The 55172-nt window shown below is 67.2% G+C and carries 57 protein-coding genes (2 of these 57 cut by a window edge); 40 read left to right on the plus strand and 17 right to left on the minus strand.

The annotated features are described in order from the left end of the window. The 20 genes from nuoG to JHL17_RS10040 all read left to right on the plus strand — a co-directional run. Positions 1 to 1394: the 3' portion of an NADH-quinone oxidoreductase subunit NuoG gene (gene nuoG, locus JHL17_RS09945; protein ID WP_200192582.1), read on the plus strand. The gene continues 670 nt to the left of window position 1, outside the view; 1394 of the gene's 2064 nt are visible here — the last part of the coding sequence; the start codon falls outside the window, past its left edge; the stop codon is at positions 1392 to 1394. Next, the gene (gene nuoH / locus JHL17_RS09950; protein ID WP_200192584.1) at positions 1387 to 2397 is read left to right on the plus strand and encodes an NADH-quinone oxidoreductase subunit NuoH; all 1011 of its coding nucleotides are present in this window, start codon (positions 1387 to 1389) and stop codon (positions 2395 to 2397) included. The genes nuoG and nuoH overlap by 8 nt, the downstream gene beginning before the upstream one ends. 116 nt (positions 2398 to 2513) lie before the next feature. Beyond that, entirely contained in the window at positions 2514 to 3002 is a 489-nt protein-coding gene (gene nuoI, locus JHL17_RS09955) for an NADH-quinone oxidoreductase subunit NuoI (RefSeq protein ID WP_200193149.1), read from the plus strand. Between the two features lie 18 nt (positions 3003 to 3020). Then, complete coding sequence (locus JHL17_RS09960) at positions 3021 to 3635, plus strand: NADH-quinone oxidoreductase subunit J (protein ID WP_200192586.1); 615 nt, start codon at positions 3021 to 3023, stop codon at positions 3633 to 3635. 2 nt (positions 3636 to 3637) lie between these two features. Then, positions 3638 to 3946 carry an NADH-quinone oxidoreductase subunit NuoK gene (nuoK, locus tag JHL17_RS09965; protein WP_085554818.1) on the plus strand — a complete coding sequence of 103 codons (309 nt, stop codon included), beginning with the start codon at positions 3638 to 3640 and terminating at the stop codon, positions 3944 to 3946. A 9-nt stretch (positions 3947 to 3955) separates the two neighbouring features. After that, a complete protein-coding gene (gene nuoL / locus JHL17_RS09970) occupies positions 3956 to 6082 on the plus strand; it encodes an NADH-quinone oxidoreductase subunit L (protein ID WP_200192588.1) in 2127 nt (708 codons plus the stop codon). Between the two features lie 25 nt (positions 6083 to 6107). After that, complete coding sequence (locus JHL17_RS09975) at positions 6108 to 7634, plus strand: NADH-quinone oxidoreductase subunit M (protein WP_200192590.1); 1527 nt, start codon at positions 6108 to 6110, stop codon at positions 7632 to 7634. A gap of 13 nt (positions 7635 to 7647) precedes the next feature. Continuing rightward, positions 7648 to 9096 (plus strand): NADH-quinone oxidoreductase subunit NuoN, encoded by a 1449-nt coding sequence (gene nuoN, locus JHL17_RS09980; protein ID WP_200192592.1) that lies wholly within the window; start codon positions 7648 to 7650, stop codon positions 9094 to 9096. 10 nt (positions 9097 to 9106) lie between these two features. Next, the gene (locus tag JHL17_RS09985) at positions 9107 to 9901 is read left to right on the plus strand and encodes a biotin--[acetyl-CoA-carboxylase] ligase (protein WP_200192594.1); all 795 of its coding nucleotides are present in this window, start codon (positions 9107 to 9109) and stop codon (positions 9899 to 9901) included. Positions 9902 to 9933: 32 nt separating this feature from the next. Beyond that, complete coding sequence (locus JHL17_RS09990) at positions 9934 to 10707, plus strand: type III pantothenate kinase (RefSeq protein WP_200192595.1); 774 nt, start codon at positions 9934 to 9936, stop codon at positions 10705 to 10707. A 26-nt stretch (positions 10708 to 10733) separates the two neighbouring features. Beyond that, on the plus strand, positions 10734 to 12419 hold the full coding sequence (locus JHL17_RS09995) for a ribonuclease J (protein ID WP_200192597.1): 1686 nt from the start codon (positions 10734 to 10736) through the stop codon (positions 12417 to 12419). Positions 12420 to 12491: 72 nt separating this feature from the next. Then, complete coding sequence (gene mce, locus JHL17_RS10000) at positions 12492 to 12896, plus strand: methylmalonyl-CoA epimerase (RefSeq protein WP_200192599.1); 405 nt, start codon at positions 12492 to 12494, stop codon at positions 12894 to 12896. Positions 12897 to 12945: 49 nt separating this feature from the next. Further along, positions 12946 to 13200, plus strand: coding sequence for a DUF1467 family protein (locus tag JHL17_RS10005; protein ID WP_200192601.1), 255 nt, complete (start codon positions 12946 to 12948; stop codon positions 13198 to 13200). 23 nt (positions 13201 to 13223) lie between these two features. Further along, positions 13224 to 13799: a DNA-3-methyladenine glycosylase I gene (locus JHL17_RS10010; protein ID WP_200192603.1), complete on the plus strand. Its 576-nt coding sequence runs from the start codon at positions 13224 to 13226 to the stop codon at positions 13797 to 13799. Between the two features lie 479 nt (positions 13800 to 14278). Beyond that, positions 14279 to 15178: a hypothetical protein gene (locus tag JHL17_RS10015; RefSeq protein WP_200192605.1), complete on the plus strand. Its 900-nt coding sequence runs from the start codon at positions 14279 to 14281 to the stop codon at positions 15176 to 15178. Further along, positions 15175 to 15642 carry a hypothetical protein gene (locus JHL17_RS10020; protein WP_200192607.1) on the plus strand — a complete coding sequence of 156 codons (468 nt, stop codon included), beginning with the start codon at positions 15175 to 15177 and terminating at the stop codon, positions 15640 to 15642. Before JHL17_RS10015 ends, JHL17_RS10020 begins: the two co-directional genes overlap by 4 nt. A 152-nt stretch (positions 15643 to 15794) precedes the next feature. Next, positions 15795 to 17108, plus strand: a complete 1314-nt coding sequence (proS, locus tag JHL17_RS10025) for a proline--tRNA ligase (RefSeq protein ID WP_200192608.1) — start codon at positions 15795 to 15797, stop codon at positions 17106 to 17108. A gap of 136 nt (positions 17109 to 17244) precedes the next feature. Continuing rightward, a complete protein-coding gene (locus JHL17_RS10030; RefSeq protein WP_200192610.1) occupies positions 17245 to 18492 on the plus strand; it encodes a lipoprotein-releasing ABC transporter permease subunit in 1248 nt (415 codons plus the stop codon). Continuing rightward, a complete protein-coding gene (locus JHL17_RS10035) occupies positions 18485 to 19261 on the plus strand; it encodes an ABC transporter ATP-binding protein (protein WP_247893438.1) in 777 nt (258 codons plus the stop codon). The genes JHL17_RS10030 and JHL17_RS10035 overlap by 8 nt, the downstream gene beginning before the upstream one ends. A 109-nt stretch (positions 19262 to 19370) precedes the next feature. Continuing rightward, on the plus strand, positions 19371 to 20228 hold the full coding sequence (locus tag JHL17_RS10040; RefSeq protein ID WP_200192612.1) for a dienelactone hydrolase family protein: 858 nt from the start codon (positions 19371 to 19373) through the stop codon (positions 20226 to 20228). 31 nt (positions 20229 to 20259) lie between these two features. Here JHL17_RS10040 and JHL17_RS10045 read toward each other — a convergent pair whose 3' ends face one another. Next, positions 20260 to 20823: a cysteine hydrolase family protein gene (locus JHL17_RS10045; RefSeq protein ID WP_200192614.1), complete on the minus strand. Its 564-nt coding sequence runs from the start codon at positions 20821 to 20823 to the stop codon at positions 20260 to 20262. Between the two features lie 108 nt (positions 20824 to 20931). Between JHL17_RS10045 and crcB the strand changes: the two genes are divergently transcribed. Genes crcB through JHL17_RS10065 form a run of 4 tightly spaced genes read left to right on the plus strand, consistent with a single transcriptional unit; the run spans position 20932 to position 23782 of the window. Then, positions 20932 to 21333, plus strand: coding sequence for a fluoride efflux transporter CrcB (crcB, locus tag JHL17_RS10050; protein WP_200192616.1), 402 nt, complete (start codon positions 20932 to 20934; stop codon positions 21331 to 21333). Next, a complete protein-coding gene (locus JHL17_RS10055) occupies positions 21333 to 22409 on the plus strand; it encodes an RluA family pseudouridine synthase (RefSeq protein WP_200192618.1) in 1077 nt (358 codons plus the stop codon). Before crcB ends, JHL17_RS10055 begins: the two co-directional genes overlap by 1 nt. After that, positions 22409 to 23083 (plus strand): HAD-IA family hydrolase, encoded by a 675-nt coding sequence (locus JHL17_RS10060; protein WP_200192620.1) that lies wholly within the window; start codon positions 22409 to 22411, stop codon positions 23081 to 23083. The genes JHL17_RS10055 and JHL17_RS10060 overlap by 1 nt, the downstream gene beginning before the upstream one ends. Before the next feature lie 3 nt (positions 23084 to 23086). Continuing rightward, complete coding sequence (locus JHL17_RS10065; protein WP_200192622.1) at positions 23087 to 23782, plus strand: ATP12 family chaperone protein; 696 nt, start codon at positions 23087 to 23089, stop codon at positions 23780 to 23782. Positions 23783 to 23823: 41 nt separating this feature from the next. On the opposite strand, the gene JHL17_RS10070 is transcribed toward JHL17_RS10065, so the two are convergent. Together JHL17_RS10070 and ygfZ are read right to left on the minus strand one after the other, a co-directional pair. Next, positions 23824 to 24381: a PRC-barrel domain-containing protein gene (locus JHL17_RS10070; protein ID WP_200192624.1), complete on the minus strand. Its 558-nt coding sequence runs from the start codon at positions 24379 to 24381 to the stop codon at positions 23824 to 23826. A gap of 94 nt (positions 24382 to 24475) precedes the next feature. Next, entirely contained in the window at positions 24476 to 25390 is a 915-nt protein-coding gene (gene ygfZ / locus JHL17_RS10075) for a CAF17-like 4Fe-4S cluster assembly/insertion protein YgfZ (protein ID WP_200192626.1), read from the minus strand. Positions 25391 to 25640: 250 nt separating this feature from the next. Between ygfZ and JHL17_RS10080 the strand changes: the two genes are divergently transcribed. From JHL17_RS10080 to JHL17_RS10100, 5 genes are all read left to right on the plus strand, one after another. Next, positions 25641 to 27218: an ABC transporter ATP-binding protein gene (locus JHL17_RS10080; RefSeq protein ID WP_200192628.1), complete on the plus strand. Its 1578-nt coding sequence runs from the start codon at positions 25641 to 25643 to the stop codon at positions 27216 to 27218. Between the two features lie 27 nt (positions 27219 to 27245). Then, a complete protein-coding gene (locus JHL17_RS10085) occupies positions 27246 to 28322 on the plus strand; it encodes an ABC transporter permease (protein ID WP_200192630.1) in 1077 nt (358 codons plus the stop codon). Continuing rightward, positions 28319 to 29248 carry an ABC transporter permease gene (locus JHL17_RS10090; RefSeq protein WP_200192631.1) on the plus strand — a complete coding sequence of 310 codons (930 nt, stop codon included), beginning with the start codon at positions 28319 to 28321 and terminating at the stop codon, positions 29246 to 29248. The genes JHL17_RS10085 and JHL17_RS10090 overlap by 4 nt, the downstream gene beginning before the upstream one ends. A gap of 78 nt (positions 29249 to 29326) precedes the next feature. Continuing rightward, the gene (locus JHL17_RS10095; RefSeq protein ID WP_200193153.1) at positions 29327 to 30415 is read left to right on the plus strand and encodes a BMP family ABC transporter substrate-binding protein; all 1089 of its coding nucleotides are present in this window, start codon (positions 29327 to 29329) and stop codon (positions 30413 to 30415) included. Between the two features lie 79 nt (positions 30416 to 30494). Further along, positions 30495 to 30935 carry a DUF29 domain-containing protein gene (locus JHL17_RS10100; RefSeq protein WP_200192633.1) on the plus strand — a complete coding sequence of 147 codons (441 nt, stop codon included), beginning with the start codon at positions 30495 to 30497 and terminating at the stop codon, positions 30933 to 30935. A 25-nt stretch (positions 30936 to 30960) separates the two neighbouring features. Here JHL17_RS10100 and JHL17_RS10105 read toward each other — a convergent pair whose 3' ends face one another. Continuing rightward, positions 30961 to 31431, minus strand: coding sequence for a hypothetical protein (locus tag JHL17_RS10105; protein WP_200192635.1), 471 nt, complete (start codon positions 31429 to 31431; stop codon positions 30961 to 30963). A 131-nt stretch (positions 31432 to 31562) separates the two neighbouring features. Between JHL17_RS10105 and JHL17_RS10110 the strand changes: the two genes are divergently transcribed. Together JHL17_RS10110 and JHL17_RS10115 are read left to right on the plus strand one after the other, a co-directional pair. Next, positions 31563 to 32261, plus strand: coding sequence for a phosphatidylserine decarboxylase (locus tag JHL17_RS10110; protein WP_247893439.1), 699 nt, complete (start codon positions 31563 to 31565; stop codon positions 32259 to 32261). Beyond that, positions 32258 to 33163 (plus strand): CDP-alcohol phosphatidyltransferase family protein, encoded by a 906-nt coding sequence (locus tag JHL17_RS10115; RefSeq protein ID WP_200192639.1) that lies wholly within the window; start codon positions 32258 to 32260, stop codon positions 33161 to 33163. Before JHL17_RS10110 ends, JHL17_RS10115 begins: the two co-directional genes overlap by 4 nt. A 15-nt stretch (positions 33164 to 33178) precedes the next feature. Here JHL17_RS10115 and JHL17_RS10120 read toward each other — a convergent pair whose 3' ends face one another. The 3 genes from JHL17_RS10120 to JHL17_RS10130 all read right to left on the minus strand — a co-directional run bounded on the left by JHL17_RS10120 (position 33179) and on the right by JHL17_RS10130 (position 34635). Continuing rightward, the gene (locus JHL17_RS10120; protein WP_200192641.1) at positions 33179 to 33559 is read right to left on the minus strand and encodes a hypothetical protein; all 381 of its coding nucleotides are present in this window, start codon (positions 33557 to 33559) and stop codon (positions 33179 to 33181) included. Positions 33560 to 33725: 166 nt separating this feature from the next. Continuing rightward, positions 33726 to 34028 (minus strand): hypothetical protein, encoded by a 303-nt coding sequence (locus JHL17_RS10125; RefSeq protein WP_200192643.1) that lies wholly within the window; start codon positions 34026 to 34028, stop codon positions 33726 to 33728. Positions 34029 to 34086: 58 nt separating this feature from the next. Beyond that, the gene (locus JHL17_RS10130; protein WP_200192645.1) at positions 34087 to 34635 is read right to left on the minus strand and encodes a hypothetical protein; all 549 of its coding nucleotides are present in this window, start codon (positions 34633 to 34635) and stop codon (positions 34087 to 34089) included. Between the two features lie 110 nt (positions 34636 to 34745). Between JHL17_RS10130 and JHL17_RS10135 the strand changes: the two genes are divergently transcribed. Beyond that, positions 34746 to 35666 carry a GNAT family N-acetyltransferase gene (locus JHL17_RS10135; protein ID WP_200192647.1) on the plus strand — a complete coding sequence of 307 codons (921 nt, stop codon included), beginning with the start codon at positions 34746 to 34748 and terminating at the stop codon, positions 35664 to 35666. Between the two features lie 177 nt (positions 35667 to 35843). Beyond that, positions 35844 to 35999: a DUF3309 family protein gene (locus JHL17_RS10140; protein WP_200192649.1), complete on the plus strand. Its 156-nt coding sequence runs from the start codon at positions 35844 to 35846 to the stop codon at positions 35997 to 35999. Between the two features lie 8 nt (positions 36000 to 36007). On the opposite strand, the gene JHL17_RS10145 is transcribed toward JHL17_RS10140, so the two are convergent. After that, on the minus strand, positions 36008 to 36238 hold the full coding sequence (locus JHL17_RS10145) for a hypothetical protein (protein WP_200192651.1): 231 nt from the start codon (positions 36236 to 36238) through the stop codon (positions 36008 to 36010). A gap of 160 nt (positions 36239 to 36398) precedes the next feature. Here JHL17_RS10145 and JHL17_RS10150 point away from each other — a divergent pair, with 160 nt between their 5' ends. Further along, positions 36399 to 36878, plus strand: coding sequence for a CYTH domain-containing protein (locus JHL17_RS10150; protein WP_200192653.1), 480 nt, complete (start codon positions 36399 to 36401; stop codon positions 36876 to 36878). A 153-nt stretch (positions 36879 to 37031) separates the two neighbouring features. Here JHL17_RS10150 and JHL17_RS10155 read toward each other — a convergent pair whose 3' ends face one another. The 7 genes from JHL17_RS10155 to JHL17_RS10185 form a co-directional block, all read right to left on the minus strand. Then, on the minus strand, positions 37032 to 39437 hold the full coding sequence (locus JHL17_RS10155) for a HAMP domain-containing methyl-accepting chemotaxis protein (RefSeq protein ID WP_200192655.1): 2406 nt from the start codon (positions 39435 to 39437) through the stop codon (positions 37032 to 37034). A gap of 117 nt (positions 39438 to 39554) precedes the next feature. Next, complete coding sequence (locus tag JHL17_RS10160) at positions 39555 to 39908, minus strand: sterol carrier protein domain-containing protein (protein ID WP_200192657.1); 354 nt, start codon at positions 39906 to 39908, stop codon at positions 39555 to 39557. Then, the gene (queG, locus tag JHL17_RS10165) at positions 39883 to 40971 is read right to left on the minus strand and encodes a tRNA epoxyqueuosine(34) reductase QueG (protein WP_200192659.1); all 1089 of its coding nucleotides are present in this window, start codon (positions 40969 to 40971) and stop codon (positions 39883 to 39885) included. The genes JHL17_RS10160 and queG overlap by 26 nt, the downstream gene beginning before the upstream one ends. Beyond that, positions 40958 to 41422, minus strand: coding sequence for a preQ(1) synthase (gene queF / locus JHL17_RS10170; RefSeq protein WP_200192661.1), 465 nt, complete (start codon positions 41420 to 41422; stop codon positions 40958 to 40960). The genes queG and queF overlap by 14 nt, the downstream gene beginning before the upstream one ends. After that, entirely contained in the window at positions 41415 to 42629 is a 1215-nt protein-coding gene (tgt, locus tag JHL17_RS10175) for a tRNA guanosine(34) transglycosylase Tgt (protein WP_200192663.1), read from the minus strand. Before tgt ends, queF begins: the two co-directional genes overlap by 8 nt. Continuing rightward, on the minus strand, positions 42626 to 43669 hold the full coding sequence (queA, locus tag JHL17_RS10180; protein WP_200192665.1) for a tRNA preQ1(34) S-adenosylmethionine ribosyltransferase-isomerase QueA: 1044 nt from the start codon (positions 43667 to 43669) through the stop codon (positions 42626 to 42628). Before queA ends, tgt begins: the two co-directional genes overlap by 4 nt. Before the next feature lie 211 nt (positions 43670 to 43880). After that, positions 43881 to 45227, minus strand: a complete 1347-nt coding sequence (locus JHL17_RS10185) for an ABC1 kinase family protein (RefSeq protein WP_200192666.1) — start codon at positions 45225 to 45227, stop codon at positions 43881 to 43883. A 595-nt stretch (positions 45228 to 45822) separates the two neighbouring features. Between JHL17_RS10185 and JHL17_RS10190 the strand changes: the two genes are divergently transcribed. The 4 genes from JHL17_RS10190 (at position 45823) to guaB (ending at position 50531) form a co-directional block, all read left to right on the plus strand. Continuing rightward, positions 45823 to 47031 (plus strand): ABC transporter substrate-binding protein, encoded by a 1209-nt coding sequence (locus tag JHL17_RS10190; protein WP_200192669.1) that lies wholly within the window; start codon positions 45823 to 45825, stop codon positions 47029 to 47031. A gap of 113 nt (positions 47032 to 47144) precedes the next feature. Next, positions 47145 to 48167 (plus strand): Ppx/GppA phosphatase family protein, encoded by a 1023-nt coding sequence (locus tag JHL17_RS10195; protein WP_200192671.1) that lies wholly within the window; start codon positions 47145 to 47147, stop codon positions 48165 to 48167. A gap of 70 nt (positions 48168 to 48237) precedes the next feature. Then, complete coding sequence (locus tag JHL17_RS10200) at positions 48238 to 48945, plus strand: RlmE family RNA methyltransferase (protein WP_200192673.1); 708 nt, start codon at positions 48238 to 48240, stop codon at positions 48943 to 48945. A gap of 107 nt (positions 48946 to 49052) precedes the next feature. Then, positions 49053 to 50531 carry an IMP dehydrogenase gene (gene guaB / locus JHL17_RS10205; RefSeq protein ID WP_200192675.1) on the plus strand — a complete coding sequence of 493 codons (1479 nt, stop codon included), beginning with the start codon at positions 49053 to 49055 and terminating at the stop codon, positions 50529 to 50531. Between the two features lie 150 nt (positions 50532 to 50681). On the opposite strand, the gene JHL17_RS10210 is transcribed toward guaB, so the two are convergent. Continuing rightward, positions 50682 to 51200 carry a hypothetical protein gene (locus tag JHL17_RS10210; protein WP_200192677.1) on the minus strand — a complete coding sequence of 173 codons (519 nt, stop codon included), beginning with the start codon at positions 51198 to 51200 and terminating at the stop codon, positions 50682 to 50684. Between the two features lie 173 nt (positions 51201 to 51373). Here JHL17_RS10210 and ligA point away from each other — a divergent pair, with 173 nt between their 5' ends. Both ligA and JHL17_RS10220 read left to right on the plus strand, forming a co-directional pair. Then, positions 51374 to 53740, plus strand: coding sequence for an NAD-dependent DNA ligase LigA (gene ligA, locus JHL17_RS10215; RefSeq protein WP_200192679.1), 2367 nt, complete (start codon positions 51374 to 51376; stop codon positions 53738 to 53740). Between the two features lie 228 nt (positions 53741 to 53968). After that, positions 53969 to 54406 (plus strand): bacteriohemerythrin, encoded by a 438-nt coding sequence (locus JHL17_RS10220; RefSeq protein ID WP_200192681.1) that lies wholly within the window; start codon positions 53969 to 53971, stop codon positions 54404 to 54406. Positions 54407 to 54683: 277 nt separating this feature from the next. On the opposite strand, the gene lpxC is transcribed toward JHL17_RS10220, so the two are convergent. After that, positions 54684 to 55172: the 3' portion of a UDP-3-O-acyl-N-acetylglucosamine deacetylase gene (gene lpxC, locus JHL17_RS10225; protein ID WP_345773778.1), read on the minus strand. The gene runs 447 nt beyond the window's last position; only the last 489 of its 936 coding nucleotides appear in the window; its start codon lies beyond the right edge, outside the window — the gene reads right to left on this strand; it ends in the stop codon at positions 54684 to 54686.

Below are 55172 nucleotides of genomic sequence, written 5' to 3' on the forward strand. Positions count from 1 at the left end.
TCGACGCCGTCGGCTCGAACATCCGCGTCGACGCCCGCGGGCCCGAAGTGATGCGCGTCCTGCCGCGCGTCAACGACGACATCAACGAGGAGTGGCTGAGCGACAAGAGCCGCTACTCCTACGACGGCCTGAAGCGCCAGCGCCTCGACCGCCCCTACATCCGCCAGAACGGCAAGCTGGTCCCGGCCAGCTGGGCCGAGGCCTTCACCGCCATCGCGGCGCGCCTGAAGGGCCTGCTCGGCAACCGCATCGCCGCCATCTCCGGCGATCTGGTCGATGTCGAGGCGCAGTTCGCGCTGAAGGAGCTGCTGTCGCGCCTGGGGTCGACCAGCCTCGACTGCCGCCAGGACGGCGCCCGGTTCGACACCTCGGTGCGCGCCGGCTACCTGTTCAACTCGGGCATCGCCGGCATCGAGAAGGCCGACGTCATCCTGCTGGTCGGCACCAACCCGCGCTGGGAAGGCACGCTGGTCAACGCCCGCATCCGCAAGCGCTATCTGGCCGGCAACGTCACCATCGCCTCCATCGGCGAGCAGCGTGACCTGACCTATCCCTACAGCGTGATCGGCTCCGGTCCGGAGACGCTGCAGCAGCTGGTCGACGGCAGCCATCCCTTCGCCGAGACGTTGCGCGCCGCCAAGAACCCGATGATCATCGTCGGCATGGGCGCCTTCCGGCGCGCCGACGGTCTCGCCGTCCAGGCCGCCGCCCGTCTGGTCGGCGAAGCCTACGGCATGTTCCGCGACGACTGGAGCGGCTTCAACGTGCTGCACACCGCGGCGGCGCGGGTCGGCGGCATCGAGGCCGGCTTCCTGCCGGGCGAGGGCGGCCGCGACGTCCACGGCATCCTCGACGGCGCGTCGAAGGGCGAGATCGACTTCGTCTACCTGCTGGGTGCCGACGAGATCGATACGGCGAAGCTGGGCAACGCCTTCGTCGTCTACCAGGGCCATCATGGCGATGCCGGCGCCCACCGCGCCGACGTCATCCTGCCGGGTGCCGCCTACACCGAGAAGAACGCGGTCTACGTCAACACCGAAGGCCGTCCGCAGCTCGCCCGCCTCGCGGTGTTCCCGCCGGGCGAAGCGCGCGAGGACTGGAAGATCGTCCGCGCCCTGTCGGAAGTCCTGGGCAACACGCTGCCCTTCGACACCCACGGCCAGCTGCGCCAGCGGCTGATGGCCGCCAACCCGATCTTCGGAGCGGTCGGCGAGACGACCCCGGCCGCTTGGGCGCCGTTCGGCGCGCAGGGGCCGGTCGATACCGCGCCCTTCGTGACGCCGATCACCAACTTCTACATGACCGACCCGATCAGCCGGGCGTCGGTGACGATGGCCAACTGCACGGAAGCGCTGGTGGGCCCTGCTCAGGAGAGGACTGGCACCCATGGCTGAGTTCTGGAGCGGCTTCCTCCTGCCGCTGATCATTATGGTCCTGCAGATCCTGGCGATCACCGTGCCGCTGCTGGTCGCCGTCGCCTTCATGACCTATGCCGAGCGCAAGATCATGGGCGCGATGCAGATGCGCCAGGGCCCCAGCATCGTCGGCCCCTTCGGCCTGATGCAGCCCTTCGCCGACGGCCTGAAGCTGTTCGCCAAGGAACAGATCCTGCCGGAAGGCGCCAACCGCATCGTGTTCTACGTCGCGCCGATGCTGACCTTCTTCCTGGCGCTGATCGCCTGGGCGGTCATCCCGTTCGACTACGGGGTGGTGCTGTCCAACATCAACGTCGGCGTGCTGTACCTCTTCGCGATCTCGTCGCTGGGCGTGTACGGCATCGTGATGGCCGGCTGGGCGTCGAACTCGCGCTACGCCTTCCTCGGCGCGCTCCGCTCCGCGGCGCAGATGGTGTCCTACGAGGTCTCGATGGGCCTCATCATCATCACCGTGCTGCTGTGCGTCGGTTCGCTGAACCTGACCGACATCGTGCGGGCCCAGGAGAAGGTCTGGTTCTGCATCCCGCTGCTGCCGATGTTCGTCATGTTCTTCATCTCGGCTCTCGCGGAAACCAACCGCGCTCCCTTCGACCTGCCGGAAGGCGAGTCGGAGCTGGTCGCCGGCTTCATGGTCGAATACAGCTCGGCCCCCTTCGCGCTCTTCTTCCTTGGCGAATACGCCAACATGATCCTGATGAGCGCGATGACGAGCATCCTGTTCCTTGGCGGCTGGCTGCCTCCGCTGCCCTTCGCGCCCTTCACCTGGGTGCCGGGCATCGTGTGGTTCGCCCTGAAGATCGCGTTCTGCCTGTTCACCTACGTCTGGGTTCGCGCCACCGTGCCGCGCTACCGCTACGACCAGCTGATGCGGCTGGGCTGGAAGGTCTTCCTGCCCCTGTCGCTGTTCTGGGTCGTGCTGACCGCCGGTGTCCTGGTGACCTTCGGCTGGCTGCCGAAGTAAGCGGCATCCCCGCAGAGCCAGCTTGCACCGAACCCACCATTGACGTGTCGATTTGAGTGCCGGCGAGCCACCCGATGAAACGGACGGCCGCCGGCGAGGAAGGAGACGAAGAGGCCATGGCGTTCCTCGACCGCGCGGCGCGCAGCCTGTTCCTGACCGAGCTGCTGGGCGGCATGGCGCTGACCTTGCGCTACATGTTCAAGCCCAAGGTCACCCTGAACTATCCCTATGAGAAGGGCCCCATCAGCTCGCGCTTCCGCGGCGAGCATGTGCTCCGCCGTTATGCGAACGGCGAGGAGCGCTGCATCGCGTGCAAGCTCTGCGAAGCGGTGTGCCCGGCGCTCGCCATCACCATCGAGGCCGAACCGCGGGACGACGGCAGCCGCCGCACGACGCGCTACGACATCGACATGACCAAGTGCATCTACTGCGGCCTGTGCCAGGAGGCCTGCCCGGTCGATGCCGTGGTCATGGGGCCGAACTTCGAGTTCTCCACCGAATCCCGGGAAGAGCTCTTCTACAACAAGCAGAAGCTGCTGGCGAACGGCGACCGCTGGGAGGCGGAAATCGCCCAGAACCTCGCGGCCGAGGCTCCTTACCGGTAAGCGGAAGCGAGAAAAACGATGATACTCCAAGGCATCGCCTTCTACGTGTTCGCCGCGCTGCTGGTGGCCTCCGGTGTGATGGTCATCTCGGCGCGGAATCCCGTTCACTCCGTCCTTTTCCTGATCCTCGCCTTCTTCCAGGCGGCCGGTCTCTGCCTCCTGATGGGGGCGGAGTTCATCGCGATGATCCTCATCATCGTCTATGTCGGCGCCGTGGCCGTGCTGTTCCTGTTCGTGGTGATGATGCTCGACATCAACTTCCGCGAGCTGCGGCAGGGTGCGATGGAAGTGCTGCCGCTGGGCGCGCTCGTCGGACTGATCCTGCTGGCGGAACTGGCGGCCGTGCTGGGCGGCTGGATCGTGGCTCCCAACGTGGCGGCCATCGCCGGCGCGCCGACCCCGGCGATCGATCAGGTATCGAACACCCAGGCGCTGGGCCGGCTGATGTACACCCAGTACGTCTACCTGTTCCAGGCGTCGGGCGTCGTCCTGCTGATCGCCATGATCGGTGCCATCGTGCTGACGCTGCGGCATCGTCCGGGCGTACGCAAACAGAACATCGGCGCCCAGATTTCCCGTCGCCGGGAAGACGTGGTCGTCATCCGCAAGGTCCCGACCGGGGAGGGCGTCTGATCATGGAGATCGGTCTCGGACATTACCTGACGGTCTCGGCCATCGTCTTCACGCTGGGCGTGCTGGGCATCTTCCTGAACCGGAAGAACGTCATCATCATCCTGATGTCGATCGAGATGATGCTGCTGGCGGTGAACCTGAACCTCGTCGCCTTCTCGACGCACCTGCACGATCTGGTCGGCCAGATCTTCGCCATGATCATCCTGACCGTCGCCGCCGCCGAGGCGGCCATCGGCCTCGCCATCCTGGTGGTCTACTTCCGCAACCGCGGCTCGATCCGAGTCGAAGACATCAACATGATGAAGGGCTGAGGCGGCGCCATGGAAGTGCTAGTCGTATTCCTTCCGCTCCTGGCGTTCCTCGTCGCCGGATCGATCGCGCTGTTCGGCGGGCCGAAGGCCGAGCCGGCGGCTGCGGGTCACGGAAGCCACGGTCATGGTCATGACGGTCATGGGGACGATCACGGGCACGCCCGGATCGCCCATGCCCATGACGATCATGGCCACCACATCTCGCATGACGAGCTGGACCACGCGCATGACGATGCCCATGACGACCACCATGTCGTCGCCGGGCCGCCGACCGCGGGCGACCGCACGGCGCAGTTCGTCACGACCGGCGCCCTGCTGGTGTCGGCGGTGCTTTCCTGGATCCTGTTCTTCGACGTCGCCGTCGGCGGTCACCCGCGCACGATCGAGCTGATGACCTGGATCCAGAGCGGCACGCTCGACGTGAAATGGGCGCTGCGCGTCGACCAGCTCACCGCGGTGATGCTGATCGTCGTGAACACCGTCTCGGCCTGCGTGCATCTCTACTCCATCGGCTACATGGCCGAGGATCCGCAGAAGCCGCGCTTCATGGGCTACCTGTCGCTGTTCACCTTCGCCATGCTGATGCTGGTGACGGCCGACAACCTGGTCCAGCTCTTCTTCGGCTGGGAGGGCGTCGGTCTGGCCTCCTACCTGCTGATCAACTTCTGGTACGAGAAGCCGTCGGCCAACGCCGCCGCCATGAAGGCCTTCCTGGTCAACCGGGTCGGCGATTTCGGCTTCGCGCTCGGCATCTTCGCGATCTTCGTGCTGACCGGCTCGGTCCAGTTCGACGCGATCTTCGCCAAGGCGCCGACGCTGACCGGCCAGACGCTGCATTTCCTCAGCTGGGACTTCAACGGCCTGACCATCGCCTGCCTGCTGCTGTTCATGGGCGCCATGGGCAAGTCGGCGCAGCTCGGCCTGCACACCTGGCTGCCGGACGCGATGGAAGGCCCGACCCCGGTGTCGGCCCTCATCCACGCCGCCACCATGGTCACCGCCGGCGTCTTCATGGTCTGCCGCCTGTCGCCGGTCTTCGAATACGCCCCGACGGCGCTCGAGGTGGTGACGGTCGTCGGCGGCCTGACCGCCTTCGTCGCGGCGACCATCGGCTTCACCCAGTTCGACATCAAGCGCGTGATCGCCTACTCGACGATGTCGCAGCTCGGCTACATGTTCTTCGCCGCCGGCGTTTCCGCCTACGGCGCCGCCATGTTCCACCTGTTCACCCACGCCTTCTTCAAGGCCCTGCTGTTCCTCGGTGCCGGCTCGGTCATCCATGCCCTGCACCACGAGCAGGACATGCGGAAGATGGGCGGCGTCTGGCGCAAGATTCCCTTCACCTACGCGGTGATGTGGATCGGCAACCTGGCGCTCGCCGGTCTTCCCTTCTTCGCCGGCTATTATTCCAAGGACATGATCCTGGAGGCGGCCTTCGCCTCGGGCAGCGGGGTGGGGCGCTTCGCCTTCGCACTCGGCATCGCCGCGGCGCTGCTGACCGCCTTCTACTCCTGGCGCCTGCTGTTCATGACCTTCCACGGCACGCCGCGGATGGACAAGGACGTCTACGACCACGCCCATGAATCGCCGGTCGTCATGCTGGTGCCGCTGGCCGTCCTGGCGCTGGGTGCCCTGTTTGCCGGCGTCGGTTTCCACCAGTGGTTCATCGGCGAGGCCCGGGCCGAATTCTGGGGCAAGGCGCTGCTGGTGCTGCACGGCCATGATCCGATCGAGGCCGCTCACCACCACACCCCGGGCTGGGTGGCCATCGCGCCGCTGGTCGTCGGGCTGCTCGGCATCGCCATGGCCTACATCGGCTACATCCAGATGCCCAACCTGCCGGGCAAGATCGCCGGCACCTTCGGCGGCATCCACAAGTTCCTCTACAACAAGTGGTACTTCGACGAGCTGTACGACGCGCTGTTCACCCGTCCGGCCAAGGCGCTCGGCTACGGCCTGTGGAAGTCGGGCGACGGGGCCGTGATCGACGGCGTGGGACCGGACGGCATCGCCGCCGCCACCCGCGACGTCGCGGCGCGTGCCAGTCGGCTGCAGTCGGGCTACGTCTACCATTACGCCTTTGCCATGGTGATCGGGGTCGTCCTGCTCGTCGCCTGGCTGTCGGTCTTCGGCTGAGCGGTTTCGAAGGAGAACAACAACAATGGCTAGCTGGCCGATCCTGTCGTTCGCGACCTTCCTGCCGCTCGTGGGCGTCGCGCTGATCCTGCTGTTCTGCCGGGGCAACACCCCGGACGTGCTGCGGAACGTGCGGTTCATCGCGCTGTGGACGACCCTCGTCACCTTCGTCCTGACCCTGCTGATCTGGGTCAATTTCGATCCGCGCAATCCCGGCTACCAGATGGTCGAGAAGGCGGGCTGGATCCCCGAGTTCGGCATCAACTATCACATGGGCGTCGACGGCATCTCGGTGCTGTTCGTCGTCCTCTCCGGCTTCCTGATGCCGCTGTGCATCCTGGCGAGCTGGGAGTCGGTGCAGGTCCGCCTGAAGGAGTACATGATCGCCTTCCTCGCGCTCGAAACCCTGATGATCGGGATGTTCTGCGCGCTGGACTTCGTACTGTTCTACATGTTCTTCGAAGGCGTCCTGATCCCGATGTTCCTGATCATCGGCATCTGGGGCGGCCCGCGCCGCGTCTATGCCGCCTTCAAGTTCTTCCTCTACACGCTGCTCGGCTCGGTCCTGATGCTGCTGGCCATCCTGGCCATGTACTATGTGGCCGGCACCACCGACATCCCGACCATCACCGCCACCCAGTTCCCGCGCAACATGCAGCTCTGGCTGTGGCTGGCCTTCTTCGCCTCCTTCGCGGTGAAGGTGCCGATGTGGCCGGTCCACACCTGGCTGCCGGACGCCCACGTCGAGGCGCCGACCGCCGGGTCGGTGATCCTGGCCGGCGTGCTGCTGAAGATGGGCGGGTACGGCTTCCTGCGCTTCAACATTCCGATCCTGCCGGAAGCGACCGAGTATTTCGCGCCGCTGATCTACACCCTGTCGGTCGTCGCCGTGATCTACACCTCGCTGGTCGCTCTCGCCCAGGAGGACATGAAGAAGCTGATCGCCTATTCGTCGGTCGCCCATATGGGCTTCGTCACCATCGGCATGTTCGCGCTGAACCAGCAGGGCATCGAGGGTTCGGTGTTCCAGATGCTGTCGCACGGCGTCGTGTCGGGTGCGCTGTTCCTGTGCGTCGGCGTCGTCTATGACCGGCTGCACACCCGCGAGATCGCCCGCTACGGCGGCCTCGTGAAGAACATGCCGAAATACGCGGTGGTCTTCCTGTTCATGACCATGGCCTCGGTCGGCCTGCCCGGCACCGCCGGCTTCGTCGGCGAGTTCCTGGTGCTGATGGGCGTCTTCCGCGACAACACCTGGGTTGCCGCCCTCGCTGCCACCGGCATGGTTCTGGGTGCCGCCTACGCGCTGTGGCTGTACCGCCGCGTCGTCTACGGCAAGCTGACCAAGCCGGACGTCAAGGCGATGTTCGACATGACTCCGCGCGAGATCGCGGTGTTCGTGCCGCTGATCGTCGTCGTCCTGTGGATGGGCGTCTATCCCAGCAGCTTCCTGAACGTCACCTCGGCGTCGGTCGAGCAGCTGATCCAGACCTACCAGACCAAGCTGGCCGCGTCGCACGCCGCGTCCGATGTCTCGGTCGCCGCTCGGTAAGGGGTTCTTCGACATGACCGCAGTGTTTCCCGACATCTGGCCGGCCCTGCCGGAGATTTTCCTGGCATTGTCGGGCGTCGCCCTGCTGATGCTGGGCGTGTTCCGCGGCGACGGCTTCACCCGTCCCGTCTCGTATCTCTCGATCGTCTGCATGCTGCTTGCCGCCGTCCTGGCGATGGGCTACGGCAGCGGCCGCGTGGTGACCTTCAACGGCATGTTCGTGATGGATGCCTTCGGCGTCTTCATGAAGGTGCTGGTGCTGGTCTCCGCGGCCTTCGCGGTGATCCTCGGGCTCGGCTTCAACGAGCGCGAGCAGATCGCGCGCTTCGAGTACCCGGTGCTGATGATCTTCGCCACGCTCGGCATGCTGATGATGATCTCGGCGAATGATTTCATCTCGCTGTATGTCGGGCTGGAGACCCAGAGCCTCGCGCTCTACGTCATCGCGGCCTTCCGCCGCGACAGCGCCAAGTCCTCGGAAGCCGGCCTGAAGTATTTCGTTCTCGGCTCGCTCTCCTCGGGCATGCTGCTGTACGGCGCCTCGCTGGTCTACGGCTTCGCCGGCACGACCTCCTTCGACAAGGTGGCGGCCCTGTTCGCCGGCGGCGCCCATGTCTCGCCGGGCCTGGTGATCGGTCTGGTGTTCGTGATGGCCGGTCTGGCCTTCAAGGTCTCGGCCGCTCCGTTCCACATGTGGACCCCGGATGTGTACGAAGGCGCGCCGACCCCGGTGACCGCCTTCTTCGCGGCGGCGCCCAAGGTGGCGGCCATCGCCCTGCTGACCCGCGTGGTGATTGAGCCGTTCGGCCATCTCGCCGCCCAGTGGCATCAGGTGCTGGTGGCGACCGCCATCCTGTCGATGGTGATCGGTTCCTTCGTCGCCATCATGCAGACCAACATCAAGCGGCTGATGGCCTACAGCTCGATCGGCCATGTCGGCTACGCGCTGGTCGGCCTGACCACCGGAACCCAGGACGGCGTGCGCGGCGTGCTGATCTACATGGCGCTCTACATCGCCATGAACATCGGCGCCTTCGCCGTCATCCTCAGCATGAAGGCCAAGGGCCGGATGCTGGAGGAGATCAAGGACTTCTCCGGCCTGTCCAAGACCAACCCGATGCTGGCCGCGACCATGGCGATCTTCATGTTCTCCATGGCCGGCATCCCGCCGATGGCCGGCTTCTTCGGCAAGCTCTACGTCTTCCTGGCCGCCGTCGCCGCCCAGGAATACACGCTGGCCGTGGTCGGTGTGCTGACCAGCGTCGTCGGCGCCTTCTACTACCTGCGCATCATCAAGATCATGTATTTCGATGAGCCCGCGGTGGTGGTCGACAAGGTGGACGACGACGGCATGACCGGCGTCCTGGTCATCACCAGCCTGTTCACCCTGCTGTTCTTCGTCGCCCCGGCGCCGATCCTGAACGGTGCCGCGGCGGCCGCGGCGGCTCTGTTCGCCGGGTGACATCCGACCGATGACGACATCGCTCGAAGCGGAGGCGGCGCGTCTGCGCCTGCCTCCGGGCTTCCAGGTCAGGGCCTTCGACTCCGTCGGCAGTACGAACGACGAAGCGAAGGCCTTGTCGCGTTCTGGGGCGCCCGAAGGCACGGTCGTCTGGGCGCGCCGTCAGGACAGCGGCCGTGGCCGTCGCGGCCGGGCCTGGACCTCGCCGGAGGGCAATCTTTACAGCACGACCATCCTGCGGCCCGGCCTGCCGCCGGCGCAGGCGGCTCAGGTCTCCTTCGTCGCGGCGCTGGCGATCGCCGAGACCGCCGAGTCGGTGCTGCCCGATCCGAGCGGGGTCCGCTGCAAATGGCCCAACGACGTGCTGGTGCATGACCGCAAGCTGTCGGGCATCCTCCTCGAGTCGGAGCCGGCGGCCGACGGCAGGGTGGCCTGGGTGGTGCTGGGGGTCGGCATCAACCTGCGGCATTTTCCCGTCACCGCCGATTACGGCGCCACTTCGCTGATCGCCGAAGGCGCTCCGTCGATGGGGCCGGGGGCGCTGCTGGAGGTCTATGCGGACCATTTGGCGCGCTGGTATGGCCGCTGGCGGGCCCATGGTTTCGCTCCGGTGCGCGAGGCCTGGCTGTCGCGGGCCAAAGGGCTTGGCGGGCCGATCCTGGTCAGGCTGGCCGATCGGACGATCCCCGGCACCTTCGCCGATCTGGACAGCGACGGCGTTCTGTTGCTTGATCCAACGGACGGCGGGCCGCGGCAGCGGATCGCCGCCGGCGACGTGTTCTTCGCACCGCCTTCGGCCAGCTGAGTTCAAACGCCCACCGCCTTCAGGACGCCGCCATGCTGCTCGCCATCGACGCCGGAAACACGAATGTGGTGTTCGCCATCTATGACGGCGACCGCCAGCGCGGCATCTGGCGAACGGCGACCGACCCCAAACGCACCTCCGACGAATACATGGTGTGGCTGACCCACCTGATGGCGCTCAAGGGGTTGAGGCCGGTCGACATTCACGGCGCCATCATCGCCAGCGTCGTGCCCGGCGCCACCTTCAACCTGAAGCGGCTGTGCAAGGACCATTTCGGCTGCGAGCCGGTGATCGTCGGCCAGCCGGGCGTCGATCTCGGCGCCAAGGCGCTGGTCGACCGGCCGGAGGAGGTCGGTGCCGACCGTCTGGTGAACACGGTCGCCGCCGCCGCCACCTACAAGACGCCGCTCATCGTCATCGATTTCGGCACGGCGACCACCTTCGACGTCGTGGATGCCGACGGCAATTATTGTGGCGGCGTCATCGCGCCGGGGCTGAACCTGTCGCTGGAGGCGCTGCAGATGGCCGCCTCCAAGCTGCCGCGGGTTGAGATCCAGCCGCCGGCGGAGGTGATCGGCAAGAACACCATCGCCTGCATGCAGTCGGGCATCTTCTGGGGGTATGTCGGCCTGATCGAAGGGTTGGTGGCCCGCATCCGTGCGGAGTACGGCGAACCGATGCGGGTGGTCGCCACCGGCGGATTGGCTGTTCTTTTCGCCAAGGCTACCCATGTGATCGAACACACCGACAACGAGCTGACGCTCCGCGGCCTCCTCCTGATCCACAAGCGCAACACGGTCCAATGACACAATCCTCCAAGACAGCCGCCGGAATGCCCGAAGCCCCGGCGGACACCTTCGTTCCGGAGGATGGTGCACTGTATTTCCTCCCACTCGGCGGGTCCGGCGAGATCGGGATGAACCTCAACCTCTACGGCCATCGGGGCAAATGGCTGATGGTGGATCTCGGCATTTCCTTCGCCGACGACACCATGCCCGGGCTGGACGTCATCATGCCCGATCCGAGCTTCATCGCCCGGCGCCGGGACGATCTGGTCGGGCTGGTGGTGACCCACGCGCATGAGGATCATCTGGGCGCCATCCAATATCTGTGGCCGGAGCTGCGCTGCCCCGTCTATTGCACGCCGTTCACCGCGGCCTTCCTGCGCGCCAAGCTGCACGAGAAGGGGTTGAGCGCCACCGTGCCGATCCACGAGATCCCGCTGGGCGGCACGGTCGAGGTCGGTCCTTTCTCGGTCGAATACGTCACCATGACGCATTCGATCCCGGAGCCGAACGCCCTCGCCATCCGGACCTCCGCCGGCACCGTGCTGCACACCGGCGACTGGAAGCTCGATCCCGATCCGCTGGTCGGTGAGACGGCGGACGAGGACCGGCTGCGCGCCATCGGCGACGAGGGCGTGCTGGCGTTGGTCGGCGACAGCACCAATGCGCTGGTTCCCGGAGTCGCCGGATCGGAAGCGACCGTCCGCGCCGCCCTGATGGAGCTGTTCGACCGCTATCGCGACCGCCGCATCGCCGTCAGTTGCTTCGCCACCAACGTGGCGCGGCTGGAGAGCATCGCCGCCGCCGCCGCCGCTCACGACCGCCATGTGGCGCTGGTCGGCCGCTCGCTGTGGCGAATCAACGAGGCGGCGCGGGCCAGCGGCTACCTCGCCGATGTGCCGAAATTCCTGTCTGAGCATGACGCCAGCTATCTGCCGCGGGAAAAGCTTGTGCTGATCTGCACCGGCAGCCAGGGGGAGCCGCGCTCGGCCCTTGCCCGTATCGCCGCCAACGACCATCCGCAGGTGACGCTGTCGCGCGGCGACGTGGTGATCTTCTCCTCCCGCGAAATTCCCGGCAACGAGCGCGACATCGGCCGCATGCAGAACCAGCTTGTCGCCCAGGGGGTCGAGCTGGTGACGGCGGACGAGGCGCCGGTCCATGTCTCCGGCCATCCGGCGCGCGACGAGCTGGTCCGCATGTACCAGTGGGTGCGTCCGCGCATCGCCGTCCCGGTCCATGGCGAGCAGCGCCACCAGCAGGCCCATGCCGCCCTGGCGGCGGACTGCCAGGTCCCCCACGGCATCGTTCCGGCCAATGGCGAGGTGATCCGGCTCGACGGACCGGAGGGTGCCCGTGTGGTGGCCCATGTGCGGTCCGGCCGCATGGCGGTGGACGGCAAGCGCCTGGTGCCGCTCGACACCGGCATGATGCGGGCGCGCAACCGCATGGTGAACAACGGCGCCGCCGTGGTGACGCTGGTGATGACCGCGACGGGCGAGCTGATGACCGCGCCGCAGGTGGCGGTGCTGGGGCTGATCGACGAGGCGACCGACCGCGATCTGCTGCTGGACGTGATGGATGCCGTGCGCGAGTCGGTGGCGATGCTGCCCCGATCGGCGCGGGTCGACGACGCCCAGGTGAAGGAAGCGGCACGGATCGCCGTACGCCGCTGCTTCAACGCGTCCCACGGCAAGAAGCCGGTGACGGAGGTTCATCTGGTCCGCGTCTGAGGCGGACCGGTGTATCAAGTGCCCATCAGAGCCCGCCAACGGGCCGAATAGAAAGCCAGCGAGAGGAAGCGCATGATCGGGAAGCTCAACCACGTCGCCATCGTCGTTCCGGACCTTCCGGCGGCGACGGCGCTCTACCGCGACACGCTCGGCGCCGCGGTGTCGCAGCCGGTGGATTTGCCGCCGCATGGCGTCACCGTCGTCTTCGTCACCCTGCCCAACACCAAGATCGAGCTGCTGCACCCCTTCGGGGAGAAGTCGCCGATCGCCGGCTTCCTCGAAAAGAATCCGTCCGGCGGCATTCACCACATCTGCTACGAGGTGGAGGACATCCTGGCCGCCCGCGACCGGATGAAGGCGCAGGGTGCCCGTGTGCTGGGCGACGGCGAACCGAAGATCGGCGCCCACGACAAGCCGGTCCTGTTCCTCCACCCGAAGGATTTCTGCGGGACGCTGGTGGAACTGGAACAGGCCTGATCCGGCCGAGGCTGGTGGATTTGCCGAGACGGGGCGCGCGGAGGGGTCGATGGACAATTGGGTGACGGCGGCCTTCGTCTACGTCGTCGTGTGGTGGGTGGTGCTGTTCGCGGTGCTGCCCTGGGGTGTCAGGACTCCGGAGAACCCGGAGCCCGGCATGGCTTCCTCGGCGCCGGTGGAACCGCGCATCCTGCGCAAATTCATGATCACGTCGCTGGTGGCGCTTCTGGTTTGGCTGGTGATCTTCGGCATTGAACGGTCGGGGATCATTTCCTTCCGCGACATGGCGCGGGATATGTTCTGACGACGCGCGAGGAGAGGATCGGGATGAGCCTGACCTATTGCGGGGCCGCGCCCGGCCATCCCCATCATGGTCCTTATCACGACAACGAATACGGCTTTCCCAGCAACGACGACCGCGTGCTGTTCGAGCGTCTGGTGCTGGAGATCAACCAGGCCGGCTTGTCGTGGCTGACGATCCTGAAGAAGCGGGACGCGTTTCGTGCCGCATTCGACGGCTTCGATATCGACCGCGTCGCCGCCTACGGCGAGACGGAGCGGGCGCGGCTGCTGGCCGATGCCGGCATCATCCGCAACCGCCTGAAGGTCGACGCGGTGATCGAGAATGCCCGGCGCATCATCGCGTTGCGTGAAACCCATGGCTCCTTCGACGGCTGGCTGCGCGCCCATCACCCGCTGACCAAAGCCGAGTGGGTGAAGCTGTTCGGCCGGACCTTCCGCTTCACCGGAGGCGAGATCGTCGGAGAGTTCCTGATGAGCCTGGGTTACCTGCCCGGAGCCCATCAGGCCAATTGCCCGGTGCAGGCCGTCGTTCTGGCCCGAACGCCGCCCTGGAAGACGGCGGCGGAGGCCGGCTATCGCGGGCACCAGCCCATCGAATAGGCAAAGTCCCGGTCAGAACGACGGCAATCGCCGAAAGCCTGGGCAAAAACGCAAAAACTTTGTGCAGGAGTGATCTCTGCCTCTGTTTTAGGCTTGCCATCGGCGCTGTCCGGGTCCAGTCTTTTGGAGTGACGAGGGAGGATATTCCTCCCTTTCCGACGCCTGGTGGCGATTCCTCCCTAAACTCGATAGGCCGCGCCGCTTTTGCCGCGCGGCCTTTCTTTATCCGCCGGACCACGGTCGACCGACGGAGGGCGCTTGCCGCGGACAGAAAATTTCCGCGGCGGCTCCAGAAAACGTTAACGGTTTACTTGGTAGCGTTGCTTGGCTTAGCTGGCATCGGAGTTTCCCCGAAGTCCGGGCTGTGCATTCGCCGCCGGAGGGCCATGCCGTCCGGGGGCTTTCCGTTTTGCTCCATTTCCCAGCGGGCCTTTGCCCGCTTCGGCGGGTGGCAGGAAAGGACGACAGTCGAGGCGCCGATGGCCGCGAATGAAAACGAACGGTTCGATCAGTTCGCCGCGGTTCTGTCGATTGAACTGCTGGAGCGGACCAAGAAGAGCATGGAGCTTCTGGCGCCGGAGCAGCAGCCATGCTCGATCCTGCCCTTCATCCAGACCCCATCCTTCGTGGAGTTCTACCAGGAGTTGGTGCGCGTCGGCATCCTGCCGGTGGTGCTCAGCCGCCGTCCGGTACGCGCCATCATCGGCGACGTCGATTGGGCGCGGGAGGGGCGCGAATATCTGCTGACCGTCCTCGACGATCGCTCAAACGCCGTCTTCACCGCCTGGGAATATGCCTGGGACTCGCTGTGGGACGAGCGGAAGGTCGGGCAGGACGGCGGCAGCGGAACCCAGTCCAGGCAGAAGAAGGGATTCTTCAGCGCCCTGTTCGGTCGCAAGCGCGAGGAGAAGGTCGGCAGGGGCGGCAACGAGGGCGGCGAGGGCGGCGTGATGGCCGGCCTGCACATCATGCTGACCGAACTGGCGGAAAAGCGCGGGTTCCTGCCGCTGTTTCATGACGACGTCCGCATCTTGAAGGCGCTGCCGCGCCTGAAGCCCGGCCGGGTGGCGCAGGCCTGGAAGGAAATCTCGCAGTACCATCACCAGGAATTCTACCTGCCGGAACCGGAACAGGCGAAGCCTGGGGTGACTTCGGACTGCTTGCAGAAATGGCATTACAATCTGCCGGACAAGATCGGCGAGTTCCTGGTGCTGAAGGCCGCGGTCGACCTCGAGCATGTGAACAAGCCCTTCATCGCCAAATACATCCGCCAGTCGGCGCGGACACAGGAGGAGGCGGAAAAAGGAATGCCCTACCTGTCGGTTTACTGGAAGTCCATGCGCAACCCGGCCCTGCTGGCCGAACGGCACACGCTGTGAGCGTGCGTGGAGCCCTGTGCGCCGTCCTGACGGCGTTGGCACTTCCCATGGCGTCGGCACCGACGCTTGCGCAGTCCCAGCCGGCGCTTCCTGGTCCGATCCCGCTGACGCCCGATGCCGCACGCGACCGGCCGGTTGTGGATCTGTCGCTGTGTCAGCGGTTGACCCGCCATGTGCCGGCCGCCGATGTCGAATACCGGGCGGGCGTGGACGTGAAGGGGCGTCCGGTGGCGCCGGCCGACCTGCCGGGGTCCGCCGGGGCGCAGCCGCCGATTCCCATCGATCTGCCGCTGTCGGTCGATCTCGCCCGCCGGATGGGAGTCGCCCTGCCGTCGGTGCCCTATCTGCCGGACGACATCACCGCGGTCTGGCTCAGCGTGGTCGGCGACCGTCTCTATCTCAACGGCCAGCCGGTCGACCCGGGGGCGGAGGAGCGGCTCTACGCCTATTGCCGCGCCCGTTAGGGCAAGCGACCGGGCGGCGACGCGGGGGGCTTACAGTGGACAAGTACGGGCGACCTTCCTAAAGTCGCTCACCCGCCGCCCCTTGTCCGCTCTTGTTCGCAAGGCGGCATGCGCGCGGCCTTGTCGAACACCTCGCACACGAGAACAGAGCCATGCGGCTGTCCAGCTTCTTCATGCCGACCCTCAAGGAGACCCCGACCGAGGCGCAGATCGTCTCGCACCGCCTGATGCTGCGGGCCGGGATGATCCGCCAGACCAGCGCCGGCATCTATGCCTGGCTGCCGCTGGGCTATCGGGTTCTGCGCAAGATCGAGCAGATCGTCCGCGAGGAGCAGGACGCCGCCGGCGCGCAGGAACTGCTGATGCCGACCATCCAGTCGGCCGATCTGTGGCGCGAAAGCGGTCGTTACGACGATTACGGCAAGGAGATGCTGCGCATTACCGACCGCCACGACCGCGAGATGCTGTTCGGCCCGACGAACGAGGAGATGATCACCGACATCTTCCGCTCCTTCGTCAAGAGCTACCGCCAGTTGCCGCTGAACCTCTACCACATCCAGTGGAAGTTCCGCGACGAGATCCGCCCGCGCTTCGGCGTGATGCGCGGCCGCGAGTTCCTGATGAAGGACGCCTATTCCTTCGACATCGACCCGGCCGGCGCCCGCCGCTCCTACCAGAAGATGTTCCTGGCTTACCTGCGCACCTTCGCCCGCATGGGCCTGAAGGCGATCCCGATGCGGGCCGACACCGGCCCGATCGGCGGCGACCTGAGCCACGAGTTCATCATCCTGGCCGAGACCGGCGAGAGCGGCGTCTTCTGCCACAAGGAGTGGATGGATCTGGACGTGCTGAAGGACGCCCCCGGCATGGAGGACGACCTGCAGCCCTTCTTCGATCGCGTCACCGCCATCTACGCGGCGACCGACGAGAAGCACGACCCGGCCAACAGCCCGGTTCCTGACTCGGATCTGGTGTCGGCCCGCGGTATCGAGGTCGGCCATATCTTCAACTTCGGCACCAAATACTCCAAGCCGATGAATGCCGTGATCGCCGGACCGAACGGCGAGTCGATCCCGGTGGAAATGGGCAGCTACGGTATCGGCGTATCACGCCTGATGGGTGCGATCATCGAGGCGAGCCACGACGACAACGGCATCATCTGGCCGGACGCCGTCGCTCCCTTCAACGTCGGCCTGATCAACCTGAAATCCGGCGACGCCGAGACCGACCGGGTCTGCGCCGAGCTGTATGCCAAGCTCGAAGCGGCCGGGCTGGAGGTCGCCTATGACGACCGCGACGAGCGTCCCGGCGCCAAGTTCGCCGACATGGACCTGATCGGCGTTCCCTGGCAGCTGGTCGTCGGCCCGCGCGGCCTGAAAAACGGCGTCGTCGAGCTGAAGCGCCGTGCGACCGGCGAGAAGGAAGAGCTGACGGTCGAGGCGGCGCTGGCGAAGCTGCTGGGCTGATCGGCTTAACTCGAAGAGGAAGCCCGGACCGCCAAAGTCGGCGGTCCGGGCTTTGCCCTTTTCCCGCCACGCTCACGTTCTTATGTAGGGCATCGCTTCCGCCTATCTACAGGCCCTGGCACAGGACCCCCGCCTCATGATCTTCAATGCCTTCGAACGCATGGTCGCGATGCGTTACCTCCGGGCGCGCCGCCAGGAAGGGTTCATCTCGGTCATCGCGGGGTTCTCGCTGCTGGGCATCGCGCTCGGCGTGGCGACGCTCATCATCGTGATGGCGGTGATGAACGGCTTCCGGGCGGAGCTGCTGGGCCGGGTGCTCGGCCTCAACGGACATCTGAACGTCTACAACTCGCGCGGCGGGCCGCTGCCCGATTTCGACATCCTGGCCGGCAAGCTGCGCAACACGCCGGGCGTCGTCAACGTCACCCCGACGGTGGAAGGGCAGGCGCTGGTTTCGGTGCGCGGCGTCGCGTCGGGCGCCGTCATCCGCGGCGTGCGGGCGGAGGACTTCAAGGTGCGGCCGACGCTGGCCAACAACATCGTCCGCGGCTCGGTCGACGAGTTCGGGGAGGACCGCGTCGCCATCGGCGTGCGCATGGCCCAGCGCCTCGGCCTGTCGGTCGGCGACCAGATCACGATGATCGCGCCGCAGGGCAACGTCACCGCCTTCGGCACCGTGCCGCGGATGCGCAGCTATCCCATCGGCGCGATCTTCGACGTTGGCATGTTCGAATACGACAACAGCTTCATCTTCCTGCCGCTGGAAGAGGCGCAGGCCTTCTTCCGCACCGGCGATGCCGTGACCTCGCTCGAGGTCTTCGTCAGCGATCCCATGCAGATCGGCTCCGCCCGCGCCGCCGTCCAGTCGGCGGTGGCCGGAGAGGGCAGGGTGGTCGACTGGCAGCAGTCGAATGCCAGCTTCTTCACCGCGCTCCAGGTCGAGCGCAACGTGATGTTCCTGATCCTGTCGCTGATCATCATGGTCGCCGCCTTCAACATCATCTCCAGCCTGATCATGCTGGTGAAGGACAAGGGGCGCGACATCGCGATCCTGCGCACCATGGGAGCGACGCGGGGCATGATCATGCGCATCTTCTTCCTGTCCGGCGCCAGCGTCGGCGTGACGGGGACGCTGCTGGGTCTGGCGCTCGGCGTGTCCTTCGCGCTGAACATCGAGAGCATCCGGCAGGTCATCCAGGGGCTGACCGGCACCAACCTGTTCAATGCCGAGATCTATTTCCTGTCCCATCTGCCGGCCAAGATCGACTGGAGCGAGGTGATCCAGGTGACGCTGATGGCGCTCGGCCTGTCCTTCGCCGCCACCATCTACCCGTCCTGGCGCGCCGCCCGGCTCGATCCGGTGGAGGCCCTGCGCTATGAGTGATTCCGTCGCCATGGACACCATGTTGAAGCCGATGCTGGAGCTGAAGGGCATCGTCCGCCGCTTCGAACAGGCTGGCGAGACGCTGGAGGTGCTGCGCGGCGTCGACCTGACCGTCGGCGCCGGCGAGCTGGTGGCGTTGGTCGGCCCGTCGGGTGCCGGGAAATCGACGCTGCTGCACATCGCCGGCCTGCTGGAGCGGCCGACCGGCGGCACGGTGCGCATCGCCGGGACCGAGGTGTCCGACCTGGATGACGGCAAGCGGACCGAGGTGCGGCGCCGCTCCATCGGCTTCGTCTACCAGTTCCACCATCTGCTGCCGGAATTCTCGGCGCGGGAGAACATCGTCCTGCCGCAGATGATCGCCGGCGTGTCCAAGCCGGTCGCCAAGCAGCGTGCCGACGAGCTTCTGCGCATGGTCGGGCTGGAGCAGCGCGGCACCCACCGCCCGGCCCGCCTGTCGGGCGGCGAGCAGCAGCGCGTCGCCATCGCCCGCGCCCTGGCCAACGCCCCGTCGCTGCTGATCGCCGACGAGCCGACCGGCAACCTCGACCCCCACACCGCGGAGCATGTCTTCGCCATGCTGTCGGCCATCGTCCGGCAGGCCAAGGTCGGCGCGCTGGTGGCGACGCACAACCTGGACCTCGCCCGCCGCATGGACCGGGTGCTGGAGATGCGCGACGGCCTTCTGGTGGAATACCAGCCGTCGGAGCTGGTGCCGCTGAGCGAAGCGACTCCATCGGCGAGCGAGGTGGTGCCGGAAGCGTCATAGGCCGAAAGCGGATCGTCCCCCCCGGTTGCCAAGCTGGCGCGGCGCCCCCACTCTCAAGCGCGACCGCGCCGGCTGAGCTGCGGCAACAGGCAAAACAGGGGCATCGGGGATGGACCAGCGGATCATCGACCTTTACGACGAATACACCCATGCGCCGCTGCCGCGCCGGGTCTTCCTGGAACGGCTGGCGGGATTGGCCGGCAGTGCGGCGGCCATCCCGGCGATCCTGGCGGCCATCGAGCCGAACTATGCGCGCGCCGCCATCGTCGGCGAGGATGACACCCGTCTGGCCGCGGAGAAGGTGTCGTTCCAGGGGGCGACCGGCGACGTGTCCGGCTACCTCGCCCGGCCGAAACTGGCGGACAAGGCCCCGGCTGTGGTCGTCATCCACGAGAACCGCGGCCTGAACGCCTATGTCGAGGACGTCACCCGCCGTCTCGCCACCGAGGGCTTCGTGGCGCTGGCGCCCGACCTGCTGTCGCCGCTGGGCGGCACGCCCCAGGACGCCGACAAGGCCCGTGACATGATCGGCCAGCTCGACGCCGACAAGACGGTCAACAACCTGGTCGCGGCGATGAGCTATCTGATGGCCTACCGCTATTCCTCGGCCAAGGTCGGGGCGGTCGGCTTCTGCTGGGGCGGCGGCATGGTGAACCGGCTGGCGATCAAGGCGCCCGACCTGAAGGCCGGCGTCGCCTTCTACGGCCCCACCCCGGATCCGGCGCAGGTCACGACGGTCAAGTCGCCGCTGCTGCTGCATTATGCCGGGCTCGACCAGCGCCTCAACGCCGGCATCCCCGCCTATGACGAGGCGTTGAAGAAGGCCGGCGTCGAGCACCAGATCTACATGTACGACGGCGTCAACCATGCCTTCCACAACGACACCTCGGCCGAGCGCTACAACAAGGACGCCGCCGATTTGGCCTGGAAGCGGACGGTGGAGTTCCTGAAGGCGAAGCTGGCGTAAAATCCGCCCTCTCCTTTCCCGGGAGAGGGCGCTATCCCGAAACCTGCGCCGTTTCCACCACCGTCGCATATTCGCCGTCCATATTGGCCAGCGACAGGTCGTGGACCTCCTCGGCCGTCCGCAACCGGCCGGAGCGGTCGAGGCGGGCGAAGGTGAAGCAGGCGTCGGCAACAAGACGCACGTCGTAACCCAGGTTGCCGGCCATCCGCACCGTCGCCTCGACGCTGTTGTTGGTGATGACCCCGGCCACCACCAGCGTGCCGATGCCGCGCCCGCGCAGCCAGTCGTCGAGGCCTGTGCCGATGAACGCGCTGTTCACCTGCTTGGCGATCACCGTCTCGCCAGGCAGCGGCATCGCCTCGTCCTTGAAGGGATGCCCCGGGCCGTCGGCGCTGTAGGAGGAGGCGGGGTCGCGCGAGTCGTGGCGGATGTGGACGATCGGCCGGGAGGCCGCCCGCCAGACGGCGAGCAGCGTGGCGATGTTGGCTTCGGCCTGCGGGTTGTTGCGCGGGCCGATGCGGTGCCAGCGCGGATCGTCGATGGCCTTCTGCACATCGATGATCAGCAATGCGGCGTCGGGAGGCGGTTTTTCCATGCCGTCAATCCTGCCGTTCTTGTGCGCCGCGTGACAAGTGGATTGGTTTCTGGCTCTAATCCGGCGCTTCACCCCCTTTTCCCACCCATGCGCTCGTCCGGAGGCGCCGTGCTGGCATCCCCCCTGTCCTTGTTTGCCGTCGCCGTTGGCGGTGCCGCCGGTTCGGTGGCACGCTACGTGATGCTGCTGGCGATCGCGCAATGGATCGGCACCCGCTTTCCGGTGGGCACGATCATCGTCAACGTGATCGGCTGCACGGTCATGGGGGTGCTTTCGGAACTGGCGGCGCTGACCTGGTCGCCATCGCCGGAACTCCGCGCCCTGCTGCTGGTCGGGGTGCTGGGCGGCTTCACCACCTTCTCCTCCTTCACGCTGGACATCGGCGTCCTCGTCGCCCGTGACGAGCTCGCCGCGGCGGCGGGATACTTCCTCGCCTCGACGCTGTTCAGCGTGGTGGGCTTCTTTGCCGGCCTGTGGGCCGTGCGTTCTCTTGTTTCGGTGTCCCTCTGATGACTGACTCTCCCAAGCCCTCTGCCGATTCCGCTGACAACACGTCGATCGAAGCCAAGGGCGACAGCAAGGTCGAGACCCGCACGGTCACGGCCGACGAAGCCGACATGCGGCTCGACCGCTGGTTCAAGCGGCATTTCCCCGACGTGAACCACAGCTACCTGCAGAAGCTGCTGCGCACCGGTCAGGTCCGCATCGACGGCAAGCGGTCTGAGACGTCGTCGCGGCTGGCGGCCGGGCAGAGCGTGCGCATTCCGCCGCTGGCGGCCTGGGCCGCGCCGGTCAAGGGGCCGAACCATGGGTCGGCCCAGGGGGCGGGCAAGCCTAAGGGCATGTCGGACAAGCAGATCGCCGAGTTGCAGGCGCTGGTGCTCTATCGTGACGCCGACGTGATCGCCATCAACAAGCCGGCCGGTCTGGCGGTGCAGGGCGGCACCGGCACCTCCAAGCATCTCGACGCCATGCTGGATGCCTTGCGCTTCGACGGCAGCGAGCGGCCGAAGCTGGTCCACCGGCTCGACAAGGACACCTCCGGAGTCCTGCTGCTGGCCCGCACCACCTTCGCCGCCAGCAAGCTGACCGAGCTGTTCCGCGGCAGTGCCGTGCGCAAGATCTACTGGGCCGTCACCGTCGGCGTGCCGACGCCCTACCAGGGCAAGATCGACTTGGCGCTGGCCAAGGAAGGCGGTCCGCAGGGCGAACGGGTGGCGGAGAACAAGGAAGAGGGCAAGCGCGCCCTCACCGTCTATTCGGTGCAGGAGAATGTCGGCAAGCAGGCTGCCTTCGTCGCCATGTGGCCGCTGACCGGCCGCACCCACCAGCTGCGCGTCCATATGGCGGCAGTCGGCACGCCGATCCTGGGCGACGGCAAATATGCCGGGCAGGGCGCCTTTCTGGCGGGGGCGGAGGTGGCGAAGAAGCTGCACCTGCATGCCCGCCGGCTGGTCCTGCCCCATCCGCGCGGTGGCAAGACCATCGACGTCACTGCTCCGCTCCCCGACCATATGCAGGCGACCTGGAAATATTTCGGCTTCAGCCCCAACCTGCGCGACGACCCGTTCGAGGATTTCGAATAATGGCGGCACCGCTTCGGCTGGCCCTGTTCGACTGCGACGGTACCCTGGTCGACAGCCAGTTCGCGATCATCGACGCCATGAACCGGGCCTGGGCCGAGCATGGATTGGGCGAACCCGACCCGGCGGATGTCCGCCGCATGGTCGGGCTGTCGCTGGTGGAGGCGGTGGCCCTGCTGCTGCCGGCGCGGGATGCCGAAATCCACGTCGCGGTGGCGGAGAGCTACAAGCGCGCCTTCTCCGCCGCACGCGGGCGGGGCGAAGTGGACGAGCCTTTGTTCCCCGGTATCCTCGACGCGATAGCGGCGCTTGAGGAGGCGGGTGTGCTGCTGGGAGTCGCGACCGGGAAATCGCGGCGCGGGCTCGACGCGGTCCTGAAGGCGCATGGCCTGACCGGACGCTTCGTCACCTTGCAGACCGCCGATGTCGGCCCCGGCAAGCCCAACCCCCATATGGTCCAGCGGGCGCTGGCCGAGACGGGTGCCGAAGAAGCGGCGACGGTTGTGATCGGCGACACCACCTACGACATTCAGATGGCGCGCAATGCACGGGTGCGGTCGGTCGGCGTGTCCTGGGGCTATCATGCGGTGCCGGAGCTGGAGCGGGCCGGAGCGGACCGCATCGTCCGCCGCGGGCGTGATGTCGCCACCGCGGTGCTGGAGCTTTTGGAAGGGTAAGCGATGAAGCGTTTCTACAAGGCGGCGGGGGTCGGCGAAACCGGGGGCGGCTTCCAGGTCGAGCTGGACGGCCGTCCGGTGCGCAGCCCGGCCAAGGCGCCGCTGGTCCTTCCCAGCCGGCCGCTGGCCCAGGGCGTGGCGGACGAATGGGAGGCGCAGGGCGACCAGATCGACGCCCATTCCATGCCGCTGATGCAGTTGTCGAGCACCGCCGTCGACCTGATTCCGGCCAAGCGACCGGACATCGTCCAGGCGATCAGCGGTTATGCCGGCACCGACCTGCTGTGCTACCGCGCCGATCATCCCCAGCCGCTGGTGGACCGGCAGGCCCGACTCTGGCAGCCGCTGCTGGATTGGGCGGCGCTGACCTATGACGCGCCGCTGCATGTCTGCGTTGGCCTGATGCCGAAGCCGCAGCCGGAAGAGGCGCTCGCCGCGCTGCGCCGGGTGGTGGAGCGGACGGATGACTGGTATCTGTCGGCGCTTCAGACCGCGACCGGTGTCTGCGGCTCGATCATCGTCGCGCTGGCGCTGCTGGAAGGCCGTCTGAGCGCCGAAGAGGCCTTCGAAGTCTCGCAGTTGGACGAGACCTACCAGATCGAGCAGTGGGGCGAAGACGCCGAGGCCACGAAGCGCCGCGCCAACGTGCGCGCGGAGATCGTGGCCTGCCGCCGATTCGTGGATCTGCTGCGGGGATAGATAGCGGGGGCGTCAGGCCCCCGCCTCAAGCAGCGGAAGCCTTACTTCACCGTGCTGGTGGAACCGGTGGTCGGGGCGGCGCCGGGGGCGACGGTTTCCTTCTCGGCCGGCTTCCGGTTCTTGTTCAGCGACGTCATGGTGTCGTCGTACTTGAAGTCGGGCATCGCCTTCACGTCGTCACGGCTCATGCCGGCGAGGTTCAGGCGGTTGTTCTGCGAATCCCAGTTGGCGGCGCTGTAGTCGACGGCAACCTGCTTCTCGCCGATGCCGAGGAAGCCGCCCGAGCTGATGACCAGCTGCTTGGCCTGGCCGGTGCCGTCGAGGATGACGTCGTCGACCTCGCCGATCTTGTTGTTGTCGCGGCCATAGACATTCTTGCCGATCAGTTCCTCGGCGCTGGCGAGCTGGCCGCCGGTCGGGCCGGCCTTCGTCGTGCTGCTCGCGCTGCTGCCGGAGGTGGCGCTGTCGGGCGACGCAGTGTTCGACATGCTGGAGGTGGAGGAGGACGGGTTGCCCACCGTCGGCGAGGTGGTCTGCGCGACGGCGGCGCCGGAGAGCAAAGCCAGCGTGGCGGCGGTGGCGATCAGAGTGCGACGCATGGGGTGGCTCCTTTGTCGTTGTGTCGAAAGACATCAGAACAACAGGAGAGAAGCCGGTTTGATTTCACCTTCCGGGAATTCTTTCGGTGGGGGGCTAACCCTTCGTGGTAGGGTCCCACTCGGGTTCGTGCGGCGTCAGCATTGCCGAACCTGCCTGGAAGGTCAGCCCGGTCTCGGCCGCACGCTGCACGTCCTCCAGCCGCAGCAGGGCCAGTGCCGCGCCGTCATGGCCGCTCCGGACCTCGCCCGCCTCCTTGCCGTCCAGCGTCACCGCGGTGCCGGCCTCCGGCGCCGTACCGTCGACGGTGACGGGGAACAGCTTCTTCTTGATCAGGGCGCGGTATTTGGTGCGGGCGGTCAGCTCCTGCCCCATGTAGCAGCCCTTGTCCCAGGAAATGGCGTTCAACGCGTCCATCCGGCTTTCCAGAGGGATCGACTTCTCCGGGATCAGGTCCCGGGTGCCGTCGGGTACGCCGAGCGACAGGCGCAGCCGGTCGTAATCCGCAACCTCCCGCCGTGCCAGCCCGGCCGCGTCCAGCGCCGCCACCCCGTCCGCGGGCAGGAACAGGCGGGCGCCCAGGCCTGGCAGCCGCGGGTCGGTGAAGGCGACGCCGCCGGCGAAAGGCCGGGCGGAGCCGGGTTCCGCCGGCAGCCCCAGGGCCCCGAGCGCACCCTCTCCGAAGGCGACGGCCACACGCAGCCTATCGGCCCGATCCTCCAGCATGATCTTCGAACGCAGCCTGTACATCTTCAACCGGCGCAGCAGATCGGCACGCCGGTCGGTTTCCGGGTCCAGCAACAGGGCGGCGTCCGACTCGACGCCCGATTCGATCATCGTGAAATCGTGCAGGAACTTGCCCTGCGGGGTCAGGAACAGGGCATAGGCGGCATGGTCCGGCGTGACCCGCAGCACGTCGTTGGACACCAGCCCCTGCAGGAAGGCCTTGCGGTCCTCGCCCGCCACCGCCACCACGCTCCGCTGGTCGAGCACTGCGTAACCCGCCGACATCCTCGCCTCCCCGTCATCCGATCGACTGGAGTGTTGGGCCGAACGGCCCGGCTGGCAAGGGGCTGGCGTGGTGCGATGGGCTGGGTTGCCGCCACCGACTGTGGCATGATGACCAAAGCGGCAGATGCATCACCGTTGGGCAGAGGATCGGGTGTTGACGGCCGGTGGTGCCGCCGGATTACTCTGTTGGTAGCGGTGGCATGGCTTTGGCAATGCCATGCAGGTTTGACCTTTTGCGGATTGCCCCTCCTTGCCTTCGCACGCCGAGACTTCCCCCACGGACGCTCCGCCGCCCCGCTTGGAGCTGCGCGGCATCACCAAGCGTTTTCCCGGCTGTCTGGCCAACGATCATGTCGACCTCGTTCTGCAACCGGGCGAGATCCATGCGCTGCTGGGCGAGAACGGCGCCGGCAAGTCGACTCTGGTCAAGATGATCTACGGGGTGCTGCACCCGGACTCGGGCTCCATGCTGTGGCAGGGGGTGGAAACCGTGGTGCCCGATCCGGCCGGCGCGCGCCGGCTCGGCATCGGCATGGTGTTCCAGCATTTTTCGCTGTTCGACACGTTGACGGTGACCGAGAACATCGCGCTCGGCCTCGACGGCGCCGGGCCGATGGACCAGCTCGCCGACCGCATCCGCACCGTGTCCGAACGGTACGGGCTGGCGCTCGACCCCGGCCGCCATGTCTTCCACCTGTCGGTGGGCGAGCGGCAGCGGGTGGAGATCGTGCGCTGCCTGTTGCAGGACCCCAAGCTGCTGATCATGGACGAGCCGACCTCGGTCCTGACGCCGCAGGAGGCCGCCAAGCTGTTCGAGACGCTGCGCGTGCTGGCGGCGGAGGGCTGCACGATCCTCTACATCTCGCACAAGCTGGAGGAAATCCGCGCCCTGTGCAGCCGCGCCACCGTGCTCCGCGCCGGCAAGGTGGTCGGTGCCGCCGACCCGCGGCAGGAGACCGCGCGCAGCCTTGCCGAGATGATGATGGGAGCGGAGCTGTCCATCCCCGAACGGCCGCCGCAGGGTGCCGCCGGGGCCGCACGCCTGTCGGTGCGCCACCTGTCCACCACCTCCGACAACCCCTTCGCCACCAACCTGAAGGACGTCAGCTTCGAGGTGCGGGCGGGCGAGATCCTCGGCATCGCCGGGGTCGCCGGCAACGGGCAGGCGGAACTGATGGCGGCGCTGAGCGGCGAGGCGCTGCTGGCCGATGCCGGTTCCGTGGTGATCGAGGGGGTCTCCGCCGGGCAGATGGGGCCGCGGGCACGCCGCGGGCTCGGCCTCGCCTTCGTGCCGGAGGAGAGGCTGGGCCGCGGCGCGGTGCCGGAACTCAGCCTGTCGGAGAACGCGCTGCTGTCGGGCTATGCCCGCGAACCGCTGGTGCGCGGCGGCATGGTCCATTTCGCCCGCGCCCGCGCCTATGCCGAGACGATCATCCGCGGTTTCAACGTCGTCGCCCACGGCCATCGGGCGGAGGCGCGGTCGTTGTCCGGCGGCAACCTGCAGAAGTTCATCATCGGCCGCGAGATCCTGCAGAAGCCGAAGCTTCTGGTCGTCGGCCAGCCGACCTGGGGCGTCGATGCCGGTGCCGCCGCCGCCATCCACAAGGCGTTGATCGATCTGGCGCGGTCGGGGGCGGCGGTGCTGGTCATCAGCCAGGACCTCGACGAGCTGTTCGTGCTGAGCGACCGGATTTCCGTGCTGTTCCACGGCCGCCTGTCCGACAGCCGCCCGACGCACGAAACGACGGTGGAACGCATCGGCCTGCTGATGGGCGGCCTGTTCGGCACGCCGCCGGACGAAGACGGGGAGATCACGCGTGCGGTCTGATGGTTTTGTGAGCACCGGAGACGCCGCATGAGCTTCATCCGTCTTGAGCCGCGCGGGCAAGCCTCGAAGACCATGGTCTACGTCACGCCGCTGCTGGCGGTGGCGCTGACTCTGCTCAGCGGCTTCATCCTGTTCCTGGCGATGGGCTTCGACCCGTTGAAGGCGCTCTATTCCTTCTTCGTCGCGCCGGTGACCTCGGTCCGCGGGGTCGGCGAGCTGGTGGTGAAGGCGACGCCGCTGGTGCTGTGCGCCGTCGGGCTCGCCATCGGCTTCCGGGCCAATGTCTGGAACATTGGCGCCGAAGGGCAGCTGACGCTGGGCGCCATCACCGGCGGTGGGCTGGCGCTGGCCTTCTATGGCGAGGGCGGCTGGTGGCTGCTGCCGATGATGGTGGTCGGCGGCGCCGTCGGCGGTGCGGTGTGGGCTGCGGTGCCGGCCTTTCTGCGGCTGCGCTTCAACGCCAGCGAGATCCTGACCAGCCTGATGCTGAACTATGTCGCGCTGCTGCTGCTGAACTATCTGGTCCATGGTCCCTTCCGCGATCCGGACGGCTTCGCCTTCCCGGAATCGCGGCTGTTCGAGGCCGATGCCACGCTGCCGGTGCTGTGGGCCGGAACCCGCGTCCATCTGGGCGCGCTGTTCGCGCTGCTGGCGGTGGCGGGCGGCTGGCTGCTGATCGCGCGGACCTTCATCGGCTTCCAGATCAAGGTGATCGGGCTGACCCCGGCGGCCGCCGGCTATGCCGGCTTTGACCAGAAGCGCATCGTCTGGCTGACGCTGCTGCTGTCGGGGGCGCTGGCCGGCATCGCCGGCATGGGCGAGGTCGCCGGCCCCATCGGCCAGGTCACCGCCGGCATCTCGCCCGGCTACGGCTACACCGCGATCATCGTCGCCTTCCTCGGCCGGCTGCATCCGGTCGGCATCCTGCTGGCGGCGTTGCTGATGGCGCTGTCCTTCATCGGCGGCGAGGCGGCGCAGATCGCCATGGGCCTGCCCAAGGCCATCACCGGAGTGTTCCAGGGCATGCTTCTGTTCTTCCTGCTGGCGAGCGACGTGCTGATCCGCTACCGGGTCCGCTTCGGTGCGCGGAGGGCCGCGGCATGAACGACCTTGCCCTGATCGGCCCGATCCTGGCCGCGATGTTCGCGGCGGCGACACCGCTGCTGTTCGCCGCGCTGGGCGAGCTGGTGGTGGAGAAGTCGGGCGTCCTCAACCTCGGCGTCGAGGGCATGATGCTGGTCGGCGCCGTCTGCGGCTTCGCCGTAGCGGTGCAGACCGGCAGTGCCACCACCGGCTTCCTCGTCGCCGCCCTGGCCGGTGCGGCCACCGCCTCGCTGTTCGCCGTGCTGACCCTGTTCCTGCTGGCCAACCAGGTGGCGACCGGCCTGGCGCTGACTTTGTTCGGCGTCGGGCTGTCGGCGCTGATCGGCCAGGGCTTCGTCGGCATCCCGCTGGAAGGGTTGCCGAAGCTGTACATCCCCGGCCTGACCGACCTGCCGGTGGTGGGGCAGGCGCTGTTCGGCCAGGACGTCATGGTCTATCTGTCGGTGGCCGCGGTCCCCCTGGTCCATCTTTTCCTCTACCGCACCCGCGCCGGCCTCGTGCTGCGCGCGGTGGGGGAGAACCACACGGCCGCCCATGCGCTGGGCTACAAGGTGCTGCGCATCCGCTTCCTCGCCGTGCTGTTCGGCGGCGCCATGGCCGGGCTGGGCGGCGCTTTCCTGTCGATGGACTACACGCCGATGTGGGCGGAGAACATGACGTCGGGGCGCGGCTGGATCGCGCTGGCGCTGGTGGTCTTCGCCACCTGGAAGCCGGCGCGCGCCATGCTGGGCGCCTGGCTGTTCGGCGGCGTCACCATCCTGCAGCTGCATGTCCAGGGGCTGGGCATCGACGTGCCGTCGCAGCTCTTGTCGATGCTGCCTTATCTGGCTACCGTCCTGGTTCTGGTGTTGATTTCGCGGGACGTCGCCCGCATCCGCCTGAACGCGCCGGCCTGCCTGGGAAAACTGTTTCATCCCGATGCTTGACGCGTCGTTTTGAAATCGAAACAAAGCCCACATCTAAAGACCTGAAGAACAAGGAGCGTCGACGTGAACAGAAGGACGATGGGCAAGACGGTGCTGGGTCTGGCCGGCGCCGCGATTGCGCTGAGCGTGGGCCTGGGCGCGGGTATGGGCTCCGCCCTGGCCCAGGAGAAGCTGAAGGTCGGCTTCGTCTATGTCGGCCCGATCAGCGACCATGGCTACAGCTACCAGCACGACCAGGGCCGTCTGGCCGTCGAGAAGGCGCTGGGCGACAAGGTCACCACCACCTTCGTCGAGAACGTGCCGGAAGGCGCCGACGCCGAGCGCGTGATCGAGCAGCTGGCCGCCAGCGGCCACAAGCTGATCTTCACCACCTCCTTCGGCTTCATGAACCCGACGCTGAAGGTGGCCAAGCGCCATCCCGACGTGAAGTTCGAGCATGCCACCGGCTACAAGCGCGCCGAGAATGTCGCGACCTACTCCGGCCGCTTCTATGAAGGCCGCACGGTCGTCGGCGCCATCGCCGGCAAGATGACCAAGTCGAACATCATCGGCTATATCGGCTCCTACCCGATTCCCGAGGTGGTCGGCGGCATCAACGCCTTCACCATCGCGCTGCGCGAACAGAACCCGAAGGCCGAGGTCCGCGTCGTCTGGGTCAACAGCTGGTACGACCCCGGCAAGGAAGCCGAGGCCGCCAAGGCGCTGATCGACCAGGGCGCCGACATCATCGTCCAGCACACCGACAGCCCGGCCCCGATCCAGACCGCGCAGGAGCGCGGGCTGTGGTCGGTCGGCCAGTCGTCGGACATGACCCGCTTCGGTCCGAAGTCGCACCTGACCGCGATCGTCGAGGACTGGAACGGCTATTACGTCGACCGCGTCAAGGCGGTGCTGGACGGCAGCTGGAAGCCGATCGACACCTGGGGCGGCATCAGCACCGGCATGGTCGAGCTGGCTCCCTACAATCCGGCCATCCCGGCCGACGTCGTCAAGATGGCCGACCAGATCAAGGCCGACATCGTGTCGGGCAAGCGCCACTCCTTCCAGGGGCCGGTCAAGGACCAGTCCGGCAAGGTCGTGATCCCGGAAGGCAAGACCGCCACCGACGAGCAGATCCTGAAGATGGACTGGTACGTCGAGGGCGTGCAGGGCAAGGTTCCGAAGTAAGCGCTGTGCTCCCGCGCGGCGGACCGGGCGGAAGCGCCCCCGGCCCGTCGCGTGGGCCGGCGATGTGGGGAGGTGGGCGATGGACGGAAGCAGCCTCTACGACCGCGATTTCTACGCCTGGGCGAATGAACAGGCATCCCTTGTCCGAGCCCGCAATTTCGGTGCGTTGGACATCGGGAACCTCGTCGAGGAGATCGAGAGCATAGCCCGCCGCGAAAGGCGCGAACTACGCGGCAATCTGGGTACGCTTCTTCGGGATCTGCTGGTTTGGACGCGGTTGACGGGTGTACGGTCCGGGGCCTCACAAGCGACCATCAAACTCGACCGCAGGCGCATTGAGTATCTTTTGCGTGACAGCCCCAGCTTGTCGGACGAATTGGATGATGTACTGATCGACGCCTACGACATAGCGCGGCTACAGGCCGCTGTCAGAACGGGTTTGGGGGAAGACGTATTCCCGGCAGACTGCCCGTGGAGCTTTGCCGAAATGATGGACGAGGCATTCTGGCCGGATGCATGAGCGGCGCCTTGCGACGCCGCCCGTTTTACAGATATTCGCCCAATAGCCGCAGGAACGGCCGGGCTTCCTGGAGGACCAGGATGGTCTGGTGGAACAGGTCCTCGGGCGAGGCGTGGTGTTCCAGCCGGATTTCCGAGAACAGGATGATCTTCTGGCCGCCCTGGACGATGAAGCGGACATGTGGCAGCCCCTCGATCCCGCGCAGCACCGCCAGCAGGGCGCGGCGGCGTTCCGGAGCCTGGGCGGTGTAGGGGACATGGCCGACATCGGCCCAGATCTGGCAGATCGACCCGCCGCCTTCCTCCGCGCTCTCGTGGCGGACGGCGACGTTGAACGGCAGGCCGTCGGCCATGAAGGTCAGCTTGCAGGGGCGGGGCGGCCTGGCGATGCCCAGCACGCCTTCCGGCGTCATCTCGATCGAGCCGGGGTTGATGGGCAAGGCGCCGTCCGGCACTTCGGCCAGCGATTGAATGGTCTTCAGATCGGGAACGGACAAGGCAGTATGCTCGACTTCAGGGGCGACGGATACGACAGCATGGGCGTCGCCAGCTAAAAATCTGTAAAGGCATGCAACGCACGTCTAGAATGGCTGTTCGCTGTGGTCTGAAAATACGAAGAAAGCAGGCGATGTCCGCCATCGATACCGTCGTCGTCCCCATCCACCGTGCCGGCTGGCCCTTCATTGCCGGTTTCGCCGTGGTCTCCCTGGTCCTCGGTCTCGCCGTCTGGGCGCCGCTCGGCTGGATCGGCCTCGTGCTCACCTTGTGGTGCGCCTATTTCTTCCGCGATCCCGACCGGGTGACACCGACCCGGCCCGGCCTGCTGGTCAGCCCGGCCGACGGGCGCGTCACCATGATCGTTCCGGCGGTGCCGCCGAAGGAACTCGGCATGGGGAGCGAGCCGCTGACCCGGATCAGCGTCTTCCTCAACGTCTTCAACGTCCACGTCAACCGCGTGCCGGCCGATGGAACCATCGTGGCGGCCGAATACCACAAGGGCACCTTCGTCAACGCCGCGCTGGATAAGGCGAGCGACGAGAATGAGCGGATGGCCTTCCGCCACCGCCTGCCCGACGGGCGCGAGATCGCCTATGTCCAGATCGCCGGTCTGGTGGCGCGTCGCATCCTGTGGTGGGTGAAGGCGGGACAGGAGGTCAAGGCGGGTGAGCGCTTCGGCCTGATCCGCTTCGGCAGCCGCACCGACATCTACCTGCCGGACGGTGTCGCCCCGCTGGTCTGCGTCGGCCAGACCGCCATCGGCGGCGAGACGATCCTGGCCGACCTGAACGGTGCCGAGCCGCAGCGGCAGGGGGACGTGCGTCGATGAAACGCCCGCCCATCTTCCGCCCGCACCGCGCCCGCCGACCCGGCCGGCCGCACCCGCGGCTGAAAGGGCTGTCGATCAACCATCTGCTTCCGAACGTGCTGACGGTGCTGGCGCTCTGCTCCGGCCTGACCGCGATTCGATTCGCCATGCAGGAGCGGTGGGAGCCGGCGGTCATCGCCATCGTCATCGCGGCCATCCTCGATGCGCTGGACGGCCGGATCGCCCGCCTGCTGAACGGGCAGAGCAAGTTCGGCGCGGAACTGGACAGCCTGTCCGACGCCATCAGCTTCGGCGTAGCTCCGGCGTTCATGATGTATCTGTGGGGGCTGAACGGTGCCGGCAGCCTGGGCTGGATCGCCGCCATGGCCTATGCCGTGTGCTGCGCGCTGCGTCTGGCACGCTTCAATTCGCGGCTGGGCGTGGTCGATCTGCCGCCCTGGGCCTACAACTACTTCACCGGCGTGCCGGCACCGGCGGGCGCCGGCCTCGTGCTGCTGCCGATGATCCTGGGCTTCGAGACCGGGCCGGACTATCCCGGCCATCCGGCCGTCATCGTTCCCTGGACGCTGCTGATCGGCGGACTGATGGTCAGCACCCTGCCGACCTTCTCCTTCAAGGGCGCGCGGGTGCCGGCCCATTGGGTGGTGCCGGCGCTGGCCGGCGTCGGCCTGCTGGCGGCGATGATGGTCAGCCAGCCCTGGTGGACGCTATCGATCGTCGGAACCGCCTATATGGTCAGCCTGCCATTCTCCATCCTCCAGTTCCGCAAGCTGCAGCGCGCCGCGGAACTGATGCGGACGGAGATCGACGAGCCGACGCCCGAGTCGCCCGATGCCGGATCGAGGGAGCTTCAGCCCGGCGCCCCCGTGACGCTGGAGAGCGAGACGCGGAAGCCGGTCTGACCGGCTTCCCCTTCCTCATTCCGCGGCGACCAGCTCCACCACCGGATCGGTGGTGACTGGTTCGGTGGCAGCAAGTTCGCTGACGGTGACATGCGCCACCATCGGGATCTGTCCCAGGGAGCGGCCGATATGGTCGGTCTCCGCTTTGGGTAGGTCGCCGACCTCCATGGCGATGTCGAGTGTGTCGCCGCTCAGCCGGCTGTGCAGGGCCAAGGGGACCAGTCCACGCTTGGCGATGAATTCCAGGATGCGGGGCAGGGTGCCGGGGTCGGAGTCGGCAACCAGGGAAAAGGCGACCCGGCGGCCGGGCGCGGTAAGGCGTGCATCCGCGGCGGATGCCGGTACAGCGGGGACGGCCGCAGTCTTCGCGGTCTTGGTGTTCACGGTGCTGGTCATGGCGTGATCGGGCTTTCAGACGGTTCTGCGGAATGGACGAGCGAAATCCCCGGCTCTCAAAGGAGAACCGGGCCGCTAATTCGCAGAATCCCGTTGGAAAGATGCATGACCATGCCGATACCCTAGACTGCAGCGGTCCGGCCGTCAACGAGAGCATATCTGCAACTCAGGCGACGAACTCCAGCAGATCGTCCGGCAACTCGTCCTCGATCGATTCGCGCGGCTGCGGCAGCGCGACATGGATCTCCGATGGTCCATCGGCAAAAACCACCGGTTGGTAGCCGGGAGGCCGGTCGATGTCGTTGCCGGTCAGGTCGAAGACCATGCGGCGCGGATCGGTCTGGGCCTGCCGAGACGGATCGGGGTAGCGCTCCGCCACATCGAAAAGGATGTTCTCGGAGAACCGGCGGCGGGTCCTGGCTTCCGGCACGGCACCGGCTTGGCCGGGCACCGGCAGGGCGAAATACATCGCGCCGGCCGGTTCCTCATGCAGGCGGATGCCGATGTCGATGGTTTTCCGTCAACAACTACCTGTACTTGTCCTCGGTGGCTTGCATGGTCGCGCTATTTGCGCCGGCCCGGCTGTTGCAGGGGGAAGGGGCGCCGCCGGCGACGAATTCCAGCAGATCGTCCGGCAACTCGTCCTCGATCGATTCTGACGGCTGCGGCAGCACGACATGGATCTCCGACGGCCCATCGGTAAAAATCACCGGCTGGTAGCCGGGAGGCAGGTCGACGTCGTTGCCGGTCAGGTCGAAGAACATGCGGCGCGGATCGGTCCGGGCCTGCCGAGACAGATCGGGGTGGCGCTCCGCCACATCGAAAAGGATGTTCTCGAAGAACTGGCGGCGGGTCCTGGCTTCCGGCACGGCACCGGCTTGGCCGGGCACCGGCAAGGCGAAATACATCGCGCCGGCCGGTTCCTCATGCAGGCGGATGCCTACGTCGCCGAGCGGGCGTCCGAGGATGCGTTCTATACTGCCGCGCGGATCGGCCAGCAGGTGGGAGCGGACCACCGGATCGGCGGCGGCTTCTTCGATATGGCGCTTGTCGGCGATGCTGAGGAAAGCGGTCATGACGGTCGTCTCGCGTAGCGAATACCTATGTTGGAGAGCATACAATTTGCAATCCTATGATTAGCAAGTGGAACCTGTGACCATCCTGCCCTGATACGATCGTGCAGCCCATGCCCGGCCCATCCGCCGCCAACCCGCCTTCCCCGGCCCTTCCACCCCATCGGATCGCGACACTGCAAGGCGATGCCAGCGCCTTCGCGCGGCTGACCTATCCGGCCTACCGGAATATGCTGGCTCCGGTCGGCATCGGCACCGTCGCGTTCGGGGCCTGGATCGGCGACGCCCCCGTCGGGCTGATCCTGGCGTGCCGGGAAGAGGGCCGGACGACGTTGCTGTCGGTATCGGTCGCTTCCGGCTGGCGACGTTGCGGGATCGGAGGGCGGCTGATGGAGATGCTGGCAGCGGCGGTTCCTGCGGGGGAGCGGCTGACCGCCACCTATTCCTCCCGTTTGCCGGCGCGAGCGGCCTTCGAAGGGCTGTTGCGGCGGTGTGGCTGGGGCGCGCCGGTGCTGCAATCGATGCGAGCGGCCGGTACGCCTCGGGCGGTGCTGGACTGGGCGAAGGCGCATTCTCCGGCGCTGCGGGTGTTGCGCAGCTACGGCTTGGCGCTCTGGCGCGACGCGACCCCGGACGACCGGGCCGAGGTGGAGCAGCTGATCGGGTCGGGTGCCATTGCCGCCGAATTCAGTCCCTTCGCCATGGCGGCGCAGTTCGAGCATTGGCCCGACAACAGCTGGTTGGTGCGCCGGGAAGGCAAGGTGATCGGATGGATGTTCGCGCGGTTGGAGCTCCCCGACACAGTCTGGTACCACGGTGCGGCGGTGCGCCGTGACGTCGAGCATCTCGGCCCATTGCTGTTGATGTTCCACCGCGTCCATCAGGTCGCCGCCGAGCGGCTGGGGCCGGACAGCACATGGCGGATCGACAGCTTCCCGCGCACCCCGGCCATGCTGGCCTTCATGCGCCGCCGGGTTGCAGCCTTCGCCGGCTTCGTCGACGAGCTGTATCGCGTGGACCGGACGCAGGGTTAGAGGCGCTCCACTGTTCCGAAAGAACGGGAGTGTCCCGTTCGGGGAGCGCCGGAGGTGCCGCATCCTCCCTTGGTGGTGCCGCGCGGTCACGTTCGAGCCTGACAGGAACAAACTCCACGGGATCCCGTTCAGGTCCCGCTTGTCCGTCACAAACGCTCCACCAGAAGGGAGAAGGCCATGCTCGGCACGATTCTACTCATCATCCTCATTCTGCTGCTTCTCGGTGCCGTTCCGGCTTGGCCGCACAGCCGCGGCTGGGGCTATGGTCCCAGCGGCATCATCGGCGTGCTGGCGATCGTCCTGATCGTCCTGCTGCTGATGGGCCGGATCTGATCCGCGGCCTATCGGTTTGATGCGTGACGGGGCCGGCGGAGCGCGAACATCAGCCATCCGACCGGCCCCAGCATCAGAACCATGACCAGCCATCCGGCGCGCGGCCCGAAGGGGCAGCGCGACCCGGCCGGCGGGCGCCAACCGCCGCCGCGGCGCGACAGCGCCACATGCAGCAGCGGCAGCCCGTAGACGGCGAACAGGATCAGCCAGGGAATCGCGGCGGTGAGATCGGCGTTCATCGCCGGACGTTAGCATCATTCCCCGGCCTGTTGCGACCGATCGTCACGCCATCTTGCGGCTGCATGCAGCCTCGATTGCGTTCCGCGCGGGGCAACGAGGTTGAAGCCGGCAGGGACTTTCGACTAGGGTCGTCGACGAGATCGTCCGAAGGGCCTAGCCATGGCACTGGAAATCGAGCGGCGCTTTCTGGTCCGCAAGGATGTCCGGCACCTCTGCCGGAACGGCGTCCGAATCCTTCAGGGATATCTGCCGTCCGACGGCACCAATACGGTCCGTGTCCGCATCGCGGAGGACTGCGCCACCCTGACCATCAAATCGCGGAAACGGGGAGCCTGCCGGGACGAGGAGGAGCATCCGCTTGCGCTGGATTTCGCCCGTCAGCTCCTGCTCCATGGCTGCGAAGGACGGGTGATCGAAAAGACCCGCTATCGCCATAGCCAGGACGGCCTGTGCTGGGAGATCGACGTCTTCCACGGCGAGAATGACGGCCTCGTCATCGCCGAGGTCGAATTGGACGCTCCGGATCAGGCGGTGCCGCTGCCGGACTGGATCGGCGCGGAGGTCACCACGCTGCGCGCCTACGGCAATTCCGCCCTGTCCCGCGCTCCGATCCGGCGCCGGTCCGCCGCGGCCGCTTGACGGGGATGGTCGGGTCATAAGTTCCAGGGCCCGATTTTCGGGCCATTGGCTCGACGGCCGGGGCATTGCCCCCGATCCTCCACCACGTCCGGCGAGACGATGGAGGAGGGAACCCGCCCGAACAGATCCCTCAGACGCCAGGGCCTTGGACGATCAGGCCGTCCTCACCTTGTTCAGGAAACCCTGGACTTCGCCGCGCAGGCGGTCGGCCTGGGTGGCGAGGGTGCGGCTGGCGTCCAGGACCGCATCGGCGGCGCCGCCGGTCTTGGTGGCGGCAGTGGTCACCTCGGCGATGTTGCGCATCACCTGCTGGGTGCCTTCGGCGGCCTGCTGGACGTTCTGGGCGATCTCGCGGGTGGCGCTGCCCTGCTGCTCCATCTCCTGGGCGATGTCGGTGACGGTGCCGCTGATGGCGGTCACGGCGTCGGAGATGATGCGGATGGCGGCCACGGCGCTGGTGGTGGCGGTCTGCATCTCCGCGACCTGGGCGGAGATCTCCTCGGTCGCCTTGGCGGTCTGGCCGGCGAGGTTCTTCACCTCGGTCGCCACCACGGCGAAGCCCTTGCCGGCTTCGCCGGCGCGGGCGGCTTCGATCGTGGCGTTGAGTGCCAGCAGGTTGGTCTGCTCGGCGATCTCGCCGATCAGGCCGACCACATGACCGATCCGCTCGGCGGCGAGCGACAATCCCTCGACGATGCCGTTGGTCTGCACCGCCTTGTCCGCGGCGCCCGATGCGGTCGCGGAACTGGCGTTGAGCTGGCGGGAAATCTCGGCGATGGAAGCCGACAGCTCTTCCGCCGCCGCCGCGACGGTCTGCACATTGGCGGTCGCCTGCTGCGAGGCGGTGGCGACGGCGGTCGACTTCGCGGTGGTCAGCGCCGCGTCCGCCGACATCTCCTGCGCGTCGCGGCCCAGTGACCCGGCCGATTCGGTCAGCGACAGCACCACCCCCGATACCGCCTGTTCGAAGCCGTTGGCGAATTCGTTCATCGTGCGGCGGCGGTCGGCATCGATCTGGACGCGCATTTCCTCGCGCTCGCGCTCCATCCGCCGCATCTCCAGGGCGTTGTCCTTGAAGATGGTCATGGCGGCGGCCATGTTGCGCAGCTCGTCCTTGCGGTCGCTGCCGGGGATGTCGATCGTCAGGTCGCCTTCGGCCAAGCGGCCCATGGCGCCGGTCATGGCGTGCAGCGGGTGGGTGATGGCGCGGTCGATGATCCAGGCCATCAGCATGCCCAGCATCAGCGCCACCGCGGCGCCTACCGCGATCACCATTCCGGCGCTGGCGCGGCCGGCCTCGCGGTCCTCGCGCTGCAGGGTGACCAGACGGCCGACCTGACCGCTGACCGTGGCGGACGCCTTGGCCATCGCCGCCGATGCTTCGTGCTGCTTGGCGACCGCCGATGACAGCGCTGCGAATTCGGAGTCGAAGGCGCGCGCGGCCTCGGTGATGGCGGCGATCAGCGCACGCCCTTCCCGGTCGACCAGAACGGCGCCGGCCTGTCCGGCAAGCTCCAGGATCTCCTTCACCGCGGCGTCGGCCGTGGTCTTGGCGTCGGCCGTACCGGTCAGCAGGAAGTCGCGCTGGCCCAGCATCGCCGACTGGGCTCCCTGCACCAGCCGCATCGCCAGGCCGCGCAGCATCACCGCCTCGTTCACCTCGCTCTGGGCATATTTGGAGGCTTCGGTCAGGGCTTCGGTCACCATCGCCTGGTTCCGCTGCAACTCCATGGCATGCTCCTGGACGCCGCGCGCGGCCTCGTCCAGCCCGCCGGCCACGCCGCCCTCGGTGAGCGCGGCGATCCCCTTGCCGCGCAGGGCCTGGACGGTGTCGCGATAGGCACGGGCATCGCCGGCGATCCGGGCGGCGAGTTCCTCGTCGTTGGTGCCGACGAGGTCCTTGGCGACGGTATCGGTGGTCTGCCCCAGCTCGTCCAGCGCCGCCACGATCCGATCCGCCAACGTCTCGTCCGCGTTGCGGCGCAGTTCGCTCTGCTGGCGCCGGACCTCCAGCACCCGTTCGATGACGCGGTTCGCGCGCTCGGCCGTATCCATGCTGTGGCGCAGTTCGGCATCGGCGTCGCGCTTGCTGGCCATGTTCAGGTCGTAGCGTTCCGACTGCTGCTTGCCGATCTTCTCGGCGATCTCGCGCAGTGCGCGGGCGCGCGTCTCCATGCTGGCGGTGCGGGCATGCGCCTCGCCATCCTGGGCGACGAAATTGGCGAAGGCGGCCCGATAGCCGTCGATGCCCGACAGCACCTCGTCCAGCAGGCGCCGGCCCTCGCCGTCGGTCAGGGCGGTCCGCGTTTCCTGCGCTTCCGCCTGCAGGGCGTCCAGCATGCCCGGAACATCGGCCGCCGCCTTGGCATCGCGCTCGGTGACGAAGCGTGCCTCCTCCAGCCGTACCGACTTCAGCCGGGTGTCGAGGTCGGCGGTGTGGGACGCCAGGTCGACCCGTTCGGCATAGGTGCTCAGGCTGTTCCAGCCGACGAACGCGACGCCGACCGTCAGGAGCAGCACGGCGGCGAAGCCAAGCGCAATGCGCGTTCCGATCGTCATGGATTGTGGACTCCCCAATGGCACCGCCTTTGCGGCGACCCTTTCCTGATCATTGGGGCGATTGAACCATAGGACGATTGACGTCCGGTTTGATTCAGGTCAGGAAACCGCCTTATTTCAGAAGCGGTCGTGCATCCAGGGCGATGCGCCGGAAAATACGCGGTGCAAGCGGTCGATCATCTTTTCGTCGCCATGAAGCAAACCGGCCCGCCACCGGGTGCGAGCGTTTGCGTGTCCGGTGAACAGACTGGCGAAGGCACCGATGCCGATCTGTGCTGCAAGCTCTGTAGTTTGCGCGATTTTGGAGATATTTCCTGGAGAGCGAGCAACCTTGGGATGGTGCGCCCCGGAGTCGCCCGTCGCCAAAGATCGACCGCCGCCATGGCGACCGTCCGAGCCGCCGCCCGGATGGTGCCGATCGCCCGGTCCCGGTTGGTCCGGCAAATCAAGCGTCCGGATCGCTCCGGCCATTCAGCCGCGCCGCCGCCCAGCCCGCCGCCTCCCGCACGCTCTCGCTGGGATCCTCGCGCAGGGTCTCGGCGATGGGGCGCAGAGTGGGATCCCCGCTGTTGCCGATGGCGATCAGGACGTTGCGGACGAAACGGTCGCGGCCGATGCGCTTGACGGGGGAGCCGCTGAACACCTGCCGGAAGCCGGCATCGTCCAACTGCGCCAGATCGGCCAGCCTGGGCGCCGTCAGCTCGGCCCGCGGCAGGAAGGCGGGTTCACGGGTCGCCCGGGCGAACTTGTTCCAGGGGCAGGCGGCCAGGCAATCGTCGCAGCCATAGATGCGGTTGCCCATCAGCGGCTTGAGGTCGTCGGGGATCGCCCCCTTGTGCTCGATGGTCAGATAGCTGATGCAGCGCCGGGCATCCAGCTGGTAGGGGGCCGGGAAGGCGGCGGTCGGGCAGGCGACCTGACAGCGGTCGCAGGACCCGCAGCGGTCGCGCCCCGGTGGGTCGGGCGGCAGTTCCAGCGTCGTGTAGATCTCGCCCAGGAACAGCCAGGAGCCATGGTCGCGCGACACCAGATTGGTGTGCTTGCCCTGCCAGCCCAGCCCGGCCTGTTCCGCCAGCGGCTTTTCCATCACCGGCGCGGTGTCGACGAACACCTTCACCCCCGCCTTGGCCTGGTGGGCAAGCCATTGCGCCAGCGTCTTCAACCGCCCCTTGATCAGGTCGTGATAGTCGCGGTTGCGGGCATAGACGGAGACGATGCCGCGATCGGGATGCTCCGCCAGCCGGCGCGGGTCTTCATGGGGGGCGTAGCTGGTGCCCAGCGCGATGACCGTTCGGGCTTCGTCCCACAGGGATTGCGGATGGCTGCGCTGGTCGCCGCGCTCGGCCATCCATCCCATGTCGCCGTGCCGCCCCTCGGCGACGAAGCGGGCGAGCCGCTCGCGCGCTTCCGGTCCCAGCGCGGCCGGGGCGAAGCCCACCGCGTCGAAGCCGACCGCCAGCGCGCGGTCGCGGATCGCCTCGCGCAGCCGTGCCGGGTCGGCGGACGTCAGCGGTGCGGGCTTAGCCGCGGCCACGGTAGGTCGGGACGTCCTGCGACGGGATCCAGACGCCCTTCGGCGGCTCGCCGGTCTGGAAGAAGACGTCGATGGGGATGCCGCCGCGCGGATACCAATAGCCGCCGATGCGCAGCCACAGCGGCGACAGCTCGTCCACCAGCCGCTTGCCGATGCCGACGGTGCAGGCCTCGTGGAAGGCGCCGTGGTTGCGGAAGCTGGTCAGGAACAGCTTCAGCGACTTCGATTCCACCAGCCAGTCGCCCGGCACATAGTCGATGACCAGATGGGCGAAGTCCGGCTGGCCGGTGATCGGGCAGAGCGAGGTGAACTCGGGCGCGGTGAAGCGCACGCAGTAGGGAGTGCCGGGGTTGGGATTCGGGACCCGTTCCAGCACCGCCTCTTCCGGCGTTTTCGGCTGAACGGTGGAGCCGCCGAGCTGGGTCAGGCCGGCATAGATGTTCTCACTCATCGGTCTTTTCCTGTTCCGTCCGTTCCTTCTTCGGCGGGCGGCCTTGCTTCGGCGGTTTGCCGGGCTTGGCGATGGGGTCCACCGTCGCCTCGATATCGCCTTCGTTCAGGCGGGCTTCCATGGCGCCGGCGACCTCCTCGAAATTGCCGTCGGCGATGGCCTGCCGCATCGTCCGCATCACGTCCTGATAGTAATGCAGGTTGTGCCAGGTCAGCAGCATCGGCCCCAGCATCTCGTCCGCCTTGAACAGATGATGCAGATAGCCCCGGCCGTAGCTGCGGCAAGCCGGGCAGCCGCAGTCCGCGTCGAGCGGACGCTCGTCATGGGCGTGGCGGGCGTTGCGGATGTTGATCGTCCCGCTTCGGACGAAGGCTTGGCCGGTGCGGCCCGAGCGGGTCGGCATCACGCAGTCGAACATGTCGACGCCGCGCCGTACCGCACCGATCAGGTCGCTCGGCCGGCCGACGCCCATCAGGTAGCGCGGCCGGTCCTTGACCATCAGCGGCTCGGTAAAGTCCAGCACCCGGAACATCGTCTCCTGACCCTCGCCGACCGCCAGCCCGCCGATGGCGTAGCCGTCGAAGCCGATGTCGGTCAGGGCGGCGACGCTTTCCGCCCGCTGCTCCGGGTAGATGCCGCCCTGGACGATGCCGAACAGGCCGTAGCCCGGCCGCTCGACGAAGGCGTCCTTGCTGCGCCGCGCCCAGCGCATCGACAGGCGCATGGAGGATTCGGCCTGGGCCTCGGTCGCCGGGAACGGCGTGCACTCGTCCAGGCACATGGTGATGTTGCTGTCCAGCATGTGCTGGATCTGGATGGAGCGTTCCGGCGTCAGGTGGTGGCGGCTGCCGTCCAGGTGCGACTTGAAGGTGACGCCTTCCTCCGACATGGTGCGCAGGTCGGACAGGCTCATCACCTGGAAGCCGCCGCTGTCGGTCAGGATCGGCTTGTCCCAGTTCATGAAGCGATGCAGCCCGCCCAGCTGCGCCACTCGCTCCGCCGTCGGCCGCAGCATCAGGTGGTAGGTGTTGCCGAGCAGGATTTCCGCACCGGTGGAGGCCACCGCGTCGGTGGTCATCGCCTTGACCGTCGCCGCGGTGCCGACCGGCATGAAGGCCGGCGTCTCGATGGTGCCGTGGGCGGTGGTCACGCGGCCGCGCCGCGCCCGCCCGTCGGTCGCCAGAAGGTCAAAGCCGATGCCGGTCATGATGGGTCCGTCCTGTGCAGCAGCGAGGCGTCGCCGTAGCTGAAGAAGCGATAGTCGTGGTCGATGGCATGCCGATAGGCCGCCCGCATGCGGTCGTAGCCGGCGAAGGCGCAGACCAGCATGAACAGGGTCGATTTCGGCAGGTGGAAGTTGGTCCACAGGAGATCGACGATGCGGAAGCGGTAGCCGGGGGTGATGAAGATGTCGGTGTCGCCGCTGAAGGGCTCCAGCGTCCCGTCCGCCCGGCCCGCCGTCTCCAGGATGCGCAGCGCCGTCGTGCCGACCGAGACGATCCTCCCGCCGGCCTTGCGCGTCTCGTTCACCGCGGTGGCGGTCTCGGGAGAGATCTCGCCCCATTCGCTGTGCATCTTGTGGTCGGCGATGTCGTCGACCTTCACCGGCAGGAAGGTGCCGGCGCCGACATGCAGCGTGACCGGCACCCGCCGAACCCCGCGTTCGTCCAGCGCCTCCAGCAGCTCCGGCGTGAAGTGCAGTCCGGCGGTGGGGGCGGCGACGGCGCCCTCGCGGGCGGCGAAGACGGTCTGGTAATCGGCATCGTCGCCCGCGTCGGCCTTGCGCCGGATGTAGGGTGGCAGCGGCATCCGGCCATGGCGGTGCAGCGCCGCCATCAGTTCCGCCCCGCCGGCGGAGAAGCGCAGCCGCACCTCCATGCCGTCCTTGGCGGTCACCTCGGCGCTGAAATCCTGCGCTATCACGATGGTGTCGCCGGGCTTCAGCCGCTTGCCGGGCTTGGAGAAGGTCGCCCACTCCCGCTCGCCCAGCCGCTTGTGCAGCGTGATCTCCACCGCGACCTCGCCGCGCCGGCCGTCGAGCCGGGCCGGGATGACGCGGGTGTCGTTGACGACCATCAGGTCGCCCGGCTGCAACAGCGTCGGCAGGTCGCGCACGATGAGGTCGCGCAAGCCGAGGTCGCAGGAGGGCGAACCCACCTCCAGCAGGCGGGCGGCGTCACGCGGCCGGACGGGATGCTCGGCGATCCGGTCGGGCGGCAGGTCGAAGTCGAAATCGGCGGTCTTCATGGGAGGGGCAAGCTATAGACTGAACGATGGCCGGATGGAAAGGGTTTGGGGGCAAGCCATTTGTTCGGAGGCGTCATTTTGCCCCCACCCCAACCCTCCCCCGCTGGGCGGGGGAGGGGGTAAATGCTCGTGCGGGAGAGCAGCGGCAGTCCCTCCCCCGCCCAGCGGGGGAGGATAGGTGGGGGCTAACGCCGCTAGAATCTCGTGTCCCTCACTCCGCCTGCGGTAGCCCCTGTGCCTCCAGCGCCGCGCTTTGCCGCGCCGCCAGCGCATTCACGTCGAAGTCGCGGATCAGGCCCTGGAACATCTGGTACCAGTTCAGCTCCGCCTTCAGATGCAGGAACACCGAACCGAGTCCGACCGCGGCGCGGTCCATGAAGACGAACTCGCGCGGAATTTCCACCCCGCCGACGCGGCGCAGCTCGGCATGGACCTTGCCGGCGGTCTCGCGGCCGTAATGGCCGCCGTTGGTCTCCTCGATCTTGCGCTGGCGATCCTCCATGATCGGGGCGTAGACGAAGCGCGCCCAGATGTTCAGCACGTCGACCAGCTCGTTCGACGGGTTGACGAAGCCCCAGGTGCGGTAGGCCTCCACCGCCTGTTCGCGATTCTCGGTGCGCAGCGCGTTGTAGAGGTCGATCACGCCCTTGACGAAGCTGGGCTTGAAGACGCGGATGCAGCCGAAATCCAGCAGGTTGATCGCGCGGTCTGGCCGGACTGTGTAGTTGCCCAAATGCGGGTCGCCGTGGATGACGCCGTAATTGTAGAAGGGCACGTACCAGGCGCGGAACATGTTCATCGCCAGCTCGTCGCGGGCCTCCGGATGCTCGGCGACGAATTCCAGGATCTTGCGGCCATGCACCCAGCCCATGGTCAGCAGCCGCTTGCTCGACAGCTCCGGCACCACGTCGGGCACATGGACGCCGGGGGTGCCGGCCAGCATCGACTGGTAGAGGCGGGTGTGCTTGGCCTCGCGCTCGTAATCGAGTTCCTCGCGCAGGCGGGCGCCGATCTCCTTCTGGATCTGGCGGGTGGAGATGGCGCTGTCGGTGCGCTCGAAGATCGCGAAGATCAGGCCGAGCTGCCGCAGGTCGGCTTCCACCGCCGAGGCCATGTCGGGATATTGCAGCTTGCAGGCAAGCTCCCGCCCATCCGGCCCGATGGCCTTATGCACCTGACCCAGCGACGCCGCGGCGGCGGCCGTGTGCTCGAAGCTCTGGAAGCGCGACTGCCAGTTGGGGCCAAGCTCGCTCGCCATCCGCCGCTTGACGAAGGGCCAGCCCATCGACGGCGCGTCGGCCTGCAACTGCGCCAGTTCCTGGGTGTATTCCTTGGGCAGGGCGTCGGGGATGGTGGACAGGATCTGCGCCACCTTCATCAGCGGCCCCTTCAGCCCGCCCAAGGCCGCCCGCAGTTCCGCCGCGTGGCGTTCACGTTCCACGCGGATGCCCAGCACGCGCTCGCCCGCCAGGCGCGCGGCCAGCCCGCCAACGGCGGTGCCGACCCGCGCATACCGCGCGACCCGTCCGCCCCATGTGTTCTCATCGTGTTCCGGCATGGGCACAAGGTGGGTGCGCTCCTCGCAAAAGGCCAGCCCTCCCCCGGTCGGGGATCGCCGATGGAGGCTCCCCGGATGGTGCTGCATCGCAGTATGCGATTTTCTTGACAGCTCTGTGAAAGGGGAGCAGGCTTCGTCTTACAGTAATAGACACCGAGGTGAAGTGAGCGAGCATCGGAGACGCCTTACCGTTCAAGCAGTCAGCTTGGACGGAACAGTAGAGACCGATACCAGGGAGGGTGAGTAAGATCATGACTCCACCGGCGCTTACCTGATCGTGCCGATCTGTTCGGCCCATACAACTGAGATTTCAGTTCGAAATTTATTCGCCTGCTTGGCGATATCATACGGGCCGTAGATGCCCTATGCGAAAGCCCTCGCCCATTTCGGAGCGGGGGCTTTTGTTTTGCGGGGTTGCACCTCCCGGAGCAGCAGAACGCGAGTTCGATCCAACGCGATTCTGACCAATACGTTTCAAACGATACTGTTTGCATATGAAACCAAACCCCGCTATCCACGGGACTGCATGGTGCGGCAGGGCGCCGCAGGTCGGCGCACGCACCTGTCAGACAAAACCAAGGCTGGGGAGGATGGCATGGTTCGATTGCTGACGCCTTTCGCGCTGGCGGCGCTGATCGCGACGACGGCGCTCTCCGCACAGGCGCAGAGCGTCAAGCCGGTGCGCATCGGCGTGCTGGCCGACGAGGCCGGCTTCGCCTCGGACATCGGCGGCAAGGGCGCGGTGCTCGCCACCCGGATGGCGGTCGAGGATTTCGGCGGCAGCGTGCTCGGCCGGACGGTGGAGGTGCTGTCGGCCGACATGCAGAACAAGCCGGACGTCGCGTCGAACATCGTGCGCGGCTGGTTCGACGTCGACGGCGTCGACATGGTGACCGACATCCCGGTTTCCTCCGTCGCGCTGGCGGTGCAGGCGGTGGCGCGCGAGAAGAAGAAGGTGCTGATGATCAGCGCCGCGACGACGACCGAGCTGACCAACGCCCAATGCTCGCCCTACACCATCCATTGGGCCGACGACACCGCGTCGCTGGCGGTCGGCACGACCAAGGCGGTGGTGCAGTCGGGGGGCACCAGCTGGTACTTCATCACCGCCGACTTCGCCTTCGGTTCCGCGATGGAGAAGGCGGCGACCGAGGCGATCAAGCAGGCCGGCGGCACGGTGGTCGGCGGCGTGCGCCATCCGATGGGCACCAGCGACTTCGGGTCCTACCTGCTCAGCGCCCAGAGCAGCGGCGCCAAGGTGGTGGCGCTCGCCAATGTCGGGGCCGAGACCATCGGCACCATCAAGCAGGCCGGCGAGTTCGGGCTGACCGAATCCGGCCAGCGGCTGGTCGGCTATATCGTCTTCATCACCGACATCCACTCGCTGGGGCTCGACCTCGCCAAAGGGCTGTATGTCACCAGCGGCTTCTATTGGGACCGCGATGACCGGACTCGGGCCTGGGCCAAGCGCTTCTTCGAGCGGCATGGGAAGATGCCGACCAAGGAGCAGGCCAACACCTACCTCGCCACCCTGCATTGGCTGAAGGGCGTGAAGGCGGCAGGTACCACTGACGCCGAGGCGGTCACCGCCGCGATGAAGGCGATGCCGACCGACTATTTCGGCACCCCCGGCAGCATCCGCAAGGACGGCCGCGTGCTCTACGACCTCGAGCTGTACCAGGTGAAGAGCCCGGCGGAGAGCAAGGCGCCCTGGGATTATTACAAGCAGGTCCGCAGCATTCCGGCATCGGAGGCCTTCCTGCCGATCGAGGCCAGCGGCTGTCCCTTCGTGAAAGCCCAGTGATCGGCGCAGACGTGACCTGCGGGTCGTCCCCGGCGAAATCCGAGTCGAGAGGGGTTTCCGCCGGGCCGCGATCCGGGTTACACTCCGCTCTTTAGGCGCAGCGGGGACGGTACGTGGATCTACAGGTGCAAAGCGAGCGGCAGAACGACACCGGACGGTTGCGTTCGTCGGCGCTGGCGCGCCCGGTCTTTGCAGCGCTGGATCTCGGCACCAACAACTGCCGCCTGCTGATCGCCAAATCGGCACCCGGCGGCTTCCGGGTCATCGACGCCTTTTCCCGCATCGTCCGGCTTGGCGAAGGACTGAGCCGCAACGACCATCTGTCGGAGCCCGCGATGGAGCGCACCATCGCGGCGCTTCGCGTCTGCGGGTCCAAGATCGAGCGTCGCGGCGTCACCGCCGTGCGTGCCGTCGGGACCGAGGCTTGCCGCCGTGCCGCCAACGGCGCCACCTTCGTCGAGGCGGTGGAGCGCGAGACCGGCATCCCGCTGGAAATCATCTCCAGCCAGGAGGAGGGGCGGCTGGCACTGGCCGGCTGCGCCGCTCTGCTGGAGCCGACCCATCCCTATGCCATCGTCTTCGACATCGGCGGCGGCTCGACCGAACTGATGTGGCTGGCGGTGGAGAAGGGCAGGGCGCCGCGCCTGCTCGACCAGACTTCCATCCGCTGCGGCGTGATCGGCCTGACCGAGGAATATGGCGGCCCCAACGTCACCCGCGTCAACTATACCCAGATGGTGGAGGCGGTGGCGGACGCCATCGCGTCCTTCGAGGCGCGCAACCGCATCCAGAGCCGCATCGCCGCCGGCAAGGTGCAGATGCTCGGCACCTCGGGGACGGTGACGACGTTGGCCGGCGTGCATCTGGGGCTGTGCCGCTATGACCGGCGGGCGGTGGACGGCAGCTACCTGCGCGTGGACCATGCCCGCGCGGTGATCGACCATCTGGTCGCCCAGGATTTCGACGGCCGCGCCCGCCATCCCTGCATCGGCCAGGACCGCGCCGATCTGGTGGTCGCCGGCTGCGCCGTCCTGGACGCGCTGTGCGACGTTTGGCCGGTGGAGCGGCTGCGCATCGCCGACCGGGGCTTGCGCGAAGGAATTCTGGTGGACCTGATCGGGGCCGCCGGCGAGTGACGCATACGAATGACCGGGCAGGGGGGACGGCTCCCCGCCTGCGCCGGATGACCGAGGAACTGCAGCGATCATGACCGAAAAGACTCCGTCGACGCGTCCGGGCGGGCGCCGTGCCACGGTCCGTGTGAAGACCGCCGGCAAGCGTACGGAATCCTCCAAGCGCTGGCTGGAGCGCCACCTGAACGACCCCTATGTCGCCGAGGCGACCAAGCGCGGCTACCGCTCCCGCGCGGCGTTCAAGCTTTTGCAGTTGGACGAGAAGTTCCGCCTGCTCGGCCCCGGCAAGCGCGTGGTCGATCTGGGCGCCGCCCCCGGCGGCTGGACCCAGATCGCGGTGGAGAAGGTGCAGACCGCCAAGGATGGCTGGAAGGTCGTCGGGCTGGACATCCTGCCGATGGACCCGGTCCCCGGCGCCACCATCATGCAGGCGGATTTCCTCGAGGAGAGCGCCGCCGACCAGTTGAAGGACGCGCTGGGCGGCCCGGCCGACCTGGTGCTGAGCGATATGGCCGCCCCCACCACCGGCCACCAGCAGACCGACCATCTGCGCATCATGGGGCTGGCCGAGGCCGCCTATGATTTCGCGGAGGAAGTGTTGGCTCCCGGCGGCGCCTTCGTCGCCAAGCTGTTCCAGGGCGGCGCGGAGCGGTCGCTGCTCGACCGGCTGCGGCGCGACTTCGCCGTGGTCAAGCACGCCAAGCCGCCGGCCAGCCGGGCCGAATCGTCGGAGACCTACGTGGTCGCCACCGGCTTCCGCGGCGGCAGCGCGACCGACTGAGTGCGCTTTCCTTCGCACGTGCATAACAGATGCTGTGTGCGCACGGGTTCACAAGCCCATGGTCTTGTGTATAAGTGCGCCACGTTTATCTTCCGGGAGATTCACACATGGCGCGCGACACCAAAATCCGCGAAGCCCTGACCTTCGACGACGTGCTGCTGGTTCCGGCCGAAAGCTCGGTCCTGCCGAACGACGTGGACACCCGGACGAGACTGACGAAGACCATCGAGCTCGGCATTCCGCTGATGTCGTCGGCGATGGACACGGTGACCGAAAGCCGTCTCGCCATTGCCATGGCCCAGGCCGGCGGCATCGGCGTCGTCCACCGCAACCTGACCATCGAACAGCAGGCCGAAGAGGTCCGCAAGGTCAAACGGTACGAATCGGGCATGGTGGTCAACCCGATCACCATCACCCCCGACGCGACGCTGGCCGACGCGCTGGAGCTGATGTCCTACCACAAGATCTCCGGCATCCCGGTGGTCGAGAGCCGTGATGCGCGCGGCAGCGGCAAGCTGGTCGGCATGCTGACCAACCGCGACGTCCGCTTCGCCGACGACCCGCGCCAGCCGGTCAGCGAGCTGATGACCAAGGAGCTGGTCACGGTGCGCGAGGGCGTCAGCCAGGACGAGGGCAAGCGCCTGCTGCACCAGCACCGCATCGAGAAGCTGCTGGTGGTGGACGAGGATTACCGCTGCATCGGCCTTCTCACCGTCAAGGACATCGAGAAGGCCCAGGCCTATCCCAACGCCTGCAAGGACGGCAAGGGTCGCCTGCGCGTCGCTGCCGCCACCGGCACCGGCACCGACGGCCTGGCCCGGGCCGAGGCCCTGTTCGATGCCGGCGTCGACGTTCTGGTGGTCGACACCGCCCATGGCCATTCGCTGAAGGTGCTGGAGCAGGTCCGCGCCGCCCGCGCCCTGTCCAGCTACACCCAGGTCATCGCCGGCAACGTCGCCACCGCGGAAGCGGCCAAGGCGCTGATCGACGCCGGCGTGGACGCCGTCAAGGTCGGCATCGGCCCCGGCTCCATCTGCACCACCCGCATCATCGCCGGTGTCGGCGTGCCGCAGCTGACCGCCGTCATGGACGTGGTCGACGAGTGCGAGAAGCACGGGATTCCGGTGATCGCCGACGGCGGCATCAAGTATTCGGGCGATCTGGCCAAGGCGATCGCCGGCGGCGCCAGCGTCGCCATGCTGGGCAGCCTGTTCGCCGGCACCGACGAGAGCCCGGGCGAAGTCATCCTGTTCCAGGGCCGCTCCTACAAGAGCTATCGCGGCATGGGCTCGGTCGGCGCCATGGCGCGCGGTTCGGCGGACCGCTACTTCCAGCAGGAGGTTTCGACCATGAAGCTGGTGCCTGAAGGCGTCGAAGGTCGCGTTCCCTACAAGGGTCCGGTCTCGGCGGTCATCCACCAGCTGGTCGGCGGCCTGCGCGCGGCCATGGGCTACACCGGCAGCGCTTCCATCGCCGAAATGCGCGAGAAGTGCCAGTTCGTCCGCATCACCAACGCGGGCCTGCGCGAAAGCCACGTCCACGACATCACCATCACCAACGAGTCGCCGAACTACCGTCAGGGTTGAGAGGGATTGGAGAGCTTCTTGGGGGTAATTGTCGGCTGACGATGCCCCCACCTTAATCCTCCCCCGCTGGGCGGGGGAGGAGACTGGTGCTTGTTCGGGGAGAGATGCGGCAGTCCCTCCCCCGCCCAGCGGGGGAGGATAGGTGGGGGTCTAATTCGCCACCAGCTTCCAAGGCTGCCACCCGCCCAGCCGCACGCCGACGGCGAGGCTGGTGAAGGGAATCCGCAGTTCGATGTCCCGCGGCTGGAAGAAGGTCAGCCGTTCCGGTTCGCCCCGCTCGTCGAATTCCAGCCGGGCCCCCTTGGGCTCGGGCGCATATTCGTCGCTCATCACCTGCCAGACTTCCAGGTCGCCACCATGGTTGGTAATCTTGTACTGGCCGCAGCGCCAGGTCGCCGATTCGCCGACGCTGCCCTCCACCACCTTCTTGTCGCCCTCCATCCGCACATCACCGATCCCGGCCGCCTCGCCCTTCATCGACGGACCCTGCCGTTCGGCGCGGAAGCCCAGCCGCAGCCAGGCGGAGCGGCTGTGCGGGATCAGCCGGCGCACGGCGCGCGCGTCGTCCGCCGCGAAATGATCGGGGTCGTCGTAGAGGATGCGGTCCAGCGCGGCGGCGACGATCATGCGGTCGTCGATGCGCAGGTCCGGAGGATAGGCTTTGCTCATCAGGCCGACGGACTCCGAAGGGTGTGCCCACACTATATAGGGACTTTCGGCGACCACCACAGGATGCCGCCGCCCGATGCGGGCCCTGCTCCGACAGACTCCCGAAACCCGGCTTCAGGCGCTATCCTGCGCGGCCCTTCTCCGGAAGATCCCGATTCGTCACGAGACGCGCCATGCAGGACCTGTTCGACACGCCGCCCGATCCCCGCAGCATCGCCGCCGATGCCCTGACGCCGGACCAGGCCGCGGCGGAACTGGCGGCCCTGGCCGCCGAAATCGCCCATCATGACCGCCTCTATCACCAGCAAGACCAGCCGGAGGTCTCCGACGCGGACTACGACGCGCTGGTCCGCCGCAACCTCGCCATCGAGGCGCGCTTTCCCGACTTGCGCCGTGCCGACTCGCCCAGCCTGCGCGTCGGTGCCGCCCCGGCTGCGGGCTTCGGCAAGGTCCGCCATGCCATTCCGATGCTGTCGCTGGGCAATGCCTTCGCCGCTGAGGACGTTGCCGAGTTCGATGCCCGCGTTCGCCGCTTCCTCGGCCTGCCCGACGATGCTCCGCTGACCTTCGTGGCGGAACCGAAGATCGACGGCCTGTCCTGTTCGCTCCGCTACGAGCGCGGCGAACTGGTGCTGGCCGCCACCCGCGGCGATGGGGCGGAGGGCGAGAACGTCACCGCCAATGTGCGCACCATCCGCGACGTGCCGCACCGCCTGCCGGCCCCCTTCCCCGAGGTGCTGGAGGTCCGCGGCGAGGTCTATATGAGCCGCGACGACTTCCTGGCGATGAATGCCGCCCGCGCAGAGAAGGGAGAGCCGCTGTTCGCCAACCCGCGCAACGCCGCTGCCGGCAGCCTGCGCCAACTCGATCCGACGATCACCGCCGGCCGGCCGCTCTGTTTCTTCGGCTATGCGCTGGGCGAGCTGTCGGAGCCGATCGCCGAAACCCAATGGGGCGTCCGCGAGCGGCTGAAGGGCTGGGGGTTCCAGTTGAACCGCCCGGCGGAGCTGTGCGACGGCCGGGACAAGCTGCTGGCCTACTACGAGGGCATCGGCCGCCGCCGCGCCTCGCTTCCCTTCGACATCGACGGCGTCGTCTACAAGGTCGACAGCCTGGATCTGCAGCAGCGGCTGGGCTTCGTCAGCCGGGCGCCGCGCTGGGCGATCGCCCACAAATTCCCGGCGGAGCAGGCGCAGACCCGGCTGAAGGCGATCACCATCCAGGTCGGCCGCACCGGCGCGCTGACGCCCGTCGCCGAGTTGGAGGACATCACCGTCGGCGGGGTCGTGGTCAGCCGCGCCACCCTGCACAACGAGGACGAGATCGCCCGCAAGGACATCCGCGTCGGCGACCTCGTGGTGGTCCAGCGTGCCGGCGACGTCATTCCGCAGGTGGTCGAGGTCGTGCTGTCCCAGCGCCCCGCCGACTCCGCCCCCTATGTTGCGCCGGAGACCTGCCCGGTCTGCGGCAGCCTTGCCATCCGGGAGGCCGGGGAGGTGGTGCGCCGCTGCACCGGCGGCCTGATCTGCGCCGCCCAGGCGAAGGAGCGGCTGCGCCATTTCGTTTCCCGCGACGCCTTCGACATCGAAGGTCTGGGCGAGAAGATCATCGAGGAATTCTGGGACGAGGGCTTCATCAAGTCGCCGGTCGACATCTTCACCCTGAAGGGCCGCGTCGAGCTGGTCGGCCGGCCGGGCTGGAAGGAGAAGTCGGTCGAGAACCTGTTCAAGGCGATCGAACAGCGCCGCAACGGCATAGAGCTGCACCGGGTGATCTACGCGCTTGGAATCCGTCATGTCGGCGAGGTGACGGCGAAGTCGCTGGCCCGCCAATACAGGACGATGCAGGGATGGGTCGACGGCATGCGGGCGGCGGAGCAGGCGATGCCCGGTCAGGAATGGCGCGACCTGCACGCGTTGAGCGGTGTGGGCCCGGTCACCGCCGACACCATCCTTGCTTGGTTCTCCGACCCGGAGAGCGGCTCCAAGCTGGACTTCTATGTCGGCGGCGACTCGCTGCGGCTGGAGACCGTCATCGCTTCGCTCGGCATCAAGCGGCTGAACACGCGCGCCGCCCAGGCGCTGGCCGCCCGCTACGGCACCCTCGCCGATTGGCGGGTGGCGATGGAGCGCGCGGTGGCGCAGGCGCCGCGGCAGGCTTGGCTCGATCTCGTCGCTACGCCGGATGTCGGCGAGGTGGCGGCGGAAGAACTGGCCGGCTTCTTCGCCGAGGAGCGCAATCGCCTCATCGTCGAGGAACTGGCCGAACGGCTGACCGTGCTGGAGGCCGAGATGCCGAAGGCTGGCAACTCCCCCATCGCCGGCAAGACCGTGGTCTTCACCGGCACGCTGGAGCGGATGACCCGGTCGGAAGCCAAGGCCCGGGCCGAATCGCTGGGTGCCAAGGTGGCGGGTTCCGTTTCCGGCAAGACCGACTATCTGGTCGCCGGGGCCGATGCCGGCAGCAAGGCGGCCAAGGCCAAGGATCTGGGGGTCGAGATCCTGACCGAGGATGAATGGCTGGCCAAGATCGGCGGTTGACCGAATCCCGCGATCGGGTGCCGGAGCCCGCAGGCGCCAAAATGTCGCATCCTCGTTCACCCGGATTGACGGGCAGCGATCGGGAGGGTGAGATCAGACAACGCTTATAGACAAAAGCGAAACGATGCCAGGCAGGCGGCCCGGCCCGGAATGGGGGCGGTGCCGACGGGTGGTCAACGCCCGCACCCGCCTGTCTGGCGGTCAACGAAGGGGAACGAAGGAAACGCCATGGAGCCAATTCAATGGTCGCGCTGGATGAGCGTGGGCAACGACTCGCTGGACGAGGATCACCGAGTCCTGATCGCCATCGTCAACAGGCTGTATGATGAGGCCGGCCGTCAGGACCCCGCCCTGATCGAAGCCATCCTGGACGAACTGATCGCCTACACCCGCCACCATTTCGCGGAGGAGGAGGCGCAGATGTTGCGGCTGAACTATCCGACCTTCGCCGCGCACAAGGCCCTGCATGACAGGCTGACGCAGCAGGTCGAGGCCTATCGCGCCGATTTCCGCGCCAACGGCGGTGGCATCAGTGGTGAAGAGGTGTTCCTGTTCTGCTCCGACTGGCTGGGCAAACACATTCTGAGGGAAGACACCCGTTTCGGTGAATATGCCGGCAGCGAAGCGACATTGGCGATGACAGGGACCCAGGTAGTGACGGAGTAGGGCGAAGGCTCCGTCTTCCCGGCCGGTAGAGGAGCGCTCCGCAGTCTCTGGAAGCTTCGTCTAAAGGAAATTTACTAAAATGCTGAAATAACTGGAAACCTGAGAAACGCTCCGAATCCGTGTGATGTGCCCGCCCGGAAGGGGAGGGCATCTCATCTTTTCGCATGAGCGGGTGTGTCGGCAGGGGAGGGGGGAGCGCGAAAAGAAAAGCCCTCCCCGGTGGGGGAGGGCAGGGGAAAACCCAATCGAGAACGGACGCGGGCGAAAAAGCTGCTGGTCAGGCGACCGCCAACTGCTCCAGCATCCGGCGCGCCATCGGCAGCGATACCGCCGTCTCGTAGCGCCAAGCGCTGCGGTCGGCGAACAGTGCACGCAGCAGCTGGTTGTTCAGCGCGTGGCCGGAGCGCACGCCGTGGAAATGCCCGACGATCGGCGCGCCGGCCAGATACAAGTCGCCGACGGCGTCAAGGATCTTGTGGCGCACGAACTCGTCCTTGAAGCGCAGGCCTTCGGTGTTCATCACCGTGTCGCCGGAGATGACCACGGCGTTGTCCAGCGAACCGCCGCGGGCGAGACCCATCTTGCGCAGCCCCTCGACCTCATGCAGGAAGCCGAAGGTGCGGGCGCGGCTGATCTCGTCCTTGAAGCTGTCCGGATCGATCTCCAGGGCACGGGCCTGACGGGAGATGGCGGCGCTGTCGAAGTCGATCTCGAAGCTGTAGCTGGTGGCGTCGTCGGGCGTGAAGGACGCGCTCTTGACGCCGTC

Origin of the sequence: Azospirillum endophyticum, assembly GCF_016595245.1 — a bacterium.
Taxonomy (GTDB): Bacteria; Pseudomonadota; Alphaproteobacteria; order Azospirillales; family Azospirillaceae; genus Azospirillum; species Azospirillum endophyticum.

Coding starts and splice junctions, on each gene's coding strand:
- nuoH (WP_200192584.1), top strand. CDS start 1,387: ATGGCTGAGTTCTGGAGCGGCTTCCTCCTGCCGCTGATCATTATGGTC.
- nuoI (WP_200193149.1), top strand. CDS start 2,514: ATGGCGTTCCTCGACCGCGCGGCGCGCAGCCTGTTCCTGACCGAGCTG.
- JHL17_RS09960 (WP_200192586.1), top strand. CDS start 3,021: ATGATACTCCAAGGCATCGCCTTCTACGTGTTCGCCGCGCTGCTGGTG.
- nuoK (WP_085554818.1), top strand. CDS start 3,638: ATGGAGATCGGTCTCGGACATTACCTGACGGTCTCGGCCATCGTCTTC.
- nuoL (WP_200192588.1), top strand. CDS start 3,956: ATGGAAGTGCTAGTCGTATTCCTTCCGCTCCTGGCGTTCCTCGTCGCC.
- JHL17_RS09975 (WP_200192590.1), top strand. CDS start 6,108: ATGGCTAGCTGGCCGATCCTGTCGTTCGCGACCTTCCTGCCGCTCGTG.
- nuoN (WP_200192592.1), top strand. CDS start 7,648: ATGACCGCAGTGTTTCCCGACATCTGGCCGGCCCTGCCGGAGATTTTC.
- JHL17_RS09985 (WP_200192594.1), top strand. CDS start 9,107: ATGACGACATCGCTCGAAGCGGAGGCGGCGCGTCTGCGCCTGCCTCCG.
- JHL17_RS09990 (WP_200192595.1), top strand. CDS start 9,934: ATGCTGCTCGCCATCGACGCCGGAAACACGAATGTGGTGTTCGCCATC.
- JHL17_RS09995 (WP_200192597.1), top strand. CDS start 10,734: ATGCCCGAAGCCCCGGCGGACACCTTCGTTCCGGAGGATGGTGCACTG.
- mce (WP_200192599.1), top strand. CDS start 12,492: ATGATCGGGAAGCTCAACCACGTCGCCATCGTCGTTCCGGACCTTCCG.
- JHL17_RS10005 (WP_200192601.1), top strand. CDS start 12,946: ATGGACAATTGGGTGACGGCGGCCTTCGTCTACGTCGTCGTGTGGTGG.
- JHL17_RS10010 (WP_200192603.1), top strand. CDS start 13,224: ATGAGCCTGACCTATTGCGGGGCCGCGCCCGGCCATCCCCATCATGGT.
- JHL17_RS10015 (WP_200192605.1), top strand. CDS start 14,279: ATGGCCGCGAATGAAAACGAACGGTTCGATCAGTTCGCCGCGGTTCTG.
- proS (WP_200192608.1), top strand. CDS start 15,795: ATGCGGCTGTCCAGCTTCTTCATGCCGACCCTCAAGGAGACCCCGACC.
- JHL17_RS10030 (WP_200192610.1), top strand. CDS start 17,245: ATGATCTTCAATGCCTTCGAACGCATGGTCGCGATGCGTTACCTCCGG.
- JHL17_RS10035 (WP_247893438.1), top strand. CDS start 18,485: ATGAGTGATTCCGTCGCCATGGACACCATGTTGAAGCCGATGCTGGAG.
- JHL17_RS10040 (WP_200192612.1), top strand. CDS start 19,371: ATGGACCAGCGGATCATCGACCTTTACGACGAATACACCCATGCGCCG.
- JHL17_RS10045 (WP_200192614.1), bottom strand. CDS start 20,823: ATGGAAAAACCGCCTCCCGACGCCGCATTGCTGATCATCGATGTGCAG.
- JHL17_RS10055 (WP_200192618.1), top strand. CDS start 21,333: ATGACTGACTCTCCCAAGCCCTCTGCCGATTCCGCTGACAACACGTCG.
- JHL17_RS10060 (WP_200192620.1), top strand. CDS start 22,409: ATGGCGGCACCGCTTCGGCTGGCCCTGTTCGACTGCGACGGTACCCTG.
- JHL17_RS10065 (WP_200192622.1), top strand. CDS start 23,087: ATGAAGCGTTTCTACAAGGCGGCGGGGGTCGGCGAAACCGGGGGCGGC.
- JHL17_RS10070 (WP_200192624.1), bottom strand. CDS start 24,381: ATGCGTCGCACTCTGATCGCCACCGCCGCCACGCTGGCTTTGCTCTCC.
- ygfZ (WP_200192626.1), bottom strand. CDS start 25,390: ATGTCGGCGGGTTACGCAGTGCTCGACCAGCGGAGCGTGGTGGCGGTG.
- JHL17_RS10085 (WP_200192630.1), top strand. CDS start 27,246: ATGAGCTTCATCCGTCTTGAGCCGCGCGGGCAAGCCTCGAAGACCATG.
- JHL17_RS10090 (WP_200192631.1), top strand. CDS start 28,319: ATGAACGACCTTGCCCTGATCGGCCCGATCCTGGCCGCGATGTTCGCG.
- JHL17_RS10095 (WP_200193153.1), top strand. CDS start 29,327: ATGGGCAAGACGGTGCTGGGTCTGGCCGGCGCCGCGATTGCGCTGAGC.
- JHL17_RS10100 (WP_200192633.1), top strand. CDS start 30,495: ATGGACGGAAGCAGCCTCTACGACCGCGATTTCTACGCCTGGGCGAAT.
- JHL17_RS10110 (WP_247893439.1), top strand. CDS start 31,563: ATGTCCGCCATCGATACCGTCGTCGTCCCCATCCACCGTGCCGGCTGG.
- JHL17_RS10115 (WP_200192639.1), top strand. CDS start 32,258: ATGAAACGCCCGCCCATCTTCCGCCCGCACCGCGCCCGCCGACCCGGC.
- JHL17_RS10120 (WP_200192641.1), bottom strand. CDS start 33,559: ATGACCAGCACCGTGAACACCAAGACCGCGAAGACTGCGGCCGTCCCC.
- JHL17_RS10125 (WP_200192643.1), bottom strand. CDS start 34,028: ATGTATTTCGCCCTGCCGGTGCCCGGCCAAGCCGGTGCCGTGCCGGAA.
- JHL17_RS10130 (WP_200192645.1), bottom strand. CDS start 34,635: ATGACCGCTTTCCTCAGCATCGCCGACAAGCGCCATATCGAAGAAGCC.
- JHL17_RS10135 (WP_200192647.1), top strand. CDS start 34,746: ATGCCCGGCCCATCCGCCGCCAACCCGCCTTCCCCGGCCCTTCCACCC.
- JHL17_RS10140 (WP_200192649.1), top strand. CDS start 35,844: ATGCTCGGCACGATTCTACTCATCATCCTCATTCTGCTGCTTCTCGGT.
- JHL17_RS10145 (WP_200192651.1), bottom strand. CDS start 36,238: ATGAACGCCGATCTCACCGCCGCGATTCCCTGGCTGATCCTGTTCGCC.
- JHL17_RS10150 (WP_200192653.1), top strand. CDS start 36,399: ATGGCACTGGAAATCGAGCGGCGCTTTCTGGTCCGCAAGGATGTCCGG.
- JHL17_RS10155 (WP_200192655.1), bottom strand. CDS start 39,437: ATGACGATCGGAACGCGCATTGCGCTTGGCTTCGCCGCCGTGCTGCTC.
- JHL17_RS10160 (WP_200192657.1), bottom strand. CDS start 39,908: ATGGCCGGAGCGATCCGGACGCTTGATTTGCCGGACCAACCGGGACCG.
- queF (WP_200192661.1), bottom strand. CDS start 41,422: ATGAGTGAGAACATCTATGCCGGCCTGACCCAGCTCGGCGGCTCCACC.
- tgt (WP_200192663.1), bottom strand. CDS start 42,629: ATGACCGGCATCGGCTTTGACCTTCTGGCGACCGACGGGCGGGCGCGG.
- queA (WP_200192665.1), bottom strand. CDS start 43,669: ATGAAGACCGCCGATTTCGACTTCGACCTGCCGCCCGACCGGATCGCC.
- JHL17_RS10185 (WP_200192666.1), bottom strand. CDS start 45,227: ATGCCGGAACACGATGAGAACACATGGGGCGGACGGGTCGCGCGGTAT.
- JHL17_RS10190 (WP_200192669.1), top strand. CDS start 45,823: ATGGTTCGATTGCTGACGCCTTTCGCGCTGGCGGCGCTGATCGCGACG.
- JHL17_RS10200 (WP_200192673.1), top strand. CDS start 48,238: ATGACCGAAAAGACTCCGTCGACGCGTCCGGGCGGGCGCCGTGCCACG.
- guaB (WP_200192675.1), top strand. CDS start 49,053: ATGGCGCGCGACACCAAAATCCGCGAAGCCCTGACCTTCGACGACGTG.
- JHL17_RS10210 (WP_200192677.1), bottom strand. CDS start 51,200: ATGAGCAAAGCCTATCCTCCGGACCTGCGCATCGACGACCGCATGATC.
- ligA (WP_200192679.1), top strand. CDS start 51,374: ATGCAGGACCTGTTCGACACGCCGCCCGATCCCCGCAGCATCGCCGCC.
- JHL17_RS10220 (WP_200192681.1), top strand. CDS start 53,969: ATGGAGCCAATTCAATGGTCGCGCTGGATGAGCGTGGGCAACGACTCG.